The organism is Streptomyces sp. NPDC002076 (assembly GCF_053593835.1).
Window position 1 is genome coordinate 55,760 of the sequence record NZ_JBSFDI010000026.1, and the last position, 54,086, is coordinate 109,845.

The following is a 54,086-nucleotide window of genomic DNA, read 5'->3' on the forward strand; positions in this document are numbered from 1 at the left end:
CAGGCGGGGCAGCGAGGGCCGGAGCTGGCTGAATGTGGCAGTAGATCTCGCGGGCGACGTAGCGTGTCCGACAGCGGATCACCTCGCGTTTCGACAAGCCCTGTATTTTGCGTCGTTCGAGGCAGAGACGCGTTCGGGCGTCGCGGCGGAGGCGGGTCACGACGATGCGCTAGGACTAGGTAGGCCTTCACGGACAGACCTTCCGCTGCGGCGAGGCCCTGCACGGCGTCCCTCGTGCTCGTGTCGACCTTGACAGTACTGAACGCGGGTATCACGTTCCATTCCGGCTGCCGTGATGGGCCCGGCTGGCGGCCTCGAACACCGCGCGAGGTGAGCGGCTGGCCGCTGCGGCTGATACCGGCGTGCTCCTGGCAGCACGAGGCCGCAACAACGCCCGGATCGCCGCCGAAACCCACCTGCACGTGGACACCGTGCGCCGCTGGCGCGGCCGATTCGCGGCCGGCCGGGTGCCAGCCCTGGCCGACCGCAAGCGGTCGGGGCGGCCTCCGACGTTTACCGCGCTGCAGAGCGCCGAAGGCAAAGCACGGCCTGCCAGTTGCCTACCGAATCCGGAGCCCCGCTCCCGCGCTGGTCGTGCCCCGAGCTCGCGCGCGAGGCCGTCACCCGGGCTATCACCGACACGATCTCCGCCTCCACTGTGCGCCGCTGGCTCAGGGACGACGCACTCAAGCCCTGGCAGCACCGTTCCTGGATCTTCATCCGCGACCCGAACTTCCGCGCCACCGCTCAACGGGTCCTGGACCTGTACGCGCGCACCTTCGATGGCACCCCGCTCGGAGAGGACGAATACGTCATCTCCGCAGACGAGAAGACCTCCATCCAGGCCCGCTGTCGCTGCCATCCCACCCTCGCCCCGGGCCAGGCCCGTTCGATGCGCGTCAACCACACCTACGGGCGCGGCGGAGCCCTGGCCTACCTGGCCGCCTACGACATCCACCGGGCCGAGGTCTTCGGCCGCTGCGAACAGAGCACAGGCATCGTGCCGTTCATGAGACTGGTTGAGCAGGTGATGGGCAACGAACCCTACGCCAGCGCGAAACGGGTCTTCTTCATCGTCGACAACGGCTCCTCGCGCCGCGGCAGGTCGGCCATCGACCGCCTGGCCTCCCGGTTCCCGAACGCCGTCATGGTCCACACACCCGTCCACGCCTCCTGGCTGAACCAGGTAGAGATCTTCTTCTCCATCGTGCAGCGCAAGGTCGTCGCACCCAACGACTTCACAGACCTCGACGAGGTCCGAACCCGGCTCCGAGCATTCGAAGACCGCTACAACGCCGCGGCACAGCCGTTCCAGTGGAGGTTCACCACCTCCGACCTGGACGATCTGCTGGCCAGGCTTGACCGGCACACCGCCGATCACCCAGAAGAATTCTCCGTTGCCCTAACAGCGTGATCAACCCCCGAAGGACTTTCGGGGCTGACCACTTAGGTCCAGGTCGGCACGTTTCCCCCGGCGTAGCGGGCGCCGAAGCCGCCGTGGGGCAGGATCTCGTCGATGGCCTTGAGGTCGGCGTTGGTGAGGGTGAGGTCGGCGGCGCCGACGTTTTCCTCGATGCGCTTCGGGCTGCGGGTGCCGGGGATGGGCACGATGTGCTCGCCCCGGGTCAGGAGCCAGGCCAGGGCGAGCTGGGAGACGGTGGCGCCCTTGGTCGCCGCGAGGGCGGCGAGCCGGTCGACGGCTTCGACGTTCTTCTCGAAGTTGCCCGGCTGCCAGCGCGGGTCGACGTTGCGTATGTCGTTGCCTTCGTATCGGCCGGCGGGCTTGGCGGTGCCGGTGAGGAACCCGCGGCCGAGGGGCGAGTAGGCGACGAAGCCGATGCCGAGTTCGTCCAGGACCGGGAAGAGCTGCTCGACGTCCCGTTCGAACAGGGAGTACTCGCTCTGCAGGACGGAGACCGGCTGCACGGCGTGCGCCCTGCAGATCTGGCCGCCGATCTACGGCGTCCCTGGGAGAAGCCGGCCGAACCGAACAAACTGACACCCGCCCGCGTCCGATGAGGGTTCCGGAACCTGCGAGCGAAGACGGGCTCGCCAGCCGGTGCAGCAAAACCGTCCCGCCCCGGGCCTGGTCGCCCGCTCGGCTTGAAGAACCGCCACCTGGCCACCCGTCACGACGTCGGCAGAGTCCTCGTGACCGGCGAGGCATACAGCCGACCGGCTCACCACAAGGTCGGCACGAAACCACGCCGCACTGGATAAATGACAAGGTTAGTCGCTGTTTTCAATCCGATCTTGCGGGGTGTCGGTCGAACGTGAGTGCCCTTGGGTAGCTGCGGCGGCGGCCAGCGAGATGCTGAGACCTGACGGCGAGAAGCAACACCGCCGACTCGGGATTCACCGGTGGCGGCTGTCCGCCTCCGCCTGGATCAGCATCCGCTTGAGCAGGGCGCTGAGTGCGTCCTGCTCTGCCGGGTCGAGCGGGGCGACCATCGAGTCCTCCGCCTGCCCGCGCAGCTCCATCGCGGCCAGCCAGCGGGTGCGCCCCGCCTCGGTGAGCTCCACGTCCACCCGGCGTCGGTCCTGACTGCTGCGCACACGCCGCACCAGCCCTGACTGTTCAAGGGTGTCCAGACGGCCTGTCATGCCAGCAGGGGAGAGCATGAGTTCAGCCGCTAGCTCGGAGGGGGTGGCCCGCCCCGGGGCCTCGCGCGCGCCGAGCCGGTGCAGTGTGGCGAACTCGAACTCCTGCAGGCCAACCTCGGCCAGGGCGCGGTCTTTGGCTTGGCCGACATGCTTGGCCAGGAGCTGGATGCGGGTGATGATCCCCTCCACCCGCGCGTCGAACGGGGCCTTGCCGCGCCAGCGTGCAAGGTGCACGTCGACGGAGTCGTCCCCTTCTGCGGGCCGCTCCCGGCTCCGACTCTCGGTGTCCATGCCCTCAGTATGCTACGCCAACTTATATTTCGTTGCCAAATGATTAGCTGGCGAAATACTATGCGTACATGACGCAACCCATGCGCCGACTGCTGGTCGGCCGTACCTGCGCGGCGCTGGCCACCGCGCTGATACCCACCACGCTCACGCTCGCGCTGCTTCGAGGACACGCCGCAGGCTCGACGGGTTCGGCAGGGGATCTGGGCCTGGTGCTGGCATGCGAACTGCTGCCCATGCTGGTGCTGCTGCCGGTCGCCGGCGTGCTGGCGGACCGCTTCCCGCCACAGCGGGTCGTGCTCGCTGCCGATCTACTCAGGGGCGCGGCGCAGACCGCGATCGGCGCGGAGCTGCTCTGCGGCCTGGTCCGGGTGCCCGACCTCGCCGTGCTCGCCGCGGTCACCGGCGCCGCGGTCGCCTTCGGCACCCCAGCGGTCCGCACCCTGGTCGCGGCGACCGTCGACGCCGACCAGCGGTTGCGGCTGAACTCGCGGCTGGACGTCGCCACCGGCCTGGCCCAGACCGCCGGCCCTGCTACGGCGGGCGGCATGATGCTGATGCTCGGCGCCGGCTGGTCCTCGCTACTGACCGGCGCGCTCTTCATCGGCTCTGCGACCACCCTGGGCGGCCTGCACACCCGCCGGGCCACCAGGCCGGCCGACGGCGGCCACGCGGGGTTCCGGGCGCAGTTGCGCGAAGGCTGGACCGAGACCCGGCGCCACCGCTGGTTCCTCACCAATGTGCTGGGCCATGGAGTATGGCATCTGGCGGCTGGCTTCCTGCTCACCCTGGGACCGCTGATCGCTGTCCGGAGCATGGGCGGTGACGGCGCGTGGGTCCTGGTGGCCCAGCTGGGGACCGTCGGCATGCTGGTCGGTGCTTTTGCCGCAGGACGGATGCCGATGCGCCGCCCGCTGGTCGGCGTGGCCGTGGGCGCGGCCGTCCTCGCGCTGCCGCTGGCGGCCTTCGGGCTGGGACTGGCGCTGCCCTGGGCGGCGTCTGCGTACTTCCTGGCGATGTTCGGCCTAGGAGTGCTCAGCCCGCTGTGGGAGACCGCCATCCAGCGCCGCATCCCGCAGGAGGTGCTCGGGCGGGTAGGCTCCTTCGACGCGCTGATCTCTTTTGCCGCCCGCCCGTTGGGCCTGGCCGTGGCCGTTCCGGTTGCCACCCTCCTCGGCACCTCGGCACCACTGCTGGCAGGTGCGGTGCTCGTGGCAGCGGCGAACCTGGCCGTGCTGCTGCTGCCCGAGGCATGGGAGCACCCGGAGCCGGTCACGGCACGGGGCGATGCCAGGCGCGAACCTGTGGCCGCGGCGGGCCAGGGTCAGTCGGAGGCCCGCTCCAGGGCAGCGGACGGCAGGTAGCCGGAGGAATGCAGACCCGGTGTCGGCCCGCGCCGTTGCCTGACTGGCTGTCGTCGTGCCCATCTTGAGGGCCACGACGGGGTCCCGATGGGGTGATCGTGGCAACTGCCGTGCATAAGAACAGGGCGTCTTGGTAGCTCGAAGGGTGTCTAGGCCAACAAGCTGTCCAGGAGGCCCTGTTGCCGCGGTTCTACGGCATGGTGGGAGCGGAGTCCACATCGGTCACTTTCGCGTGTGACTGCCTGGCGCACAGGTTCGGGAACGCTGGCGACCACGGGGCGCGCCAACGCCGCTACCCGACCGACATGTCGGACGCCGAGTGGGCGGTGGTCAGGCCGCTGCTGCCGGTGCCGGGCCGGCTGCGGGGCCGGGGCGGCCAGCCGGAGGCATACTGCCACCGAGCGATACTGAACGCGATCCGCTACCTCGTCGACAACGGCACAAAGTGGCGGGCGATCCCGATCGACTTCCCGCCGTGGGACCGGGTCTATGCGTTCTTCCGACGCTGGCGCGATCACGGTCTGGTCCGGGAGTTCCACGACCGGCTCCGCCGCCGAGTGCGCGAGCGGGCGGGGCGGGATCCGGAGCCGAGTGCGGGCGTCATCGACTCCCAGTCGGTCGAGGCGGACGCGGTGGTCGGATCCGACAGCCGGCATGGGAGGTACCCGGTTCGGCCACGACCGTGCAGTGCTCGGCGGGCAACTCCCACGAGAGCGGGCTCATCAGGACAGTTGCAAGATCCTTGAGGTTGTTGGCGACAGCCGGCAGGGATTCAAGCTTCGAGTAGCAGCTGACGCCTGCAAGAACAGCCCGTGAGAGAGCTGGATCGGGCAGTGCGCTCACGACGGGGAGGAGGTCTCGTCCGTTTGCTCCCATGCGTCCACCAGCCGCCGGACTTCTTCCTCGGTCGCGTCCGTCAGACTGATCTCTACGTCGCCACGTCTCATAATGATCTTCGAAGGCCGTGGGCGGGTCTGCCGCCAGGTCACGAGGGAGAGAGCGAAGGATGCCGCACTCCATCCGTTACTGGTGATCAGGCCAAGGCTGTCGATGAGACCACCCATGGATCCGGGTGCCGCAGCCTGCGAGTGCAACGAAACCGTAGCTGCTCGGCGGACGGTCGGCTCCTGACGCAACCACCCCCTCCAGCGACCGGAAATCTTCCTCCTGGTGCTCGCTCTCGATCCGAATCACAACGTGCATTCGCCCCCCTGACCGTGGTCGCGAGGAACCTGACACAGCGGCATCCAGCCCCTCTCGGCGGCGTAGGCCACCTTCGCAATCAGCCAATCTGTCCGATGTCTTGTGGTGACGCTGATTACCGAAGGGTCTGGGACCAAATGTGACACGAGAAGGTCTGGAAACGATCAAGAGCCCTGTCTCGCTGATGCGAAACAGGGCTCTAACCTGCGACTACGAAGTGGCCTTCGAGTCGGGACGACAGGATTTGAACCTGCGACCCCTTGACCCCCAGTCAAGTGCGCTACCAAGCTGCGCCACGTCCCGTTGCGGTCTCACCCGGGGTGTCCCGTGTGATCACGCAGGTCAACCCTACCGCACCTGGGCGGGTGCTCGTGTCGTGCCCGTCGCGGCGGGGACCGTCGTACGGCCCTGGCGGCGGGCCGGGACGAGGAGGGCGGCGCCGGCCGCGGCCAGGCAGAGGAGGGCGAGCAGGGCCCAGCCGTGCGTGTAGCCGGAGGCGTAGGGCAGGCCGGAGGGCTGGAGGCGGCCGGTGACCAGGACGCTGGTGAGCGCGGCGCCGATGGAGCCGCCGATGGTGCGGATGTTGGCGTTCATGCCGGTCGCGGCGCCCGTCTGCTCGGGCGGGACGCTGCCGACGACGAGGTTGGCCATGGAGGCGAAGGCCAGTCCGATGCCGAGGCCGAACAGCCCGGCCACGACGGCGATCTGCCACTGGGCGTCATGCCAGAGGGTGAGGAAGCCGCAGGCCAGTGCGCCGAGGGCGGCACCCGTGGTGAGGAGCGCCTTGGCGCCGACGCGGGGCTCCAGGCGGCCCGAGAGGACGCCGGAGAGGAACATCGCCAGCAGCATGGGGAGCATGAGCAGGCCCGATGCGGTGACGCTCGCACCGAAGCCGTAACCGGCCGCGGACGGCGTCTGGACGAAGCCCGGCAGGAAGGACCAGATCGCGTACATGCCCGCGCCGAAGAGCAGGGCGGCGGCGTTGGTGGTCCACACCGCGGGCAGCCGCATCACGCGCAGGTCGATCAGCGGGGTGCGGGAGCGGGCCTCGGCCGTGAGCCACAGGGCGAACAGCACGACGGCGGCGGCGAACAGGCCGAGCACCTTCGGCGAGCCCCAGCCCCACTGCCCGGCCTGACTCAGCGGCAGCAGCAGGGCCACCAGCCACGCGGAGAGCAGCGTGGCGCCGTACCAACTGACCTTGCCCTGGGCCCGCTTGGGCGACTCGGGGACGTACGCCACGGCGATGAGGACCGTCGCGGCGACGATCGCCACGGGGATCCAGAAGAGCCAGCGGTAGTCGAGCGCGGAGACGATCGGTCCGGCGGCCACGATTCCGACCCCGCCGCCCGCGGCGATGACCGCGGAGAGGTTGCTGATGCTGCCGCTCACCTCACCGGGCGCGAACTCGTCGCGGATGATGCCGAAGGACAGCGGGAACAGGGCGCCGCCGGCGCCCTGGACGACCCGGGCGACGATGAGGACCCCGATGTTCGGGGCGAGCGCGGCGACGAGACAGCCGGCGAGGACGGCGAGCAGGACGCCGACGAGCGTGCGCTTCTTGCCGACGAGGTCGCCGACCCGGCCGAGGATCGGGGTGAAGACGGAGGCGGACAGCAGATAGGCCGTCATCACCCAGGTCGCGGTCGACTGAGAGGCGTGCAGGGCGTGCTGGACGGTCGGCAGGGCCGGCGCGATCAGCGACTGGAGCATGGAGAACACGCCCGCACCGGTCGCGAGGACCGCGAAGGTGAGGCGAGTGGACTTGCGGGGCATGAGCGAGCCTCTCCGAGGGGGAGCGCTGTGGATGGGAGAAGGGGGCATGTGCTGCCGGGCACGTCTGCCCAGGGCGCGGTCGCCCCCGCACTGCTAAAGTGGAGGTACTCCTCCACTCTAGCGGAGGCGCACCTCCGGTTCAAGCTGAAGCGGATGCAATCCTCCGGTTCCTCGATTCCCCCTGGGAGGCAGCAGTGACGGCCACGCCGTTCCCCGTCGGCGAGATCGTGGCGGCCCGCCGGCCGCACCGAAAGGACGCCGCCCGCAACTACGACGCCCTGCTCGCCGCCGCCCGCGAGGCGTTCGCCGAGCACGGCTCCGACGCCTCCCTGGAGGACATCGCCCGTCGCGCGGGCGTCGGCATCGGCACGCTGTACCGGAACTTCCCCACCCGCCGCGACCTGTTCGAGAGCGTCTACGCCGACGAGGTCAACGTCCTGTGCCAGGCGGCCGTGGAGGTGGCGGACCTGGAGCCCTGGGAGGCCCTGACGGCGTGGCTGGACCGGTTCGCCGGCTACATGGTCACCAAGCGCGCGGTGCGCGAGGCGCTGAACGACGAGTCGGAGATCTTCCAGAGCTGCCGCGACTCGATGTACGCCGCCGGAGGGCCGCTGCTGGAGCGCGCCCAGCGGGCGGGCGTGGCCCGGGCGGACATGGACTTCGTCGATCTGCTGCGGATGGTCGCCGGAATCACGGCCACGGCCTTCGACGACGACGCCCAGCGCGACCGGGTGCTCGCCATCGCGCTGGACGGGGTGCGGACCGCCGGCCGCGGGGATCGCCGATGAACCGCGGGCAGCACCGCACACGCGCCGCCGCGGGGGCTGGCCGCGCGGTCCGCCGTGCGCCTGGGAAGGTCCGGCCGCCGCACGCCTGAGACGTGCCCTATTTGATCAGCGCGTTCGCCACCACCACGATCAGGCCGAGCAGCGCGTCCCCGAGTCCCATGAGGACCGCCATCGGCCAACTCCGCCCCGACCAGCGGGCGGTGAGGAGGCCGAGGGCGAACAGGATCAGGGTGTTGAGCGCGAACGCCACGTATTCGACGCCCTTCGCCGGCCACCAGTGCCAGTAGGCGCCCACCAGCAGGAAGACCGTGGGCAGCACGGCCACGACCAGCGGCCACTCCCCCGACATCGAGCGCAGCACGTCCCAGCGGCGGTGCGGAGTGCGTTCGGCGATGTAGTGGGCGTAGCCGTGGGCGAGGGCGGAGGCGAGCGCGGTCACCAGCACCCAGGCGGCGTCATAGCCACGGACCTTCGCCGATGTGTGCCCGTACTGGGTGAGCGCCGCCACCAGCGAGCTGGCGAGCACGGCGCCGTACACACCCCCGAACAGGACGGCCTCGCGTGTGCTCTGCCGCCGGGGCTGTGCCGCGCCGACCGCCGTGGAGTCAGCCATGTCCCCCACGATCACCCGTGCCGCGCCGCCCCGCCAGTCCGCACGGACCGACGAAGTGTCCTCCCACCAGCCCCGATGCCCCACACTCTGTCGACTTCGGCACAGGCCGGCGCTGGCTAGGCTCGCCGCATGACGCACAGTTTCGCCCTCCACATCCCCGACGCCGACCTCCAACCCGAGCCCCTCGACCCGCAGCAGATCGTCTCCGGCGACCCGGAGGTCACCGGGAAGGTGCTCTGGGAGTCCCCGGACGGCCGCCAGATCCGTGGGATCTGGCAGATCACGCCGGGCGTGGTCACCGACACGGAGGCGGACGAACTGTTCGTCGTGATCAGCGGTTCGGCGACGATCGAGGTCGAGGACGGGCCGACGCTGACGGTGGGGCCGGGCGACATGGCGGTGCTGCGCGCGGGCGATCGTACGACGTGGACCGTGCACGAGACGCTGCGCAAGGCTTACGCGATCAATCTGTGAGGCGCGGTCGCGGTCGCGGGTGCCGCAGTGTGCCGTCATGCGTCTGCCGCGCCGTCGTGGCTGGTCGAGCAGTTCCCGGCGCCCCTTTGGGGCGCGACCGCTCGGGGCGCCTGCCCGCTCAGCCTCCTGACTCCAGCGGTCAGCGCCTCGGCCACCACCCCCGGCGGAATGTCCGCTCCCCCGCTCGTGCGGGCCAGGAGCGGCAGTTCCACCTGGACCCCGCCCAGGCGGCTCAGGTTGACCGGGTTCCTGGGATGCACGCCGCGCAGGTCGGCCGGGATGGCCGCCAGGTCGGTGACGGCCGGGAACTGCGGGGCCTCGGCGGCCAGTGCCTCGGCGAGGACACGGGCCGCGGCCCGGTTGCCGCCGCCGAGGAAGACGGTGTGCGATGCCTCGGACCGCATGTGGCCGTGCAGGGAGACGGTGACGGAGACCCGCTCCAGGAACTCCCGCAGCAGCACGCAGTGGTCGGCCGCCATGCGCGCGGACGGGATGTGCACGGGCTGCCGTACCCCCGGCTGGGTGAAGACGAGGCTGGTGGCGCCGCAGCGGCGGGCCACGAGGTCCGCGAGTTCGGCCGTACCCCCTTCGTTGCTGCCGTGCAGGGCCAGCAGACCGATCTCGCCGCCCGGTACGAGGGTCGCCACCATCGGTGTGCCCTCGATCTCCACGTGCTCGGTGCGGGTCACCGGATCGCCCCCTTCACTCGGCTGTCGGCGCAGGCATGTTGTACGGCGTGACGACCTGGATCGCGGACGGCAGCGCCGCGCCGGCCGGAGGCAGCGCCCCGTGCGCCCGCATCACGAGGTGGCAGGCCTCCCGCATGTCCTGGCGCAGGTCGTGGTGGAGCACGGCGGACAGCCGGTGCTCGCGCAGCAGTCGCGTGTTGTCGTGGTCGAGGTCGTGGGCGATGAACACCGCGCAGGCCCGGCCGAGGTCGGCGAAGGCGCGCAGGGTGGCGTTGTTGCCGCCGCCGATGGAGTACACGGCCCGGATCTCCGGGTCCCGTTGCAGGGCGGCGCGGACCAGGTCGTACTGGGTGGCGTCCAGGCCCTGCCCCTCGGCGATCTCCACCAGGGTGCGCTCGGGATGCCGGGCCCGCATCACGCTGCGGAACCCCATCTCGCGCTCCTCCTCGTTGCGGAAGAAACCGCTGCTCAGGCTGGTGAGGACATGGCCGGGCCGGTCGCCGAGCCACTGTCCCATCAGATAGGCGGCGGTGGCACCGGCGGCCCGGTTGTCGCTGCCGACGTAGCCGATCCGGCCGCTGGCGGGCAGGTCGGTGACCAGGGTGACGACCGGGATGCCGGCCGCGGTGAGCCGCCCCACGGCGGCGGTGACCTCGGGGACGTCCGGCGCCTTGAGGATCACGCCCTGGGAGCCGCGCCGGGCGATCCGGTCCAGCGTCCTGACCTGCTCGGCGGCCGGACCGGTCTCACGGAAGTGGAAGCGTGAGCGCACCACGGCCGGGTGCAGGGACGGCAGTTCGGCCTCCAGGGCGGCGCGTACGGCGGTGCTGAACCGCTCCGGCGCCTGCACCACGATGTCGAGCATGAAGGTACGGCCGACCAGCCGCACCTGGGTGCGCTGCCGGTCGAGGTCGGCGATGGCCCGGTGCACCTCCTGCGCGGTGCTCTCGCGCACCCCTCCCCTGCGGTTCAGCACACGGTCCACCGTGGCCTCGCTGAGACCCGCCTGACGTGCGATCTCCCGGATCGGGAACGGGTGGCCCATGGGCCTGCTCCTTGAGGGGTTTTTGATGGCCGGCTGCTGATTGTTCGAGGGGTTTGTCATGACAAGAATGACAGGATCGCGTCGTCGCCGTGGCCGAAAGCCGTGATCGAAAGGACACCGATGTCCGTCGTCTCCGTGCCAGGACGTGCCTGGCTGTCCGAGCAGGACTGCGACCTGGACGCCTTCCGCGCCCTGATCGACCGGACGACCCGCCTCGCGGACTACCCGCACGCCGCCTCGGTGACGGAGAACGTCCTGGTCTACGAGGGTGAGCGGCTGCGCGCCACCGGGGGCCGGGACGCGCTGCGGGCCGAGCTGGTGCGGGCGTTCGCCGACGGTCCCGGCATCGTCGTCGTCCAGGGTGCCTACCCGGACCCGGCGGTCGTCGACCGGGTCACGGCCGTGTTCGAGGCGCTGATCGCCGAGCAGCGGGCCTCCGGGGCCACCGCCGGCGACCACTTCGCGAAGCCGGGCGCCAACGACCGGGTGTGGAACGCGCTGGAGAAGACGGCCCTGTACGACGCGGAGGCGTTCGCCGACTACTACGCGAACGACGTACTGGCCCTGGTCTCCGCGGCCTGGCTGGGCCCCGGCTACCAGGTGACCTCGCAGGTCAACGTGGTCAACCCAGGTGGCGTGGGACAGACCGCGCACCGTGACTACCACCTCGGCTTCCTGAGCAACGCGGCCGCTGCCGCCTACCCGGCGCATGTGCACCGGCTCTCCCCGGTGCTCACCCTCCAGGGCGCGGTCGCCCACTGCGACATGCCGGTGGAATCGGGCCCGACGCTCAATCTGCCGTACTCGCAGCGGTACGAGCCGGGCTATCTGGCCTGGCGGCTCCCGGAGTTCCAGGCGTACTTCGAGGGGAACCACGTGCAACTCCCGCTCGCCAAGGGCGACGCGGCCTTCTTCAATCCGGCGCTCTTCCACGCCGCCGGCACCAACCGCACGGCGGACGTGCGGCGCACGGCAAATCTGCTCCAGGTGTCCTCGGCCCTCGGGCGCGCGATGGAGACGGTGGACCGGGAGGCGGTGGCGAACGCGGTGTTCCCGGTGCTGCTTCGGCGGGCGGCCCAAGGTGCCGGCGAGGAGTGGCTGGAGAACGTGATCGCGGCGAGCGCCGAGGGCTATCCCTTCCCGACCAACCTGGACAGCGACCCACCGGTCGACGGTCTGGCCCCGCCGGCGCAGGCGGACCTGCTGCGGCGGGCGGTGCGCGAGGGGTGGGCCCCGGAGCGGCTCCGTGCGGAGCTGCGGGCCGCTGCCGAACGACGAGAGAGCTGAGGAAGGGCGGGGCAGGTCATGGGACTTCTCGACGGACTCCTCCGGGAGAAGATCGTCCTGGTCAACGGCGGCAGCCAGGGGGTGGGTGCCGCGATCGCGCGAGCGGCCGTCCGGGAGGGCGCCGTGGTGGCGGTCACCGGCCGCCGTACCCAGCCGGGTGAGGCGCTGGTCGCCGAACTGGCCTCGGCCGGGGGCAAAGCGAGGTTCGTGCGTGCCGATCTGGCGGACGCCGAGCAGGCCAGGGCGGCGGTCGCCGAGGTGGTGGACGCCTACGGCCGCATCGACTGCCTGGTGAACTCCGCCGGCCTGACCTCCCGGGGCACGCTGCTGGACACGACCCCGGAGCTGTTCGACGCGCACATCGCGATCAACCTCAAGGGGCCGTTCTTCGCGATGCAGGCGGCGGTCGCCGACATGGTGGCCCGCAAGGCGCCCGGCACGATCGTCAACATCATCACCTCGTCGGCGCACGGGGGCCAGCCGTTCCTGGCGCCGTACGTCGCCGCCAAGGCCGGCCTCGTGGGCCTGACCCGCAACGCCGCGCACGCCCATCGCTGGGACCGGATCCGGATCAACGGCCTGAACATCGGCTGGACCGCGACGGAGGGCGAGGACGCCACCCAGCGCGCCTTCCATGGGGCCGGCGACGACTGGTGCGAGCAGGCCGCGGCGAAGCTGCCGATGGGCAAGCTGGGCCAACCGGAGGAGATCGCCGACTTCGTGGTCTTCCTGCTGTCCGACCGGTCGGGGGTGGTCACGGGGTCGGTGATCGACTGGGACCAGAACGTTCTCGGCGGACTCGACTGACTTCCCTGACGGAACATTCGTACACAAGGAGCACCATGCGCATCGGAATCCTCGGCCTCGGCCGCATCGGCGCCTTCCACGCCGAGACCCTCTCCGGACTGGACGCCGTCGAGTCGCTCGTCGTCACCGACCCGTTCGCGGACGCCGCCAAGGCCGCCGCCGAGCGGTTCGGCGCCGAAGTCGTGGACTCGCCGGAGGCGCTGCTGGCCGCCGGCGTGGACGGCATCGTGGTGGCGGCCGCGACCGACGCCCACCCCGCCCTGATCCTGGCCGGCGTCGAGGCCGGAGTCCCGGTCTTCTGCGAAAAGCCCGTCGCGAAGACGATGAACGAGGGCGTCGAGGTGCTGAAGGCCGTGCGCGACAGCGAGGTGCCGATCCAGATCGGCTACAACCGCCGCTTCGACGCGGGCTTCACCGCCGCGCGCGCCGCCGTTCAGGCGGGCGAGCTGGGCAAGCTGCACACGGTCCGCTCCACGACCCTGGATCCGGCGCCACCGCCGGCCGCGTACATCGCCGCCTCCGGTGGCATCTTCCGGGACTGTTCGGTGCACGACTTCGACATCATCCGCTGGGTGACGGGCCGCGAGGTCACCGAGGTGTACGCGGTCGGCGGCAACCGGGGCGCCGACTACATCGAGGCGGCGGGCGACGCCGACACCACCGGCGCGATCCTCACCCTGGACGACGGCACCATCGCTGTGGTTTCCAACTCCCGCCACAATGCCCGGGGTTACGACGTCCGCATGGAGCTCCACGGCTTCGCCGACTCCATCGCCGTCGGCCTGGACGACAAGCTCCCGCTGCGCTCGGTCGAACCCGGTGTGACCTTCCCGTCCGGCACCCCGCACGACTTCTTCATGGACCGGTTCACGGACGCCTACCGCGCTGAACTCTCCGCGTTCACCGAGGTCGTCGCCGGCACCCGCCCCTCCCCCTGCACCGTCGAGGACGCCCTGGAGGCGGGCTGGGTCGCGGAGGCCTGCACCCTGTCGCTGCGCGAGCACCGGCCGGTGACCATCGCCGAGGTGCGACAGGTCTGAGGCAACCGGACGGCGCCGGGCTTGCGCCCGGCGCCGTATCCGTGTCTCAGCCGCAGTAGCGGATCAGCCACTCGTCCGGGTTGTACGTGTCCCGCGCCGGGTCCGGCACCGTGGCCGGCTTGGTCTCGACCGTGTCCTCCGGGCGTATCCGCTCCGGCAGCGAGCCGAAGCGGGTGCGGCGGAGCACCGCCGCGTCGATGGTGTCCTGCGCGATCTCCCGGGGTTCACTGGCCTTGGTCATCTCGTCCTCCCGTCTCCGCGGGCATCCCCCGTCGTCCCGACAACGGCCGCGTGCCCCCGGTTGTTCCCGGCCGCATCCTGGCCGAATCCGTTGCCGGTACGCAGGAACCGGGCCCCACGACGTGAGCCCGGTGCCGAAGGAAACCGCCTCAGGCCCCGCAGGACCGCAGGAACCGCCGCGTCCGCACCGCGATCGGCAGGGGCTTGTCCGGCTCACACGGATACATGTCCTGCTCGACGATCGCGAACAGCTCAACGCCGAGCCGCTGCGCGGCCTCCAGTACCGGCCCCAACTCGGGCACGCCGGACGGCGGTTCGCACATCACCCCGCGCTGCACCGCCGGTCCGAACGGCACCTCGCCGGCGATCACCTCGGCGAGAACGTCCGGGTCGACCTGCTTGAGGTGCAGATAGCCGATGCGCTCGCCGTAGGTCTCGATGAGCTTGACGCTGTCCCCGCCGCAGTAGGCGTAGTGCCCGGTGTCCAGGCACAGGTTGACCAGCTCGGTGTCGGTGGAGTCCAGGAAGCGCTCGACGTGGTCCTCGGTGTCGATGTGGGTGTCGGCGTGCGGGTGGACCACGATGTCCAGGCCGTACGTCTCCTTGACCTCGTGGCCGAGCCGCTCCATGCCCTTGGTCAGGTGCGCCCACTGCTCGGCGGTCAGCTCCGGCGGCTCCAGGATCTCGGCGGTCTTGTCGTCCCGCCAGAAGGACGGGATGACCACCAGGTGCCGCGCGCCCATCGCCTGGGTGAGCGCGGCGACCTGGCTGACGTGCGCCCAGGTCTTGGCCCAGACGGACGGGCCGCGGTGCATCCCGGTGAAGACCGTGCCCGCCGAGACCTTCAGGTTCCGCCGGGCCACCTCGTCCCTGAGCCGCGCGGGGTCGGTCGGGAGGTAGCCGTAGGGGCCGAGTTCGATCCACTCGTAGCCGGCCTCGGACACTTCGTCCAGGAAGCGTTCCCAGGGCACCTGCCGCGGGTCGTCGGGGAACCAGACGCCCCAGGAGTCGGGGGCCGAGCCGACCCGGATACGGTCCAGCGGGGTGGGGGTGGCCATGGTCAGGGGGTTCCTTCCGCAGAGGGCGCGACGGGTGCGGTCAGGTCGCTCTCCTCGGGGAGTTCCTCGGTGTCGACGCCGCGTACCTGGGCCAGTTCGTGCTTGAGGGCGGCGAGTTCGGCGCCGCCGGCCATGTGGTTGGTCAGTTCCTCCAGGCTGACCTCGGCGCGGGAGGCGGACAGTTCCAGGGTGCCCAGGCGCAGGACGCTGAAGTGGTCGCCGACCATGTAGGCGTGGTGGGGGTTGTGGGTGATGAAGATGACGCCGAGGCCGCGGTCGCGGGCGGCGGCGATGTACTTGAGCACCACGCCGGACTGTTTGACGCCGAGGGCGGCGGTGGGCTCGTCGAGGATGAGGACGCGGGCGCCGAAGTAGACGGCGCGGGCGATGGCCACGCACTGGCGCTGGCCGCCGGAGAGGGTGCCGATGGGCTGTTCCAGGTCGTCCAGGACGATGCCCATGTGGCGCAGTTCCTCGTCCGCGGTCTTCTTCATCCGCGCGATGTCGAGGCGCCGGAGGGGCCAGGGACCGCGTGTCATCTCGGAGCCGAGGAAGAAGTTGCGCCACACCGGCATCAGCGGCACGGTGGCCAGGTCCTGGTAGACCGCCGCAATGCCCCTGTCCAGGGCCTCGCGCGGGGTGGAGAAGCGCACCGGTCGCCCGTCGACGAGGAACTCGCCCTCGGTGTGCTGGTGCAGCCCGGAGATGATCTTGATGAGGGTGGACTTGCCGGCGCCGTTGTCGCCCAGGACGCAGGTGACCTCACCGGCGTGGACCTTGAGGTCGACGCCGTGCAGGGCGCGGATGTTGCCGTAGGACTTGCCCGCCCCGCGCAGCTCGACCAGCAGCCCCTCCGCGGCGGGCGGCGCGTCCTGGACGACGGTGCCGTGGGTCTTGTTGTCGTTCATCGGTTACCTCCGGGTCGCCGTGCGCTGGACCCACAGATTGATCAGGACGGCGCCGAGCAGCATCACGCCCAGGAAGGCCTTGAACCAGTCCGGGTTCCAGCCGGCGTACACGATGCCCTGGTTGACCATGCCGAACATGAACGCCCCGAAGACCGGGCCGATCGCCGAACCCGCGCCACCGGTGAGCAGACAGCCGCCGATCACCGCCGCCGCGATGTAGATCAGCTCCTGGCCCACGCCCTCACCGGACTGCACGGTGTTGAAGGAGAACAGCTGGTGCATGCCGATGAACCAGGCGCCGAAACCGACCAGCATGAACAGCGAGATCTTGGTGAAGGCCACCGGGACACCGACGGCCCGCGCGGACTCCTTGTTGCCGCCGACGGCGAAGACCCAGTTGCCGTACTTGGTGCGCAGCAGCACCCAGGTCGCGATCGCGGCGTACACCAGCCACCACACCACGGTGATCTTCACCTGCACCCCGCCGACGTCGAAGGACGAGGCGAAGACCTTTCTCGCCTGGTCGAAGCCGTCCATGTCGCTGATGTCGTCGGTGGCGACGTTGCCGGTGACCAGCTTGGTCACGGCCAGGTTCACGCCCTGCAGGATCAGGAAGGTGCCCAGGGTGATCAGAAAGCTGGGCAGGCCCGTCTTGACCACCATCCAGCCGTTGAAGAACCCGACCGCGAGCGAGACGACCAGGGCGACGATCACGCCGGTCCACACGTTCAGGGTCAGTTGGTAGCTGAGCATGGCCGCGGTCAGCGCGGAGGTGATCACGGCGACGCCCGCGGAGAGGTCGAACTCGCCGCCGATCATCAGCAGGGCGACCGGCAGGGCCATGATCCCGATGGTCGAGGACTGGTACAGGATCGTCGCCATCGAGCTGCCCTGGCGGACCGAGGGCGCGACGATCAGGAAGAAGACCAGTACGGCGGCGGCGCCGAGGAAGACGCCCACCTCGGGGCGGGCCAGCAGCCGCAGCGCCAGCGGGCGGCGTGCGGTGCGGCCGTCGCTCTGCTCGGGGCCGGACGCCGGCGGCCTGCCGAGGGCCGGTTCAGCCTGCTGGGCCATGCTCATCACCGGGTGCCCTTCGCGGCGAACTCGGCGACCTTGTCGACGTTGGACTTGTCGACGAAGGCCGGGCCGGTCAGCACCGGCTGGACCCCGCCGCCGCTGTAGTTGCCGTTGTTCTTGTAGAGCCACAGCGCGTCGACCGCCAGGTAGCCCTGCAGGTAGGGCTGCTGGTCGACGGCGAACTCGATCGAGCCGCTCTGAACGGCCTTCACCAGGTCTTTGTTCAGGTCGAAGGTGGCCACCTTGGCCTTGCTGCCCGCGTCGCCCACCGACTGCACCGCTGTGAGGGCGAAGGGCGCGCCGAGGGTGACGACCGTGTCGATGGAGCTGTCCTGCTTCAGCTTGGCCGTGATGGTCGACTTCACGGACGGCATGTCGGTGCCGTTCACATACAGCGTCTCAGTGGTGCCCTTGAACGTCTTCTTCACCCCGTCGCAGCGCTGGGTGAGGCCCACGTTGCCCTGCTCCTGGATGACACAGACGACCTTCTTGGCGCCGGTGGTGTTCAGCTTGTCGCCGAACGCCTCGCCCGCCACGCTCTCGTCCTGCCCGAAGAACTCCAGCAGCCCGAGCCTCTTCCAGTCGCTCAGACCCGAGTTCAGGCCCACCACGGGTATGCCGGACTGCTCCGCCTTGCCGATGACGCTCTTCATCGCGTCCGGCTTGGCCAGGGTGACCGCGATGCCGTCGACCTTCTGGTCGATCGCGTTCTGCACCAGGTTCGCCTGGTTGCCGGCGTTGGGGTCGGCGGAGTAGACGAGCTTGACGTTGTCCTTGGCGGCGGCGGCCTCGGCGCCCTTGCGGACGGTGTCCCAGAAGGTGTCACCGGGCGCCTGGTGCGTGACCAGGGCGACGGTCATGCGCGGGGTGTTGGCCTTGCCCGCCGAGGCGTTCTGGGCCGCCTCCTCGGCCTTCTTGCCGCCGTGGCTGCTGGCGCAGCCGGCGAGGGTCAGGGCCGCCGCGGCGGCAACCGCCACGACCGGGACGAGTCTCCGGGAGCGGGAGGGGGAAGAGCGGTCCATCTTTCCTGCACCTCACTGTGCGTGCGACGGGGGAAGGGACGCTGTTGCGTTGGGACGCGATCCAAGTCCCTGGGGCGCCTGCTGTCAATACTTTGTTAAGACATCATTTCAGAAGTAGGTTCGAATGTAAGTACAAACCATTGACACTCCAGGCTTCCGGGACCTACACCTGAGAGACATGAGCCCAGTACACCGCACCCCGCAGCGAACGGCACCGGGTGATCGCGCGGTCGACTCCCTCAGCTTCGCCCTGGACCGCACCAGCCCGGTGCCGCTGTACTACCAGCTCGCCCAGCAGTTGGAGGCGGCCATCGAACACGGCGTGCTGGCCCCGGGCAACCTCCTGGGCAACGAGGTCGACCTCTCCGTACGCCTCGGACTGTCCCGCCCCACCGTGCGCCAGGCGATCCAGTCCCTGGTCGACAAGGGACTGCTGGTACGTCGCCGCGGGGTGGGCACGCAGGTCGTGCACAGCAAGGTCAGACGGCCGCTGGAGCTCAGCAGCCTCTACGACGACCTGGAGTCGGCCGGCCAGGGCCCGACCACCCGGGTGCTGCGCAACGAACGGGTCCCGGCGAGCGCGGAGGTGGCGGCCGCGCTCGGGCTCGCGGAGGGCGCCGAGGTCACCGTCCTGGAGCGGCTGCGCTGCACCCACGGCCGGCCGGTGGCGTTCCTGTGCAACCACCTGCCCGCCTCACTTCTCGAACTCCCCACCCAGCAACTGGAGTCGACGGGTCTGTACCGCATGATGCGGTCTGCCGGAATCGTCCTGCACAGCGCCCGCCAGTCCGTCGGCGCCCGCAGCGCGACGGCCGGGGAGGGCGCCCTGCTGGACGAGAAGGAGGGTGCGGCCCTGCTCACCATGCGGCGCACCGCGTATGACGTCACGGGCCGCCCGGTGGAGTACGGCAGCCATGTGTACCGGGCGTCGCGGTACGCCTTCGACTTCCAGCTACTGGTCCGTACCTGAACTGCCAACCCGGACCCGAACCGCTGGTCAGCACCCGAAGCGGAATCACCCGTGTTCACACAGCCCCCTCGGCCGCCCGTGCCGTGGGGGCTGTCGGCTCTGCACCCCGGTGAACACGCAGGTAACAGTGACGATTACGTTTCGGGCAAGAGACAGCTCAGGAGGGGCCGACCTATTGACTCATGAGCGGACATGGGGCTGTTATTACGCCCACGATGTTCGGTCGAGTTGGTTTCTGATCGGTTTCGACGACCTTTCGGTGATCGGCTCATCCCCTTGACCGAGCCCTGTATTCCTCAGGAGCCGCCATGCGCCTCTCCCCCTCCGGTCTCTCCGTCCCGGGTCCCAGCCGCCGTTCCGTGCTGCGCGGAGCAGGCAGTGCCGCGCTGCTCGCCGGTGCCGGCATACCCCTGCTGTCCGCCTGCGGAGGCAGCGGTTCCGCCTCGGACCCGAAGACCGTCACCCTCGGCTCCAACGCCTCGGACGCCGTGCCGAAGAAGGCCTTCGCGGCCGTGTACGCCGACTTCAAGAAGCAGTCCGGCATCACGGTCGATGTGAACACCAAGGACCACAACACCTTCCAGGAGCAGATCAACTCGTATCTGCAGGGCACGCCGGACGACGTGTTCAACTGGTTCGCGGGCTACCGCATGCAGTTCTTCGCGGCGAAGGGGCTGGCCTCGCCGATCGACGACGTGTGGGCGAAGATCGGGGACAACTTCCCGGACGCGATGAAGAAGCTCAGCAAGGGCCAGGACGGCAAGTACTACTTCGTGCCGCTGACGACGTACCCCTGGGCGATCTTCTACCGCAAGAGCGTCTTCCAGCAGCACGGCTACCAGGTCCCCACCACCTGGGACCAGTTGGTCGCCCTGTGCAAGCAGATGAAGAAGGACGGCCTGGTCCCGATCGCCTTCGGCGACAAGGACGCCTGGCCGGCGATGGGCACCTTCGACCAGATCAACTTCCGCCTCAACGGCTACGACTTCCACGTCCAGCTGATGGCGGGCAAGGCGGCCTGGACCGACCCCAAGGTGAAGGCAGTCTTCGACCACTGGAGCGAGCTCCTCCCCTACCACCAGGACGGCTTCATGGGCCGTACCTGGGAGGACGCCGCGCAGACGCTGGTGTCCAAGAAGGCCGGCATGTACCTCCTCGGTTCGTTCGTGGCCCAGCAGTTCACCAACAAGGCCGACCTCGACGACCTCGACTTCTTCCCCTTCCCGGAGATCAACTCCGCGTACGGCCAGGAGACGGTCGAGGCGCCCACCGACGGCTTCATGGTGAGCAAGTCCCCGAAGAACCACGACGGTGTCGTGAAGCTTCTGGAGTACCTGGGCAGTCCGGCTGCCGAGGAGATGTACCTCAAGACGGACCCGAGCGTGGTCGCCGCATCGAACAAGGCCAGCACCTCCGCGTACTCGGCGCTGCAGAAGAAGGCGTTCGAAATGATCGGCAACGCCAAGAACCTCACCCAGTTCATGGACCGCGACTCCCGGCCCGACTTCACCTCCACGGTGATGCAGCCCGGCCTGCAGAAGTTCCTGCAGAACCCGAAGGGCGTGGACAGCCTGCTGTCGTCCATCGAGCGCCAGAAGAAGACCATCTTCGCGTCCCAGTGAGCGGCCCGATGACGACCGATACGACCACGAAGTCCCCGGAGGCGGCCGCCGTGCCGCCTCCGGGCGCCTCGCCCGCGCGCACGCGGGCCACGCACGGCCATCGCCGCCTGCTGACCCGCCGTGACCGGTTCACGCTCGCCCTGATGGCGGGCGTGCCGACGATCCTGCACGTGCTCCTGGTGTGGGTCACGGCCATCGCCTCGATCTTCCTCGCCTTCACCACCTGGGACGGCATCGGGTTCGACTCGATCAAGTGGGTGGGCCTGGACAACTTCAAGCAACTCTTCAACGACAACCCGCAGTTCTGGCCCGCCGTCCAGCACAACATCATCTGGTTCGTCGTACTGATCCTGATCCCGACGCCGTTCGGCCTCTTCCTGGCCGTGCAGCTGGACAAGCGGATCCGCTTCAGCCGGATCTACCAGACCGCCTTCTTCCTGCCGGTCGTCATCTCGATGGCCTGCATCGGCTTCGTCTGGCAGCTGATCTACAACCCGGACACGGGCCTGATCAACAGCATCATCGGCGCCAACAAGCCGGGCCACTACATCGACTGGATCGGCGACCCGCACCTCAATCTGTGGGCGGTCCTCATCGCCGCGTCCTGGCGGCACACCGGGTACATGATGATCCTGTACCTGGCAGGCCTGAAGAGCGTCGACCCCTCCCTCAGGGAGGCCTCAGCGCTGGACGGCGCCAACGAGTGGCAGACGTTCAAGAGCGTCATCTTCCCGACCCTGCGCCCGACCAACACGGTCGTGCTGGTCGTCACGATCATCGAGGCACTGCGCGCCTTCGACCTGGTCTTCGTCTTCAACAAGGGCGCCCAGGGCACGGAGTTGCTGTCGATCCTGGTCACCAACAACATCATCGGCGAGTCCAGCCGCATCGGTTACGGCTCCGCCATCGCCGTCGTCCTGCTGGTGATCTCCCTCGCGGTGATCATCCCGTATCTGATCGCCACCTTCCGGAAGGAGCGGCGCGCATGAGCAGCACCACTCTGCCGCTGAAGCGGCGCGCCCCGATCCGCCCGGCCCGTGTCCTGCTGCACGTCTTCCTCGCCGGCACGGCGCTGGCGTGGCTTGCGCCGCTGCTGTGGGCGATCTTCTCGGCCATGCGGCCGTACAGCGAGACCAGCGCCAAGGGTTACGTCTCCTGGCCGAGCAAGCTGACGTTCGAGAACTTCACGAACGCGTATCAGCAGTCGGACATGCTGCACTACTTCGGCAACACGCTGGTCATCGCGATCCCGGCCGTGCTGCTGACGCTGTTCCTGTCCTCCTGCGTGGCGTTCTACGTCGCCCGGTTCGACTTCCGTCTGAACCTCGCCCTGTTGCTGGTCTTCACGGCCGGCAACCTGCTGCCGCAGCAGGTCATCATCACCCCGCTGTACCGGCTGTACCTGCTGACGAACCTGCCGGGTATCACCCAGAGCGGCAAGCTGTACGACTCCGCGCTCGGCCTGGTCCTCATCCATGTGGCGTTCCAGTCCGGGTTCTGCGCGTTCGTGCTGAGCAACTACATGCGCTCGCTGCCGCACGAGCTGACGGAGGCCGCGCTGGTCGACGGCGCCTCGGTGTGGCGGCTGTACTGGCAGATCACGCTGCCGCTGTGCAAGCCGGCGATGGCAGCCCTGGCGACCCTGCTGTCGATCTGGATCTACAACGATTTCTTCTGGGCGCTGGTGCTGATCTCGACCGGCCAGAACATGCCGATCACCTCGGCCCTGAACAACCTCTCCGGCCAGTACTTCACCGACCCCAACCTGGTGGCCGCGGGCTCGCTGCTGACCGCGATCCCGACCCTGGTCGTGTACTTCGCGCTCCAGCGTCAGTTCGTCAGCGGCCTGACCCTGGGCTCCAACAAGGGCTGAGACGCCCGCACGTGAAAGAGAACGACGTGAAGCGCACCCTGTCCGTCCCCGGCCTCGCCTACGGCGGCGACTACAACCCCGAGCAGTGGCCCGAGGAGGTGTGGGCCGAGGACATGCGCCTGATGCGCGAGGCCGGGGTGAACCTGGTCAGCGTCGGCATCTTCTCCTGGGCGCTGCTGGAGCCGGCCGAGGGCGTCTACGACTTCTCGCGCCTGGACAAGGTCCTCGGCCTGCTGCACGAGAACGGCATCGCCGCCGATCTGGCCACGCCCACGGCGGCGCCTCCGGCGTGGTTCTTCCGCGCCCACCCGGAGGCGCTGCCGGTCGACCGCGACGGCCGCACCCTCTCCTACGGCAGCCGGCAGACCTTCTGCCCGTCCTCCCCCGCCTACCGCGAGGCCGCGCTGCGCATCGCGGGCGCGCTCGCCGAGCGGTACGCGGCCCATCCAGCCGTGCGCATGTGGCACGTACACAACGAGTACGGCTGCCACAACGCGGCCTGCTACTGCGACACCAGCGCGGCCGCGTTCCGCCGCTGGCTCCGGGCCCGCTACGGCGACGACCTGGCGGCGCTCAACGACGCCTGGGGGACACGGTTCTGGAGCCAGTGGTACTACGACTGGGAGGAGATCCTGCCGCCGCGCGCCACCGGCGCCGTACCCAACCCGACCCACCAGCTGGACTGGCGCCGGTTCTGCTCCGACGAACTGCTGTCGCTGTGCACGGCGGAACGGGACGTACTGCGGGCGGCGGCGCCGTCGATCCCGGCGACCACCAACTTCATGGTGATGTTCAACTTCGACGCGCTCGACTACTGGCGCTGGGCACCGGAGCTGGACATCGTCTCCAACGACCACTACCTGATGTCCACCGACCCGGCGTCGGAGATCGACATCGCGCTCAGCGGCGACCTGACCCGCTCCCTCGCGGGCGGCCCCTGGCTGCTCATGGAGCACTCCACCGGCGCGGTGAACTGGCAGCCCGTCAACCGTGCGAAGAGACCGGGAGAGTTGCGCCGCAACGCGCTCGCGCACGTGGCGCGCGGCGCGGACGGCATCGCGTACTTCCAGTGGCGGCAGTCGAAGGCGGGTGCCGAGCAGTGGCACTCGGCGATGGTGCCGCACGCGGGCACCGACAGCCGGATCTGGCGGGACGTGGTCCGCCTGGGCGCGGACCTGCGGGCGTTGGCGGAGGTGCGGGGCAGCACGACCCCGGCCGAGGTGGCGATCGTCTGGGACTGGGACGCCCGCTGGGCCCTCGAACTGCCCTCGCAGCCCAGCGGCGAGCTGCGCTACGCCGACCTGGTCCGGGCCTGGTACGAGCCGCTGTGGCGGTCGGGCGTGGCGGTGGACTTCGTACGGCCGCAGACGGACCTGTCCGCCTACCGCCTGGTCCTGGTCCCCAGCCTGTACCTGGTGGACGACGAAGGCGCGGCGAACCTCTCGGCGTTCGCCGAGCGCGGCGGCACCCTCGCCATGGGCTTCCACAGCGGGGCCGTGGACGACAACTCCCATGTGCGGCTGGGCGGTTACCCGGGCGCGTTCCGCGAGGTGCTCGGCGTCCGCTCGGACGAACCGTTCCCGCTGCTGCCCGGCGAACAGGTCGCGCTGTCCGGCGCGGTGCCGGCCGGGGCGGCGGGCACACTGTGGTCGGAGCGCCTGCGACTGGAGGGCGCCGAGGCGGTCGCGTCGTACGCCGACGGCCCCCTGTCCGGCGTCCCCGCGGTGACCCGCCGCCCGCACGGCACCGGCGCCGCCTGGTACCTGGCCACGCTTCCGGACCCGGCCACCCTGGCCGCGCTGCTGGACCGGGTCCGGGGCGAGGCGGGCGTGGAACCGGTGCGTACGGCCCCGCCCGGTGTGGAGGTGGTCCGCCGGCGCGGCCCGGAGGCGGACTACCTGTTCGTCATCGACCACGCCGGGCAGGGCGCGGAGGTGCCCATCGCACCGGGGGCGACGGAACTCCTCACCGGCAAGGAGCTGCACGACTCGGTGACGGTCCCGCCGGGCGAGGTCGCCGTCGTACGGGAACCGCGGTGATCCTCACCGGGAGTCCACTTCCGTGAGCAGGACCGCCAGGTGGTCGGCGAGGGCGATGAGCCGATCGAGCCGCACCCCCTGGCGGGCCCTGCGGAATCCATGCCGACGGCCGTGGAACGCGGCCTGAACGGCGTGCAGTTGGGCCCAGCGCCGGACGCGCTCGCGATCGAGCGCGGCGGCCTCGGCGAACACGTCGAGAGCGCGCCGCACGTCCTTCGGCAGATCACCGGCCGTGGCCCGGTGCACCGCGTAGGTCTTCAGCAGCGTGCCCCCGTCGTACGCCGGGTCGCCCGCGTACCCCTTGGGGTCGACCGCGAGCCACGGCTCGCGGTCGGCACGCAGGATGTTGCGGGCGTGCAGATCACCGTGGACGAGCGTGTCCGGCCGGCCGCGGCCCAGTTCGTGCGGTCGCCACGGCGGCGTCCACCACGTGCCGCGGCAGCCGGTGCGGCAGCTTCGCCGTGTCCGTGCGCAGTTGCTCCTCCCAGGCGTCGGCCCGCTCCCGCAGCCTGGGCAGACCGGGCGGGGCGGGGACCGCGAGGCGGCGGTTGATCCGCCCGGCGACCGTGAGAAGTTCGTCGCCGTCCGCCGTCTGTGCCAGGGTCGTGGTGCGGGCGTGCTCCAGCAGCATCGCGAACCGTTCGTCGTCCCGTGCGTGCAGCAGGACGGCTCCCCGGCCACGCCAGACCGCGAGGGCGTCCGGCTCGTGCACGTTGCCGGGGTGCGGGAACGACACCTTCAGCATGGCGATGTCCGCGCTCGCGGCCCGGCGCACCGGGACGACCAGTCCGACGCCGCCGTGCAGGACGTCACCATCGCGTACGCACCCCCAGCGCCGCAGCAGGTCGTCCACGATCCCGGGCAGAGCGCAGAGCCAGGCCCTGCCCGGCTCTCCTTCGCGCTCGACGGTGCTGTGTACGAACGCCTGCGGCAGCTCGATCATCAGCGGTCGCTTCCTGGCCGGCGCGGTGATCGCCCTGACCACCGGGCGATCCGGTGCCCGAACATGATCAAGGGGTGGTACCGGACTGCTCCGACACCACCCCTGACCCACGACTCTCGCAAGTCGGGACGACAGGATTTGAACCTGCGACCCCTTGACCCCCAGTCAAGTGCGCTACCAAGCTGCGCCACGTCCCGTTGCGCTCACTCGCGGTGACCCGCTTGATCGCGCGAACAGCACTTTACCCCACCTTCGGGGGTGGGCCGAAGAGGGCCCCGGGGTGAGCCGGGGACAATCGGTCGTATGACGAACGCGGGCGCATCGGATGCCAGGGACCGGGACCCTCAGGGGCGGGCGCGCAGTGCGCGGCCCCGGGACGGGCTCGGCCGGCCGCTGGCCTACGGCACGGAGGGGGTCCCCCGGCAGCCGGAGGGTGTCGTACGGCGGCCGCAGGAGACGGTCACCGAGGCGCAGGCGCTGCTGGACGCCGGGAAGCCGTTCCATGCGCACGAGGTGTTCGAGGACGCCTGGAAGTCGGGGCCCGAGGAGGAGCGCGCGCTGTGGCGGGGCCTCGCCCAGCTGGCGGTGGGCCTCACGCACGCGGCGCGCGGGAACGCCGTAGGCGGGGCACGGCTGCTGCGGAGGGGCGCGGGGGCGCTCGCGGACTGGGAGACGGAGCAGGGCGAGGACCGGCCGTACGGGATCGATCTCGCCGGGCTCACCCGATGGGCGCGGGAGCTGGCGGGGCGGTTGGAGAGCGGGGACGGACCCGTGGACGCGGAGGGCGAGGCGCCCCGGCTCCGTTCCTGACGAAACCGGTGCCGTCGCAGGGTGTGTGGACGCGGTGCACCCGCTGTCAGTGGCATGCGGCAGACTCGGGGCGTGCGAAAGATTCATGTCATCGGTATCGGCGCGGGCGACCCCGACCAGCTGACCCTGCAGGCGGTCAAGGCGCTGCGGAGCACGGATGTGTTCTTCCTGCTCGACAAGGGCGAGGTGAAGAGCGATCTCACCCAGCTCCGCCGGGACATGCTGGACGCGCATCTGCCCGAGGGCTCGTACCGGGTGGTGGAGGCCCGTGACCCGGAGCGGGACCGGAAGGCGGGCGGGTCGGCGTACTCGCCGGCGGTGGAGGACTGGCGCAGCGCCCGCGCCGGGATCTACGCGCGCCTGATCGCCGAGGAGCTGGACGAGGACGGCACCGGCGCCTTCCTGGTGTGGGGGGATCCGGCGTTGTACGACAGCACGCTCGGGATTCTGCAGGAGGTGCTGGAGCGCGGCGCGGTCGCGTTCGAGTACGACGTCATACCCGGCATCAGCAGTGTCTCCGCCCTGGTCGCCCGGCATCGCACAGGCCTGAACCGGGTGGCCCGGCCGGTGCAGATCACCACCGGGCGGCGGCTGGCCGAGGGCTTCCCCGAGGGCGTGGACGACGTGGTCGTGATGCTGGACGCGCACCAGGCCTTCCGGGAGTACGCCGGGGAGGACATCGACATCTACTGGGGGGCCTATATCGGCACTCCGGACGAGCTCCTCGTCTCCGGCCCGATCGCCGAGGCCGGTCCGCGCATCGAGCGGGTGCGGGCCGAGGCACGCGAGCGCAAGGGCTGGATCATGGACACGTATCTGCTGCGCAGAAACCCCGGGGATCAGTAGCGGCGCCGGCCCCCGGCCGGGGAAGCGGTCGTATGAAGCCGAAAACCGGGTGAGCAGGGCACCCGGCTCCGGTCATACTCGGGCCATGTCCGGCTCTCCCGTCCGTTTCCGCGATCCACGCAGCACGGAGTACGACTTCCTGGACTCGGTCCTGGTCCACTGCCCGCGCTGTGACCGCATCGCCCGCGTCGAGCGGCAGCCGCACCCCGAAGCACGGCCGCTGTTCGCGCCCCGGCGTCTGGTCTGCCGCTCCTGCGGTGTGTCCCGTACGTGGGCGGGCCGGGGCATCGGCCTGTGGGCGGGCTCGGGGGGACCCGCCGAGGACCCCTACTTCCGCACCCGTCTGTGGCTCCAGCGGGAAACCCGGCACGGCCGGCTGTGGGCGTACGACCTGCGGCACCTCGACCTGATCCGCCGCTATGCCGCCGCCGATCTGCGCGAGCGCGCTCCTTGGTACGACACCGGGCAGAAGATGACCCTGGTCGCCCGGCTGCCGGTGTGGATCAAGTCCGCCAGGAACCGGGACGAGGTGCTGCGCACCGTCGACCGGATCCGGAAGTCGGTCCTCGCTCAGGGCTGAGGCCGAGCCACTCCAGTACGCCCGCCACGTCGGACACCGCCGTCACGCCCTGCGGGAACGGGGGGCGCCGTACGACGACGACGGGCAAGCCGAGTTCACGCGCCGCCGTCAGTTTCGCGGCCGTGGCCTCGCCGCCGCTGTCCTTGGTCACCAGCACCTCGATGCGATGGGCGCGCAGCAGCTCCGTCTCGTCGGCGACGGTGAACGGGCCGCGGGCGAGGACCAGTTCGGTGTCCGGCGGCATGGGCGGCTCGGGCGGGTCGACCGACCGTACGACGAAGTGCAGATCCGTCAGGTGGGCGAACGCGGCGAGGCCCAGCCGTCCGGTGCTGAGGAACACCCGGTGGCCGAGGCCGGGCAGCGCCTCGGCGGCGCGGGCCAGGGACGGGACGTCGTACCAGCGGTCGCCGGGGCCCGGTCGCCAGCCGGGACGGCGCAGGACGACCAGGGGAACTCCCGTGGCCGCCGCCGCGTGCGCCGCGTTGGCCGTGATCGCCTCGGCGAAGGGGTGGGTGGCGTCGACCAGGGCATCCACGTGCTGCGTGCGCAGCCAGTCTGCCAGTCCCTGCGCACCGCCGAAGCCACCGATCCGTACCTCGCCCGCCACCGCTCCCGGCCGCGCGACCCGGCCGGCCAGCGACGTGGTCACCCGGATCCCGGGCCGGGCGGCGAGGTCGGCGGCGAGTCGGCGGGCCTCGGCGGTGCCGCCGAGGATCAGGACGTGCGCGGGCATAGGGGTGAGCGTACGAGGTGGTACGGGACGGTCCGCCGGGCGGGTCGCTACGGTCTTGGGTCATGGAGGTCATGGATTCCGTGCGTGGCGTGCTGATCGATATCGACGGCGTTCTCACCGTCTCCTGGAAGCCGCTGCCGGGCGCGGTGGAGGCGCTGCGCGCGATCCGCGCGGCGGGGCTCGGCGTGGCGCTGGTGACCAACACGACGTCCCGGACCAGGGCGTCGATCGCCGAGACGCTGAGCGGCGCCGGTTTCGACGTGCGCGCCGAGGACGTCCTGACCGCGCCCGCGGTCACCGCCGCGCACCTGGCCGAGCACTTCCCGGGCGCCCGCTGCGCGCTGCTCAACAGCGGGGACATCGCGGAGGACCTCGGGGATGTCACCCTGGTGGACGACGATCCCGAGGTGGTCGTGTTCGGCGGTGCCGGGCCGGAGCTGGACTACGCCTCGCTCAACCGGGTGTTCGGGTTCCTCCAGCGGGGTGCGCGGCTGGTCGCCATGCACCGGAACCTGTACTGGCGGACCGACGCCGGGCTGCAGCTGGACTCCGGTGCCTTTCTGCTCGGGCTGGAGCGGGCCGCGCGCACAGAGGCGGAGGTGACGGGCAAGCCGTCCCGGGCGTTCTTCGAGGCGGCGCTGGCCCGGCTGGGGGTGGACGCCGGGCAGGCGCTGATGGTGGGCGACGACGTGGAGTCGGACGTGCTCGCGGCGCAACGGGCGGGACTCACCGGGGTGCTGGTGCGCACGGGGAAGTTCCAGCAGGAAGCGCTGGAGGGCGCGAGCGGCACACCGGACCAGGTGCTGGACTCCTTCGCGGACCTCCCGGCGCTGCTGGGGCTAGCGCAGTAGCAGTTGCACCCCGCCGACGATCGTCGCCGCGATCACGAGCTGTTCGAAGAGTCGCTGGTTGATCCTTTTCACAGCCCACTTTCCGAACAGCGCACCGGGGACGACGAACACGGCGAGTGCCGCGTCGAGGAGCAGTGAACGGCCGTCGATCAGGCCCAGGCCCGCGCTGAACGGCACCTTCGAGACGTTCACGATGAGGAAGAAGAACGCCGAGGTACCGAGGAAGCCCAGCTTCCGGAAGCCGGCGGACAGCAGGTACATCGACATCACCGGGCCGCCCGCGTTGGCGACCATTGTGGTGAACCCGCCGAGCACGCCGTACGAGCGGGCCTTCGCGCGGCCGGCGCGCGAGGTGACCTGCTCCGGTGCCGCCCCGGCGTCCGCCGTGCGCCGCCGCCACATCGTCACCCCCGCCATCAGCAGCAGGATCGCGCCGATCGAAATCCGTACGATCCCGTCGTCGGCCCACATCAGGAACAGCGTGCCGACCACCACCCCGGCCGCGACGGCCGGGAACAGCCGCCACAGGGTGGGCCAGTGGGCGTGCCGCCGGTAGGTGAGCACGGCGAGGACGTCACCGGCGATCAGTACGGGCAGCAGGACGCCGGTGGAGGCGCGGGCGGGCAGGACCGCCGCGAAGACGGCGAGGCTGACCGTGTTGGCCCCGCTCACCGCGGTCTTGGAGAAGCCGACGAGGAGGGCCGCGAAGGCGAGCGCCGCGAACCCCCAGCCGGATATGTGCCAGAGCGTCATTGTGTTCATGCGGGGGCCGATACTATGTCCTGACAAGCGTCCGGCGTAAGGACCGTCTCGCCAGGTGGCCCCTGCCGCGACCCCTTCAGCCTGCTATGACCCGTTCGTGCCGCCCGCTATGACCGTTCCGCGTACTGCGCCCGCAGCTCCCGCTTGAGCACCTTCATGCTGGGCCCGAGCGGCATCGCGTCCGTGAACTCCACGCGCCGCGGGTACTTGTGCCGGCCGAGGTGCTCCTTCGACCACTCGGTGATCCCGGCGGCGTCGGGCGCGGCGCCAGCCGCCGGTACGACGACGGCGCAGACCTCCTCGCCGTGCAGCTCGTCGGGCAGGCCGATGACCGCGACCTGGGCGATGCCGGGGTGGCGCATCAGCACCTCCTCGACCTCCCTCGGGTACACGTTGTAGCCGCCGCGGATGATGACGTCCTTCTTGCGGTCGACGATCCTCAGGAAGCCCTGCTCGTCCTTGGTGCCGAGGTCACCGGTGCGGAACCAGCCGTCGACGAGAGCCTCCGCAGTTGCCTCGGGCCGGCCGAGGTAACCGGAGAAGATGTTGTGGCCGCGGATGACGACCTCGCCGAGCTCGCCGGGCGGCAGCAGTTCGATGCGGCCCTCCACCTCGGCGCGGGCGATCTCCACGTCGATGCCCCACAGCGGGTGGCCGATCGTGCCCGCTCTCGTGCCGAAGACCGGCTGGTTGACGGTGGCCGTCGGCGAGGTCTCCGACAGCCCGTACCCCTCGTAGATCTTCGCCCCGAACGCCTCCTCGAATCGCTCCAGTACGGCGACCGGGAGCGAGGCCCCGCCCGAGACGCACACGCGCAGGGCGGGCAGCGCGCCGGCGTCCGGGGCGGCCGCGGCAAGGGCGACGAACATGGTCGGCACGCCTTGGAAGGTGTTCACGCCCTCCTTCACCATCAGCTCGATGGCGCGGGCCGCGTCGAAGCGGGGCAGCAGCACCAGCGTGGCGCCCGCCCGCCAGGTGGAGTTGAGCGACACCGTCTGGCCGAAGGCGTGGAACAGCGGCAGCGCGCCGAGGGCAATGTCGTCGGCACGGATGTCGTTGGCGTCGAAGGCGTTGACAGTCGCGTTCATCACGAGGTTGAAGTGGCTGAGCACGGCGCCCTTCGGCACTCCGGTCGTCCCGCTCGTGTAGAAGATCACCGCCGGGTCGTCGGCGGCGCGGGTGACGTACGACGGCAGGGGCTCGGCGTCGGCGGCGAGCTTGTCGAACTCCTCGCCCAGGACGACCACTTTGACGCCGGTGGCCTCGGCGGCGGCCCGGCCGGTCGCCGCCTGGGCCGGGTGCACGAGCAGCAGCGTCGCCCCGCTGTCCCGGAGCACGTGCTCGACCTCGCCGGCCGACAGCAGCAGGTGCACGGGGACGACCACCCCGCCCGCCGCGGCGATCGCGTAGTAGGCGACCGGGAACTCGGCGGTGTTCGGGGCCATCAACGCCACCCGGTCGCCCGGCCGTACTCCGAGCCCGGTGAGCGCGCCGGCCCGGGCCAGGGACCTGTGCCACACCTGGGCGAAGGACAGCCGCAGATCGCCTTCGACGAGCGCCGTCTTCTCAGGGCGACGCCGGGCGTTCTCGGCGAGGATGGCGGCGACGGACAGGGTTGCCATGGAGTGCTGCTCCGTTTCCTTGCTGCGGCTCGACTGACCAGATCCCCCCGTCGGAAAAGCGCTAGTGCCGCTCGACCAGCACCGCACTCCCCTGCCCCACGCCCACACACATGGTCGCGAGCCCCCGCGCGGCGCCCGTGCGGCGCATGCGGTGCAGGAGCGTCGTCAGGATGCGGGCGCCCGAGCAGCCGAGGGGATGGCCGAGGGCGATGGCTCCGCCGGTGGGGTTGACCAGGTCGGGGTCGATGCCCAGCTGGTCGACGCAGGCGAGCGCCTGGGCGGCGAACGCCTCGTTGAACTCGGCCTCCTGGAGGTCGGCGATGTCCCAGCCGGCCCGGGCCAGGACCTTGCGGGTGGCGGGGACCGGGCCGATGCCCATCACGTCGGGGTGGACGCCCGCGGAGGCGCCGGCGACATAGCGGCCGAGGGACTCCAGGCCCAGCTCGTTCAGTGCCTCCTCGCTGACCAGGAGCAGCCCGGCCGCGCCGTCGTTCATCGGCGACGCGTTGCCCGCGGTGACCGTGCCGCCCTGGCGGAAGACCGGCTTCAGCCTGGACAGCTTCTCCAGCGAGGTGTCCTCGCGGACGCACTCGTCCTGCTCGACCGTGATGCCGTCCGGCCGCTCCACGGACAGGAGTTCGTCGTCGAAGTGACCGTTCTTGCGGGCGGCGGATGCGAGTTGGTGGCTGCGCAGGGCGAACTCGTCCTGGCGGGCACGGGAGATGCCGTACCGCTCGGCGACCTCCTCGGCGGTCTCGCCCATGGACAGCAGGCCGTGCAGGTCCTTCATCGCCGGGTTGACCAGGCGCCAGCCGAGCCGGGTGTCGTAGGTCTCGATGCGCTGCGGCAGCGCCTCGTCGGGCCGGGGCAGCACGAAGGGGGCGCGGCTCATGGATTCGGAGCCGCCCGCGATCACGATGTCGGCCTCGCCGGCGGCGATGGTGCGGGCGGCGGCGGTGACCGCTTCGAGGCCGGAGGCGCACAGCCGGTTGACGGTGGCGCCGGGCACCGAGTCGGGCAGTCCGGCGAGCAGGGCGGCCATGCGGGCGACGTTGCGGTTGTCCTCGCCGGCCTGGTTGGCCGCGCCCCAGTAGACGTCGTCGATCCGGGCCGGGTCGAGGGCGGGCACCTCGGCCACCAGGTGGCGGATCACGGTCGCCGCCAGGTCGTCGGGCCGGACGGAGGACAGGGCTCCGCGCAGCTTGCCGATGGGGGTGCGGCGGGCGGCCGCGAAGTGGACGGGACGCACGGCTTCGACTCCTGACCTACGACCGATCGACGGCACTGTCGATCGGCGGACCACACGGGGACTTAATTAGCACTGCTAGTTTTGGACTATAGACCTCCGCCCGGCCCGCTGGGAAGATCCCCCCGGAGCTTCACCGACACACCCGGAGGAGACATGCACCACGTCCGCGAGCACATCCTCGACGGCACCCACGGCCCGGTCGCCGTACGCGAGTGGCCGCACCCGGCGCCCCGGTACCTGGCCCTGGTGGTGCACGGATACGGCGAGCACGCGGGCCGGTACGACGAGCTCGCGGCCGTGCTCACCGGGCACGGGGCGGCCGTGTACGGGCCCGATCACCAAGGCCATGGCAGGTCGGCCGGGGAGCGGGTGCTGATCGAGGACTTCGAGGACGTGGTCGGCGATGTGCACGCGGTGGCGGACCTCGCCCGGGCCGCACACCCCGGACTTCCGCTCGTCCTGGTCGGCCACTCCATGGGCGGGCTGATCGCGGCCCGCTACGCCCAGCGGTACGGCACCGAACTGAGCGCGCTGATCCTGTCCGGGCCGGTGATCGGCGCCTGGGAGCTGCCCGGGCGGCTGCTGGCCCTGCCGGAGATCCCGGACACCCCGGTGAGCCCGGCCGCGCTCTCCCGGGACCCGGCCGTCGGCGCCGCCTACGCCGCCGATCCGCTGGTGTGGCACGGGCCCATGAAGCGAGCGACGCTCGAGGCGTTCGCACGGACCCTGGAGACCGTCGACCGGGGCGGTGACATCGGCCCGCTGCCGCTCCTGTGGCTGCACGGGGACGACGACCGGCTGGTGCCGCTGCCCGGCAGCCGGATCGGCGTGGAGCGGCTGGCCGGCTCCGGGCTGACCGAGCGGGTCTTCGCCGGGGCGCGACACGAGGTGTTCCACGAGACCGACAAGAAGGCGGCCTTCGCCGAGGTGATCCGCTTCCTGGACCGGTCGCTGCCCCGCTGATCAGGCCTGTTTGCTCCCCCGAGCGCTGGGCACCCGCCCTTTCGGACACGACCCAACGCAAGCGACGAAAGGGGACGGACGCACCATGACGGTGATGAAGAGCACGCTGCCCGAGGAGGCGCTCGCCGTCACCGGGACCGCCCTGCAGAACACCCTGGTGGACCTGCTCGGACTCTCACTGATCGGGAAGCAGGCGCACTGGAACATCGTGGGCCCGCGGTTCCGGTCGATCCACCTCCAGCTCGACGAGGTGGTGGCGACGGCCCGCGCCCACTCCGACACGGTCGCCGAGCGCGCCGCGGCACTGGGCGTGCCCGCGGACGGCCGGCCCGAGACCGTCGCCGCGGCCTTCGCACTGCCCGGCACCAATGACGGCCGGCTGCGCGACACCGAGGTCGTGGAGCTGATGGTGGCGGCGCTCGAAGCGGCCGTCGGCCGGCTCCGTGAGCGGATCGCCGCCACGGCGGAGCCCGACCCGGTCACCCAGGACCTGCTGATCTCCGTCACCGCCGACCTGGAGAAGCAGCGCTGGATGTTCGAGGCCGAGAACCATCCGCGCGAGACCGCCTCCAGCTAGCACGACACCCCCGCACGGAAGGGGAGACCCATGGCCGACTCCCTCGAAATCGAAGCGCTGTGGGAGGACTTCCACCGCGTGGTGAACATGACCTCGGCGGAGCTCGCGGCCTGGCTGCGGGTCCGGGACGCCGACGAGGCGACCGAGCCGCTGCCCGATGAGGCGGGCACGGAGACCGGACAGCATGTCCTCGCCATCCTCCAGAAGCGCCGCACCGACCTCACCGACGACGACGTCCGCGTGATGCACAAGGTCGTCGACACGGTCGGAGACCTGGTGGACATGGCGGACGAGCCGGAGCCGGAGATGGCGCCGGAGGACACCCGCCGCCGGCACCGGCTGATGACACTGGGCCACGATCCGCTCAAGCCGTAGCCGTGAACCGCGACGAGAGGGTCCTGCACGAACTGCTGTCGGAGTACGGGCGGACCTACGCCGAGGAAGCGGGCATCAAGCTGAAGGACACCCCGCAGCCGCTGTACCGGCTGCTGGTGCTGGCCCTGCTGCTCAGCGCCCGGATCCGCGCCTCCGTCGCGGTGGCCGCCGCGCAGGCCCTGCACGAGGACCACCTGGACAGCCCGCGCCGCATGGCCGAGGCGGACTGGCAGCAGCGGGTGGACGCGCTCGGCCGCGGCGGCTACCGGCGCTACGACGAGCGCACCGCCACCCAACTCGGCGACGGCGCCGAGCTGTTGCTGGACCGCTGGTCCGGCGATCTGCGCCGGCTGCACGAGGAGGCGCACGGCGACACCGGGGAACTCAGGCGGCTGCTCCAGGAGGAGCCGGGGGTCGGTCCGGCCGGCGCCGACATCTTCCTGCGCGAGGCCCAGCGCGTATGGCCGGAAGTGGCGCCCTATCTGGACGACAAGGCACTCTCCGGGGCACAGCGGCTCGGCCTGCCGAAGGATCCGGACAAGCTCACCGAACTCGCCGGGAGGACCGAACCGGCCGTGCTGGCCGCCGCGTTGGTGCGGGCCGCACTCGACAAGGAGGTGGCCGAAGACTGTCTGCGCCGCGCATCATGATCGTGTCAGACTGCTGCTCGCATTCGATCGTGAGTGCATTCGATCGGGAGTGCATTCGGCGGGCGTGAAGGAGCAGCACGTGACGGGGACCGAGCCCGCGGCCGCACAGCGCATCGACACCACACGGCCGCATCCGGCCCGGGTGTACGACTGGTTCCTCGGCGGCAAGGACAACTACCCCGTCGACGAGCGGCTCGGCCGGCAGATCGCGGCGGTGGACGGCGGCGGCGCACCCCGGGCCGCGCGCGCCAACCGCGCGTTCATGCAGCGGGCCACGCGCGCGCTCGCCGAGGCCGGCATCCGCCAGTTCCTGGACATCGGCACCGGCATACCGACCGAGCCGAACCTGCACCAGATCGCCCAGTCGGTGGCGCCCGACGCCCGCGTGGTCTACGTCGACAACGACCCGATCGTGCTGGCCCACGCGGGCGCGCTGCTGCGCGGCACCCCCGAGGGCGTGACGGAGTATGTGCAGGCCGACGCCCGCGATCCGCGCGCCATCCTCGAACAGGCCGCCCACGTCCTGGACTTCGGCCGTCCGGTGGCCCTGTCCCTGATCGCGCTGCTGCACTTCGTCGCCGACGAGGACGGCGCGCACGAGGTGGTGTCGACGCTGGTCCAGGCGCTGGCGCCGGGCAGTTGCCTGGTGCTGTCCATGATGACGGCCGACTTCGAGCCGGAGAACGTCGAGAAGGGCGTCGCCGCGTACGCCGCCGGCGGGGTGACCCTGGTCGCACGTTCCCGGGACGAGGTGGCCGCCTTCTTCGAGGGACTCGACCTGCTGGAACCAGGTGTCGTCCCGGTCGACGGCTGGCGGCACGCACAGGCACCGGACGGCGCGGGCCCGGTCTCGCTGTACGGCGGAGTCGGCATCGTCCGCTGACCGGCACCGGCCGGGTACGCACACCGCTACACGGTGATCCCGAGCACGTGGGCGATGGTGCGCAGCACGCCGTTGTCGTTGTTGGACGGGGCGAGGTGGCGGGCTCGGCGGACGACCTCGGGGTGGGCGCCCGCCATGGCGAAGGACCACTCGGCGGCGTCGAGCATCTCCAGGTCGTTGAGGTAGTCGCCGAAGACCATGGTCTGCGCCGGTGTGATGCCGAGCGCCCGCTGCAGGCCGCGCAGCGCGGTGCCCTTGTTCGCGCTGCGGTTCATGACGTCAACCCAGTGCTCGCCGGAGACCACGACCTGGTGGGTCGTGGCGAACTCGGTGAGCGCCGGGGCGGTGGAGTGCTCGGCGGACCCGAAGTCGAACAGCGCGACCTTGATCACGTCGTCCTCGACGGCGGTGACGTCCTCGACGATCCGGTGCACCGCGTAGTACTTGCGGACCTCCGCCAGGAACGCCTCGTCGGTCCGCTCGACATACGCCGACCGCTTGCCGCACACCACGGCGCCGACGTCCTCGCCGTCCGCGACCAGCCGTCGTACCGTACGGGCCACCCCGGCGGCGACGGACTTCTGCATCGTGTCGGAGCTCAGCTCCACGCCGTCGCGGACCACATACGTGCCGTTCTCCGCGATGAACACCATCCCCTCGGCGACCGATGCGAACTGCCGGGCCAGCGTGGCGTACTGGCGGCCGCTCGCCGGGCTGAACAGCACACCCCGCCGGCGCAGCTCGGCGAGCATCGGCCACAGCCCGTCGGGGATCCGCTTGGCGTCGTCCAGCAGCGTGCCGTCCATGTCGGTGACGATCAGCCGGATGTCGGCGCGGCCGGCGGGCGGGCCGGGGTGGTCCAGGAGGGGCGTGGGCGTGGCGGGCATGTCCTGCTTCCGGTCGGGGACGGCGTACCGGTCCAGTCTTCCTCATGCGCCGAAACGTCCCGGAGCCGGTCCCCGATGCACCGAAACGTCCCTGACCCGCCCCGAACCGCCCACGGTGCGCGTTTCCCGGGACAGCGCGATCACCGGGCGGCACAATGACGGCGGAGAACCGAGAACCGGAGAAGGGCGGCGACGTGACCGAGGGCCACTCCCCGACGGCCGGGCCGGAGAGGCTGAACACCTCCGTGGCGCACAACGCCCGGGTGTGGAACTACTGGATCGGCGGCAAGGACAACTACGAGGTCGACCAGCGGGTCGGTGAGCACGTCGCCGGGATGTTCCCGGTGATCCGGGCGGTGGCCCGCGCGGACCGGGCGTTCCTGGCCCGGGCGGTGCGGTTCGTGACCGCCGAGCGCGGGATGCGGCAGTTCCTGGACATCGGCACCGGCCTGCCGACCGTCGAGAACACCCACGAGATCGCGCAGCGGATCGCCCCCGAGTCCCGGATCGTGTACGTCGACAACGACCCGATCGTGCTCGTGCACGCCCGCTCGCTGCTCACCAGCTCTCCCGAGGGCGTCACCGACTACATCGACGCCGATGTGCACGACCCGGAAGGCATCCTGCAGCGCGCCGCCGAGACCCTGGACCTGACCCGGCCGGTCGCGCTGATGATGCTGGGCATCCTGAATTTCGTCCTGGACACCGACCAGGCGCGGGACATCGTGCGGCGGCTCCTGGCGGCGCTGCCCTCGGGCAGCCATCTCGTCCTCACCCACCCGACGTACGACGCCGACGTGGGCGGCGAGGGCAACCGGGCTGCGATGGAGTTCTGGAACGCCAACGCCACCCCGCCGATCACCGCCCGCAGCCGCGAGGAGATCGCCGGTTTCCTCGACGGCCTGGAGCTGGTCGAGCCGGGTCTGGTGCCCTGCTCGCAGTGGCGCGCCGGGGCGGAATCCGCCGCCGCGGTGCCGCAGTTCGGCGCCGTTGCCGTGAAACCCTGACGCCGGCACGGGCAGGCGGACCCGCGCCGGCACGGACGGACCGGCGCCGAGGACCACATAGGGCCGAGGACGACATATGGCCGAGGACGACATATGGCCGAGGAGGACGTATGACCACGCTTGCCGACCCCGTGCCCGGCGGGCGCCCGGAGGATCTGCGCCGGGTCGCGGGGCTCACGGCCGACCTCGCCGCGCGGGGGGTACGCGGGATCGTGCTGGCCTATGTGGACACCGCGGGCATCTGCCGGGTGAAGACGGTCCCGACCGCGCGGCTGGAAGCGGCCGTGTCCTGGGGTGTCGGCATGTCCCCGGTGTTCGACACCTTCCTGGCCGACGACTCGATCGTCACCACCGACGTCCTCGGCTCCCCGGACGGTGACCTGCGCCTGTATCCGGACCTGGACCAGCTGGTGGAGCTGGCCGGGCAGCCCGGCTGGGCGTGGGCGCCGGTGGACCGGATCGCCCAGGAGGGAGAGCGGCACCCCGGCTGTGCCCGAACCTTTCTGCGCCGGATCGTGGCCGACGCCGCCGACCGGCACGGCCTCGCCTTCAAGGCGGCGATCGAGGTCGAGTGGGCGGTCGGGCTCGGCTCGGCACCGCCCGGGGAGTTCGTGCCGGCGGTGTCGGGACCGGCGTACGGCGCGATCCGGCAGGTCGAGCTGAGCGACTACACCGCCGATCTGCTGGCCGCGTTCGACGCCCAGGGCGTGCCCGTCGACCAGCTGCATCCCGAGTATGCCGCCGGGCAGTTCGAGGTCTCGGCGGGCGCGCTGGACCCGGTGGCGGCGGCCGACCGCAGCGTGCTGGTCCGGCAGACCATCCGGGCGGTCGCGCAGCGGCACGGCCTCAGGGTGTCGTTCTCGCCCGCGGTGTCCGCCGAGGGCGTCGGCAACGGCGGCCATGTCCACGTCTCCTGCTGGCGCGAGGGCGTGAACCTGCACGCGGGCGGGGAGCGCCGCTACGGCATGACGCCCGAGGCGGAGTCCTTCGCGGCCGGGATCCTGGCCCGCCTGCCCGCGCTGACGGCGGTGACCGCGCCGAGTCCCGCCAGCTACCTGCGGCTCAAACCGTCGCAGTGGGCCGGGGTGTTCACCGCCTGGGGCCGGGAGACCCGTGAGGCCGCGCTGCGGGTGATCACCGGCTCCGCGGGCCGCCGGGAACAGGAGGCGAACCTGGAGGTGAAACCGGTCGACCTGGCCGCCAACCCCTATCTCGCCCTCGGCTGTGTCATCGCCGCCGGCCTGGACGGGATCGACTCGTCCCTCGCCCTCCCGGAGGAGATCACCGGCGACCCGGCCCGTTACGGCCCGGACGAGGCGGCGGCTCTCGGGGTACGGCGGCTGCCGCAGTCGCTGCCGGAGGCCGTCGAGCGGTTCCGGGCCGACCAGGTGCTGCGGACCGCGCTGGGCCCGGTCCTCGCGGACGCGGTGACCGCCGTACGGCTCGGGGAGGCGGCGGCCGTCGAGGACCTGGACGACGCACGGGTGGCGGCGGCCTACCGCTGGGTGTACTGACCATGGCCACGCCGGGACCGGTCCACGAGGCCCTCGCCGAGCTGGAGCTGGTGGACCACCACTGCCACGGCGCCGTGACGGCCGGCCTCGCGCCCGAGGAGTTCGCCTCGCTGCTGACCGAGGGCGCGGCCTGGCCCGGCGTCTCGCCGTTCGACACACCGGCCGGCGTGGCCGTGCGCCGCCACTGCGCGCCCCTGCTGGACCTGCCCCGGCACGCGCCGCCGGCCGACTATGCGGCCCGCCGCGCGGAACTGGGCCCGCAGGAGGTCAACCGCCGCTTCCTGCAGGCCGCGGGAGCCGGGGTGTTCCTCGTGGACACCGGCTACGCCCCGCACCCGCTCACCTCGCCGGCCGAGCTGGCGGAGGCGTCCGGCGCCGCCGCGTTCGAGGTCGTACGCCTGGAGCAGGTGGCGGAGGCGGTGGCGGCGCGGGGCGTCGAGCCGGGCGAGTACGCGGCCCGCTTCCGTGCCGCCGCCGAGGACGCCGTACGCCGGCCGGGTGTGGTGGCGGTGAAGTCGGTGGCCGCCTACCGCACCGGCTTCGCCCTGGACCCGGCGCGCCCGGCGGACGCCGAGGTGACCGGGGCCGCCCGGCGCTGGCTCGCGGACGGCGGCCGGCTCACCGATCCCGTCCTGGTGCGGCATCTGCTGTGGACCGCCGTGGACCTCGGCCTGCCGCTGCAGCTGCACACCGGCTTCGGCGACGCCGACCTGCGGCTGCACCACGCCGACCCGGCGCTGCTGACCGACTGGCTGCGGCTGACGTCGGGCACGGTCCCGGTGCTGCTGCTGCACTGCTGGCCGTACCACCGCCAGGCCGCCTATCTGGCCGCGGTGTTCGAGCAGGTGTACCTGGACGTGGGCCTCGCCCTGCACCACACGGGCCCGGCCCGCTGCCGGGCGGTCCTGGAGGAGGCCCTGGAGATCACCCCGTTCCGCAAACTGCTGTACAGCTCCGACGCCTACGGGGTGGCCGAATTCCACCACCTCGGCGCCCTGTGTTTCCGGCAGGGGCTCGCCGATCTGCTGCAAGTCCGTGTCGACGCCGACGAGCTGAGTCTGCCCGACGCCCTGCGGATCGCGTCCTGGACCGGCCGCGACAACGCCCTGCGCCTGTACGGACCGCCCGTATCCGACCCGGCCCGCGATCCCAGCGGGCGCCCCACCCGGAAAGTATGATCAAGCAATGTCTGACATGACCGAGACGACGCCCGGCTGGCTGTCCACGGACGAGCTGGAAATGGCCAGGGCCCGGATGCCGATCCTTTACGTCGAGGCCGTGCCCGTGCGCGTGGACGACAGCGGCGAAGTGACCAGCATCGGACTGCTGCTGCGGATCGGCCCGGACGGGACGGTCAGCCGGACCCTGGTCTCCGGCCGCGTCCTGCACCACGAGCGGGTCCGCGACGCCCTGCTGCGCCACCTGGAGAAGGACCTCGGCCCGGTGGCCCTGCCCCGGGTCCCCGCCTCCCTGCAGCCCTTCACGGTCGCGGAGTACTTCCCGACCGCGGGCATCACGCCGTACCACGACCCACGCCAGCACGCGGTGTCCCTCGCCTACATCGTCCCGGTCAGCGGCGACTGCCGCCCCCGGCAGGACGCGCTGGACCTGGTCTGGTTCAGCCCGCAGGAGGCCGTCTCCCCGGCGGTGCAGAGCGAGATGCCGGGCGGGCACGGGGTGCTGCTGAAGCAGGCGCTCGCGCACGTGGGGCTGGCCTTGTGACGCCCACGGCCGCCTGACCTGCCTGTCTATCAGGCGGTCAGGCCGCCGACCAGGGGTTTCCCCGACGCGTTCAGGTTGCGTTCAGGCTCGCGGCGGCGCGTGGCAACAGCAGCACCAGAAGCCCCAAAACAATGGCAAAGGCATCTGGGGCAACGTCAGTTGGGCGTGCGAAAGTGCAGGCCATGAGCACAGAGCAGGTCCTGGACGACCGCCCCCGCGGGCACGCACGCGCGCGCATACGTGAGAGCGCGAACAAGGTGCCGGAGGTCACCGTCTACTTCTGGATCATCAAGGTCCTCACCACCGGCATGGGCGAGACCGCCTCCGACTTCCTGGGCCATACGCTGGGCCCGATCCCGGCGGTCGGCATCGGCGGTCTCGCGTTCGCGGCGTCGCTCATGCTCCAGTTCGCCGTCCGCCGGTACGTCGCCTGGATCTACTGGACGGCGATCGTCATGGTCAGCGTGTTCGGCACGATGGCCGCGGATGCGCTCCACGTCGTCCTCGGCGTCCCGTACACCCTGTCCACCCCGCTGTTCATGATCGCCCTGGCCGCCGTCTTCGCCCTCTGGTACGCCTCCGAGCGCACCCTGTCGATCCACTCCATCCATACCCGGCGCCGCGAGTTCTTCTACTGGGCGGCCGTCCTCGCCACGTTCGCGCTGGGCACCGCAGCGGGCGACCTCACCGCGACGATCGGCCTCGGCTACCTGGGCTCGGGCGTCCTGTTCGCCGCGGCGATCTGCGTTCCGGCCGTCGCCCACCGCGGTGGCCTGCTGGGCGCGGTGACCGCGTTCTGGACGGCGTACGTCATCACACGCCCGCTCGGCGCCTCCCTCGCCGACTGGATGGCCCTGCCCGGCAGGCGCGGCGGCCTGGACTGGGGACTCGGCCCGGTGACGCTGTCCTGGACGGTGGCCATTCTCGCGCTGGTCGGCTACCTCGCCGTGTCACGTCAGGACGTCCAGAACGCCTGAACCCGCCCAGCACCGTGAAGGGCCTCGCTCGGCAGCGCCGAGCGAGGCCCTCTACCTGCGGTGCGGGCCGCCGTCACACCCCCCGATCAGGGCGCCGATGCCACAATCGAAGGTGATGCCGTCGTCCCGCACGGACCAGGGTCGTGTCAGGAGGCCGGAATGGCGGGAGAGAAGGCAGGGAGACGGACCGGCCAGCCGTATGTCCCCGACCTGCACATGCGTCTACGGTCCGAGCTGGGCCGGATCGACGAGCAGTTGCGTGCCCTGCTGTCCGCCATGGACCGGCTGCAGGGCCTGCTGGACGCGGTGGTGGCCATCAGCCGTGAGGTGGAGCTGCCCGCGGTACTGCATCGCATCGTGACGACCGCGATGGAGCTGGTCGGCGCCCGCTACGGCGCCCTGGGCGTGCTCGACGAGTCCGGAGAACGCCTGGGGCAGTTCATCTCGGCCGGTCTGACCGAGCAGCAACGCGAGGCGCTGGCCGAGGCCGGACTGCCTCGTGGTCTGGGCGTCCTCGGGCACCTGATCCGCTACCCCGACCCCTTGCGGATCGACGACATCCAGGCCCATCCCTCCTCCGCCGGATTCCCGGCCGGCCACCCGCACATGCGCACCCTCCTCGGCGTCGCCATCAGCGTGCGCGGCGAGATCTACGGCGACCTCTACCTCTCCGAGCGAATCGACGGACAGCCCTTCGACGTGCACGACGAGAGCGTCGTCGTGGCCCTGGCCAGTGCGGCAGGCATCGCGATCGAGAACGTCCGCCTGTTCGAACGGATTCGCCTCGGAGCCGAGCAGTTCCAGCGGCTTCTGCTGCCCACCCTGCCCGACCTGCGGCCGTTCGCCGCCGCCGCGATCTACCGGCCCGCCGCCGAGCCCAGTCAGCTCGGCGGGGACTGGTACGACGCCATCCCCCTGCCCGACCACGTCGTGGCGGTCGTGATCGGCGACGTGGTCGGCCACGATCTGCAGGCCGCGGCCGCCATGGCCGCCACCCGCAACATGCTGCGCGCTCTCGTGTTCGACCAGAGCAGTCCGCCCGGCGCGGTCCTCGCCCAGCTCGACCGGACCCTGGAGATGGTCACGAACAACCGGGTCACGACCACCACCCTGGCCCGCATCCAACCGGAGGGATCCGGCTGGCGACTGAACTGGAGCACCGCAGGTCACGTTCCACCGCTGGTGGTCACCCGTGAGCGCCGAGTGACCTATCTGCTCGCCGAGCCCGGACTGCCCCTCGGTGTCGACACCGAGCAGCCCCGCCCGGACCACACCCGCCTCCTGCCCCCGGAGGCCACCGTCGTCTTCTACACCGACGGGCTGATCGAGCATCCCGGCCACTCCATCGACGAGAGTCTGAGCGAACTGGCGGGTCTCGCCTCGGTTCATGCCGACCTCCCCCTGCCGGAGTTCGTCCGGACACTGGCCGATCACCACCCCAGCGACGGTCACGACGACATGGCCATCCTCGCCCTGCGCACCCCGCCCGCCTGACCCCGCGGGTCACCGCACCCGTCGCCGCTTCCGAGCCGGTCGGCCCGCGTGGAGGATCCGGGGCATCCGGCGGATGATGGGTTCGGATGAGTGTTCGGGGCGATGTCGGAGCGGAGGCCGCCCAATGGCTGTCGCGCGGCATCCGGGGCTCCGGAGCAGTGGTCCGGTCGCCCTGGAGATCTGTGTCATCGCCGCGCTGTACTACGGTTCGGCCAGGCTGGGGCTGCTCCAGCAACTGGTGCGCGGCCAGGTCACCCCGCTGTGGCCGCCGAGCGGTATCGCGGTGGCGAGCCTGCTCCTGCGCGGCCCACGGGTCTGGCCCGGTATCGCACTCGGCGCCTTCCTGGTCAACATCTCGCTCGGGCCGTCGCTCCCGGCCGTGCTCGCCATCGCGGCGGGGAACACCCTCGCGCCCGTCTGCTCCTATCTGCTGCTCTGCCGTACGGGCTTCCGTGCGGAACTGGACCGTCTGCGGGACGCGCTCGCGCTGATCTTTCTCGGTGCGTTCACCGGGATGCTGGTCAGCGCCACGACGGGCAGCGGGACCCTGGCCCTCGCCGGGGTGCTGCGCCCCGGCGACTTCTGGCCGACGTGGTCGGTCTGGTGGACCGGCGACGCGATGGGCGTTCTGGTGGTCACGCCGCTCCTGCTCGTCCTCCGCTCGGCACACCGGCCGAGGAACGCGCGGCCGTCCCGGTGGGCCGAGACGCTGCTGCTCGTGGTGGCCACGGGCGTGGTGGGATTCCTCGTGACCAGTCACACGCCCCTGCTGTTCCTCGGGTTCCCGCTGCTGATCTGGGCGGCCTTCCGCTTCCAGCTGGCCGGGGCCGCGCCCTGCGCGCTGGCCGTGTCGACCTTCGCGATCATCGCCGGTGCCGAGAGATCGGGCCCGTTCGCCGGGCACGACCTGCTCACCAAGATGATCACCCTGCAGGCCTTCAACGGTTCGGCCGCGCTGACCGCGCTGCTGCTCGCGGCGGTCGTCAGCGAGCGCAACCAGAACCAGCGGGAGATCGCGTGGGCCGTCGGGCAGCTCGCCGCGCTGGCGGCCAAGATCGCCGCCGGCGGCCACCGCCCCACCCTCCCCCAGGCCGACGGCGAGAAGGCGAACGGCGAGAAGGCGGCCGAAGACGGGCGGACACGACAAAGGCCGTCTCCCCATCCCTGAGGAAACGGCCTCCGACCGGCATCAAAGCTGGTCGGGACGACAGGATTTGAACCTGCGACCCCTTGACCCCCAGTCAAGTGCGCTACCAAGCTGCGCCACGTCCCGGTGCCGTTTGACCTGGGGTTTCCCCGGTCGAAACGCGCAGGGAAACAATACCGCACTCGGCTCGCTGATCGCGCACCGGTTTCCCGGTTGACCTCAAGCTTGGTTGAGGTTGCACGATCGTCGGCATGACGATCACAGCGGACGAAAGCCACGCGTACGGCTACGACGACCTGCCCGGCCTGATGAGTCTGATGACCGGCGACGAGAAGCACGGACCGGCGGCCACCTCCACCCTCGATGTGCTGTGGGTGCTCTACGACCGGGTGCTCCGGGTGACGCCGGAGCGGCGGGACGATCCCGCCCGCGACCGGTTCCTGCTCAGCAAGGGGCACGGCCCCATGGCGTACTACGCGGTGCTGGCCGCGAAGGGCTTCGTGCCGGTGGACTGGCTGCCCGGGTTCGGGTCGTACGACTCCCCGCTCGGGCATCACCCGGACCGGGTGCTGGTGCCGGGCGCCGAGATCGGCAGCGGCTCGCTCGGGCACGGGCTGCCGATCGCGGTGGGCAGCGCGCTGGGGCTGCGGGCGCAGGGGCTGCACGACCCGGCGGTCTGGGTGCTGATCGGGGACGCCGAGCTGGACGAGGGCAGCAACCACGAGGCGATCGCCTTCGCCGGGCCGGCCGGCCTGGAGCGGCTGCACACGATCGTGGTCGACAACTCCTCGGCCAGCCACGCCCTGCCCGGCGGGATCGCCGCCCGGTTCGAGGCGGCGGGCTGGTCGGCGGTGACCGTCGACGGGCGCGATCACGAGGCGCTGTACGCCGCGTTCACCGCGCCGCATCCCGGGCGGCCGCATGTGGTCGTGGCCCGCGTCGAGCCGAAGAACGCCTGACTCCCACCCCCTGGAAAGGCAGACCCTGATGGACACCATGCGTGACCGTTTCGCACCCGTCGTCTCCCGGCTGCTGGACGAGGACCCGCGCGTCGCGGTGGTCCTCGCCGAGATCGGCAAGGACGGCTTCCGCGAGGCCATGGCCCGACATCCCGACCGGGTCGTCAACGTCGGCATCCGCGAGCAGTTGCTGGTCGGGGCGGCGGCGGGGCTGGCGCTGACCGGGCTGCGCCCCGTGGTGCACACCTTCGCCAGCTTCCTCGTGGAGCGGCCGTTCGAACAGGTCAAGCTGGATCTCGGGCACCAGAACACCGGGGCGGTGCTGGTGAGCGCGGCCGCCTCCTTCGACTGGCCGGCCGGCGGCTACACGCACATGGCCCCGGGCGATGTGGCGCTCCTCGACACGCTGGACGGCTGGACCGTGCACGTGCCCGGGCATCCGGACGAGGCCGAGACACTGCTGCGCCACGCGGTCGCCGCGGGCGACGACAAGGTGTACGTGCGGCTGTCCGTGCAGGCCAATCGGCAGGGGCGGCTGATCGACGGCCGGCACTTCGTCACGGTCCGCGAGGGCCGTCGCGGTGTGGTCCTCGCCGTGGGCCCGGTGCTGGACTCGGTCCTCGCCGCCACGGAGGGCCTGGACGTGACGGTCCTGTACGCCACGACCGTACGGCCCTTCGACGCGGCGGGCCTGCGCCGGGCCACGGAGTCGGCGGGCACCGATGTCGTCCTGGTCGAGCCGTATCTCGCGGGCACCTCGACGACCGCGGTGAGCGAGGCGCTCGCGGACGTGCCGCACCGGGTGCTGGGCCTCGGCGTGGGCCACCGCGAGCTGCGCCGCTACGGGACGGTCGAGGAGCATGTGGCCGCGCACGGGCTGGACCCGGCGTCCTTGCGCGACCGGATCGGGCGCTTCATGGCGCCCACCCGCCGGACCGGCTGAGCACCGTGCGCGACTGCGGGTGCGTAGGGCGGATCGCGCAGTTCCCCGCGCCCCTTCGGGGCGCTCACCGCACGGGCGCGTCCGCTCGGACCAGGTCGCGTATCGCGGGGACCGCGAGCAGCGCCATGGCCACCGCCAGGCTGGTCGCGGCGGAGACCAGCAGGACGTGTCCGGCGCCGAGCGCATCGGCCGCCGGGCCGGCGAGGGCCTGGCCCACCGGCATCATGGCGAGGGAGCCGGCCACGTCGTACGCGTGGATGCGGTTGAGGACGTCCGGCGGGACCTGGGTCTGCACACTGGTCGCCCACATCACGCCCCAGAACGACATCCCGGCGCCCGCCACGGCCGCCCCCGCCGCCATCGCCGGCACACCGAGGCCCGCGCCGACGGCCGCCGGGAAGCCGAAGAAGACGAACAGGGAGAGCGCGCCGGCGCGGAGCATCCGGCGGGGCCGCAGCCGCAGGGCGAGCAGGCCGCCGACGACCGTGCCCGCGCCGAGGGCGGAGTTGACCAGGCCGTAGGCGCGCGGGCCGTGCTGCTGGACGACCTCCGTGGCCACGAGCGGAACGGTCGGACCCCAGACCGCGATCATGTACAGGCACCAGACGGCGATCACGCTCCACAGCCAGGTCCGGGACCGGAACTCGCGCCAGCCCTGGACCAGATCGGCCCGGAAGGCGCGCATTCCCCGGCCGGTGGCGGCACTTCCCCCCTCGGGGAGCGGGGGCAGCCGGAGCAGCAGCAGGCACAGGGCGCTCGTCGCGTAGGTGGCGGCGTGCGCGGCGAACACCGCGCCGGGCGAGGCGAAGCCGACCAGGAGACCGGCGACGGCCGGGCCGGCGAGCTGCGCGGCGGACTCGGCGATGCGGATCGCGCCGTTCGCACCCTGGATGTCGGCGGCCAGCCGGGGCACCGTACTGGCCACGCCCGGCTGGAAGACCGCACCCGCCACGCCGTTGACGAAACCGATCGCGCAGATCTGCCACAGCACCACCTGCCCGGTGAAGAACAGGCCCGCGGTGAGGGACTGGGTGACCAGTCGCACGAGGTCGGCGCCGATCATCAGCCTGCGGGTGCTGAACCGGTCGGCGATGACCCCGCCGAAGACGACGAGACCGGCGAACGCCGTCGCCGTCGAGGCCATGGCGAGGCCGACCGCGCCCGCGCCGTACCCGTGCTCCAGCAGACCGGCGGCGAGGGCCACGGGCAGCATCGTGTCGCCGAGGCGGGCGTCGGCCCGGGCCACGAAGAACAGCGCGAAGTCCCGGGACCAGACGGCCCGCCCGCCGGGCTGGGCCCCGCGCGCCCGCCGCGTGGTGATGTCGTGCCGTGAGTCCGTTCCCGTCATCGCGGTTGCTCCCTCCCCGCCGTCCCCTGCGGTGCCGCGCCCGGCTGCGCCGCGCGGGATGATGCCACGCCCGGCGCCCGCGCACGGGGGATTTTCACTCCCCGGACGGCAGCCCCAACTCGGGGTGCGCGTCGAGGAGTCGGGGCGGTGCGGCCTGCCGCCAGGAGTCGGCGAGGATGTCGCGCAGCTCGTCCTCGTCCTCCAGCGCGGCGAGTCTCGCTCTGACCCAGGCGAACTGGGCCTCGTGGTCGGCGATCCAGAACTTCTCCGGCTCGGCCAGCACCAGTTCGTCGCGCTCCTCCTTGGGGCAGCGCACGGCGATGGACGTCTCGTCCTCCGGCAGGGTCGCGAACATCTTCCCGGCCACCCGGAACGTGGGCATGCTCCACGCGACCTTCTCCGTGGTGTCCGGCAGGGACAGGGCGATACGGCGTACGTCTTCGGCATCCGGCATGCAACGCACGGTAGCTCCTGCCACTGACAGTCACCCGGCCGGCGGCTCCAGCCGCTTGTAGTACAGGGTCGTCGGGCGCAGTTCGCCGCCGGGGCTCTCCGCGTAGTCGGGGATGACGCCGGCCCGGGTCCAGCCGGCCGAGCGGTAGAGGTGCTCGGCGGGGCTGCCGGTCTCGGTGTCGAGGTGGAGCAGGGTGATGCCCGTGGCCACGGCGGCGTCCTCGGCGGTGGCAAGGAGGCGGCGGCCGAGACCCTGCCCGCGCGCGGAGCGGTGCACCATCAGCTTCACCAGTTCCGCGCGGTGGCGGCTGTTCGGCTTGTCGGGGTAGGCCAGGCTCACGGTTCCGGCCGGGCGGCCGGTGCCGTCGAGCGCCGCCCAGACGGCGAGCCGGCCCGCCGCCGTCGCCTCGGCCCGCTGCCGCCACCAGGCGGTGGCCTCCTCCTGCGTCAGTGCCGCGAGGAAGCCGACCGAGGCGCCACCGGCCACGGTGTCGGTCAGCAGTTCCGCCAACTCCCCAGCCCGCTCGCGTAGTTGTGCGGCGTTCCAGCGCTCCACCCTCATGGCCGCACCACCGCCAGCGCGTACCGTGCCTCGACGGGGCCGGTACACCGGAACCGGGTAGGGCCGAAGACGCGCATCCGCAGACAGTCTCCGGGGTCCAGGTGGTGGACCTGCTCTCCGTCGGTCACCTCCAGGGCGCCGTCGAGCAGCCACAGATGCTGTTCCAGACCGGGCACGGGCGGGCGGTCGTAGACGATGTCGGCACCCGGTGCGAGCCGGCCCTCGACCAGTTCGCCGCGGAGGCCGGCGTGCGGCGGGGACACGGACCGCCGGACGAATCCGGAGCCGCGGTCCTCCCAGATCGGCTGGTCGGCCGCCCGGACCAGCGGCACGGGTGCCGCCTCGACCTCGCTGAGCAGCTGGGACATCGTGCGGCCGTAGACATGGCAGAGCCGGTTCAGCACGGCGGCGGTGGGGCTGATCTCGGCGCGCTCGGCGCGTGACAGGGTCGACCGGCTCACCCCGCTGCGCTCGGCCAGCTCCCCCAGCGACCAGCCGTGCCCGGAGCGCAGTTCGGCGAGGCGGGCGCCGAGCCGGGCGTCGACGGGCTCCGGGCCCGATGCGACATCGTCCTGTTTCATATCAGAGATTCTATGCCATATATGAGACGAGCCAGGGCTCCAGGGTTCTCGTCATTCCCGCCCGCCGAACGCCGCCAGCGTCCGCTCCAGCATCGGCAGTGCCCGCACCACCCGGCGGGAGCGGATCAGCAGGTCCCAGGCGGGCTCGAACTTCTTCCAGCCGCCCGCGTAGGCCAGGTGCCGCAGCCGCTCGGGCCGGCCCGGCTGGGCCGCCGAGCCGCGCCAGATACTGGACCAGCGGTAGAAGTCGCGGTAGGCCCGCCAGTAGCCGTCCTCCAGCTGACGCGGTGTCATGCGCTTGGGCCGGTAGACGACGTGCCGGGTGTCGTACAGGTCCCAGTCGCGGTGCACGATGCGCCCTTCCGACTCCAGCTGCTTCCACAGCCCGGTCGACGGGTACGGCGTCATGATGTGGAAGGTCGCGGTCTCGATGCCCTGCTCGACGGCCCACTCCACGGTGCGGTCGAAGACGTCGGGGCCGTCCTGGTCGAGCCCGAAGACGAAGCTGGCGTTGACCATCACCCCGGCCTCGTGCAGGCGCCGAACCGCGGCCGCGTAGTCGGTGCCGATGTTCTGGTTCTTGCGCCGTTCGGCGAGGTTGGCGTCATTCACCGTCTCGAAGCCGACGAACAGACTGCGCAGGCCCGCCTCCACCGCCCGCTCCAGCAGCTCGGGCTGGAGCACGGAGTTGACCGTGCCCGCCGCCTGCCACAGCCGGCCCATCCCCCGCATGCCGTCGAACAAGGCCTCGGCGAAGCGCCGGTTGCCCAGCAGGTGGTCGTCGAGGAAGTAGAGGTGGCGGCCGGGGAGGCGGTCGATCTCGGCGAGGGCGTCGTCGACGGCCTGGGTGTAGAAGGACTTGCCGCCCTCGAAGAAGGCGTCCTTGTAGCAGAAGTCGCAGTGGTGGGGGCACCCCCGGGAGACCACGATCGAGTTGGGCACGAGGTAGAGGTGCCGTTTGATCAGATCGCGGCGCACCGGCGGCAGTCCGGCCAGGGTGCGCTGTGTGGAGTCGTAGCGGCGGGCCGGTACGCCGTCGCGGAAGTCCTTCAGGAACAGCGGCCAGGTGTCCTCGCCGGGCCCCGTGAAGACGGTGTCGGCGTGGGCCGCGGCCTCCTCCGGCAGCGAGGTGACGTGCAGACCGCCCATGGCCACATGGACGCCCCGGGCCCGGAAGTGGTCGGCTATCTCGTAGCTGCGCCGGGCCGAGGTGATGTACGGCTGCACCACCAGGAGGTCCGGGGTGTCCAGGGCCGCCGGGTCGATGCGCTCCACGTGTTCGTCGTAGAGCGTGACCTCGTCGTCCGGGTCGAGGTAGCCGGCCAGGGTGGCCAGGCCCAGCGGCGGGAACAGCGAGTACTTGATGGGCCTGAACAGCGGGCTGGTCGCTTCGGTCAGGGCCGGGAGGATCATCGTCACACGCATGACCTCCCAGACTGCGTGCGGCCGATGGCCGGTTCCCTACCCCCGGGCCGCCTCCCGCAGCGCGTCCAGCACCGGGCGGATCAGCGGATGCCCCTCGGCGCCACGCCGTACGGCGGCGAAGACGCGGCGCGTGGGGGCCACTCCGTCGACGGGGCGTACGACGACGCCGGTGAGGTCCATGCCGTTGAGCGCCGAGCGCGGTACGAGGGCCACGCCCGCGTCGGCCGAGGCGAGGGCGACGACCGCGCGGAAGTCGTCGGAGGAGTGCTCAAGGCGTGGCTGGAAACCGGCGCTCTCGCAGGCGAGGACGACCACGTCGTGGCAGGGGTTGCCGGGGTAAGGGCCGATCCAGGGGTCCTTGGCCAGCTCGGCGAGGGGCACCTCGGCGGCGTCCGCGAGGCGGTGGCCGACGGGTACGACCGCGTCGAACGGCTCGGCGTAGAGCGAGACGTGGGTGAGCCGGGGGTCGTCGGCGGGCGGGGCGCCCCGGTACTCCACGGCCACCGCGACGTCGACCTGCCGGTCCAGGACCATGGGCAGGCTGGCGTCGCCCTCGGCGTCCTGGACGCGGATGCGTATGCCGGGCGCGGTGTTCGCGAGCCGGGCCACGGCCGGGGCCACGACCTGGGCGATGCCGGTCGCGAAGGCGGCCACGGTGACCGTGCCCGCCTCGCCCGAGCTATAGGCGGCCAGCTCGGCCTCGGCCCGCTCCAGCTGGGCGAGGACCGCGTTGGTGTGGCTGAGCAGGATCTCGCCGGCCGGGGTGAGCCGTACGCCCTTGGCGCTGCGCTCGACCAGCCGGTGACCGGTCTCCTGTTCCAGGGCCGTGAGCTGCTGGGAGACGGCCGAGGGGGTGAGATAGAGCGCGGCGGCCGCCGCGGTGACCGTGCGGTGGTCGGCCACCGCACGGAGGATGTGGAGCCGCCGTGCCTCGATCATGCGGTCAATTATCGCAAGGCGTCCGCCCTGCTCAGGCCGTCAGCTCGGCGCGGGCCGCGACGAAGGCGTCCACCGCGCGGTTGACGTCCTCGGTGGAGTGCGCGGCGGACAGCTGGACGCGGATGCGGGCCTGGTCCTGCGGGACGACCGGGTAGGAGAAGCCGATCACGTACACACCGCGCTCCAGCAGCAGCTCGGCCATGCGGCCCGCCTTCGCCGCGTCGCCGATCATCACGGGGGCGATGGCGTGCTCGCCGGGGAGGATGTCGAAGCCCTCCTCGGTCATCCGGCGGCGGAAGAGGGCGGTGTTCTCGTTCAGCCGGACCCGCAGGTCGTCGGCGGACTCCAGCAGGTCGAGGACCTTCAGGGAGGCGGCGGCGATCACCGGGGCCAGGGTGTTGGAGAACAGGTACGGGCGGGAGCGCTGGCGCAGCAGGGCGACGATCTCGGCGCGGGCGGCGACATAGCCGCCGGAGGCGCCGCCGAGGGCCTTGCCGAGGGTGCCGGTGATGATGTCGACGCGGTCCATGACGCCGTGCAGCTCGGGGGTGCCGCGACCGGTCGGGCCGACGAAACCGACGGCGTGCGAGTCGTCGACCATGACCATCGCGTCGTAGCGGTCGGCGAGGTCGCAGATCTCGCGGAGCGGGGCCACATAGCCGTCCATGGAGAACACGCCGTCGGTGACGATCAGCCGGCGGCGCGCGTCGGACGCCTCCTTCAGCTTCGCCTCCAGGTCGGCGAGGTCGCGGTTGGCGTAGCGGAAGCGGCGGGCCTTGGACAGGCGGATGCCGTCGATGATGGAGGCGTGGTTGAGGGCGTCGGAGATCACCGCGTCCTCCTCGCCGAGCAGGGTCTCGAAGACACCACCGTTGGCGTCGAAGCAGGAGGAGTACAGGATCGTGTCCTCCTGGCCCAGGAACGCCGAGAGCCGGGCCTCCAGCTCCTTGTGCACCTCCTGGGTGCCGCAGATGAAGCGGACCGAGGCCATGCCGTAGCCCCAGCGGTCCAGGGCCTCGTGGGCGGCGGCGATCACCTCGGGGTGGTCGGCGAGGCCAAGGTAGTTGTTGGCGCAGAAGTTGAGGACCTCGCCGGGGCGGCCGCCGGCGGTGACGTTGACGGTCGCGGACTGCGGGGTGCCGATGACCCGCTCGGGCTTGTGGAGGCCGGCGGCGCGGATCTCGTCGAGGGTGGCGCGCAGGTCGTCGCGGACGGTGTCGAACATGGGGAAGCTCCTGAAAGTGCTGGCGCGGCTGGGAATTGACGTCGCTTACGCGGTCCAGTCGAGGATGACCTTGCCGCCCTTGCCGCTCGCGGCGTCGGCGAAGGCGGCCTCGAAGTCGCGGTAGCCGTAGCGGCCGGTGATCACGGGGGCGAGGTCCAGGCCGCCCTCCAGCAGCACCGACATCGCGTACCAGGTCTCGAACATCTCGCGGCCGTAGATGCCCTTGATGGTGATCATCGAGGTGACGATCCGGGCCCAGTCGACCGGGAACT

The 54,086-nt window shown here is 71.2% G+C and carries 55 protein-coding genes, 3 tRNA genes and 4 pseudogenes (1 of these 62 cut by a window edge); 33 read left to right on the top strand and 29 right to left on the bottom strand.

The features are described 5' to 3' along the window. Positions 1 to 362: 362 nt before the first annotated feature. Both ACWCQS_RS38170 and ACWCQS_RS38175 read left to right on the top strand, forming a co-directional pair. A pseudogene (locus ACWCQS_RS38170) lies at positions 363 to 458 on the top strand (helix-turn-helix domain-containing protein); the annotation flags it as partial. After that, a complete protein-coding gene (locus tag ACWCQS_RS38175) occupies positions 452 to 1,414 on the top strand; it encodes an IS630 family transposase (RefSeq protein WP_451008807.1) in 963 nt (320 codons plus the stop codon). The pseudogene ACWCQS_RS38170 and the gene ACWCQS_RS38175, both read left to right, overlap by 7 nt. A gap of 32 nt (positions 1,415 to 1,446) precedes the next feature. Here ACWCQS_RS38175 and ACWCQS_RS38180 read toward each other — a convergent pair. Beyond that, positions 1,447 to 1,944, bottom strand: a pseudogene (locus ACWCQS_RS38180) (aldo/keto reductase); the annotation flags it as partial. Here ACWCQS_RS38180 and ACWCQS_RS38185 point away from each other — a divergent pair. Further along, positions 1,945 to 2,220, top strand: a pseudogene (locus tag ACWCQS_RS38185) (NF041680 family putative transposase); the annotation flags it as partial. Positions 2,221 to 2,355: 135 nt separating this feature from the next. Here ACWCQS_RS38185 and ACWCQS_RS38190 read toward each other — a convergent pair. Next, entirely contained in the window at positions 2,356 to 2,895 is a 540-nt protein-coding gene (locus tag ACWCQS_RS38190; RefSeq protein ID WP_451008745.1) for a MarR family winged helix-turn-helix transcriptional regulator, read from the bottom strand. Between the two features lie 68 nt (positions 2,896 to 2,963). On the opposite strand from ACWCQS_RS38190, the gene ACWCQS_RS38195 reads away from it, so the two are divergent. Further along, positions 2,964 to 4,256 (top strand): MFS transporter, encoded by a 1,293-nt coding sequence (locus tag ACWCQS_RS38195; RefSeq protein WP_451008746.1) that lies wholly within the window; start codon positions 2,964 to 2,966, stop codon positions 4,254 to 4,256. 305 nt (positions 4,257 to 4,561) lie between these two features. Next, a complete protein-coding gene (locus ACWCQS_RS38200) occupies positions 4,562 to 5,002 on the top strand; it encodes a transposase (protein ID WP_451008747.1) in 441 nt (146 codons plus the stop codon). A gap of 93 nt (positions 5,003 to 5,095) precedes the next feature. Here ACWCQS_RS38200 and ACWCQS_RS38205 read toward each other — a convergent pair whose 3' ends face one another. The 3 genes from ACWCQS_RS38205 to ACWCQS_RS38215 all read right to left on the bottom strand — a co-directional run bounded on the left by ACWCQS_RS38205 (position 5,096) and on the right by ACWCQS_RS38215 (position 7,235). Further along, positions 5,096 to 5,392 carry an effector-associated constant component EACC1 gene (locus tag ACWCQS_RS38205; RefSeq protein ID WP_451008748.1) on the bottom strand — a complete coding sequence of 99 codons (297 nt, stop codon included), beginning with the start codon at positions 5,390 to 5,392 and terminating at the stop codon, positions 5,096 to 5,098. Positions 5,393 to 5,688: 296 nt separating this feature from the next. Continuing rightward, a tRNA-Pro gene (locus ACWCQS_RS38210) sits at positions 5,689 to 5,762 on the bottom strand. Between the two features lie 45 nt (positions 5,763 to 5,807). Then, positions 5,808 to 7,235, bottom strand: coding sequence for an MFS transporter (locus tag ACWCQS_RS38215; protein WP_451008749.1), 1,428 nt, complete (start codon positions 7,233 to 7,235; stop codon positions 5,808 to 5,810). Between the two features lie 194 nt (positions 7,236 to 7,429). Here ACWCQS_RS38215 and ACWCQS_RS38220 point away from each other — a divergent pair, with 194 nt between their 5' ends. Continuing rightward, positions 7,430 to 8,023 (top strand): TetR/AcrR family transcriptional regulator, encoded by a 594-nt coding sequence (locus tag ACWCQS_RS38220; RefSeq protein ID WP_388626790.1) that lies wholly within the window; start codon positions 7,430 to 7,432, stop codon positions 8,021 to 8,023. Between the two features lie 97 nt (positions 8,024 to 8,120). Here ACWCQS_RS38220 and ACWCQS_RS38225 read toward each other — a convergent pair whose 3' ends face one another. Then, positions 8,121 to 8,636, bottom strand: a complete 516-nt coding sequence (locus ACWCQS_RS38225) for a hypothetical protein (protein ID WP_451008750.1) — start codon at positions 8,634 to 8,636, stop codon at positions 8,121 to 8,123. 129 nt (positions 8,637 to 8,765) lie between these two features. Between ACWCQS_RS38225 and ACWCQS_RS38230 the strand changes: the two genes are divergently transcribed. Next, positions 8,766 to 9,110, top strand: coding sequence for a cupin domain-containing protein (locus ACWCQS_RS38230; RefSeq protein ID WP_451008751.1), 345 nt, complete (start codon positions 8,766 to 8,768; stop codon positions 9,108 to 9,110). A 35-nt stretch (positions 9,111 to 9,145) separates the two neighbouring features. On the opposite strand, the gene ACWCQS_RS38235 is transcribed toward ACWCQS_RS38230, so the two are convergent. Further along, positions 9,146 to 9,799, bottom strand: a complete 654-nt coding sequence (locus tag ACWCQS_RS38235) for a poly-gamma-glutamate hydrolase family protein (RefSeq protein ID WP_451008752.1) — start codon at positions 9,797 to 9,799, stop codon at positions 9,146 to 9,148. Between the two features lie 13 nt (positions 9,800 to 9,812). After that, complete coding sequence (locus ACWCQS_RS38240) at positions 9,813 to 10,844, bottom strand: LacI family DNA-binding transcriptional regulator (protein WP_451008753.1); 1,032 nt, start codon at positions 10,842 to 10,844, stop codon at positions 9,813 to 9,815. Between the two features lie 120 nt (positions 10,845 to 10,964). Here ACWCQS_RS38240 and ACWCQS_RS38245 point away from each other — a divergent pair, with 120 nt between their 5' ends. From ACWCQS_RS38245 to ACWCQS_RS38255, 3 genes are read left to right on the top strand one after another with little or no spacing between them, the layout of a single operon-like run. Beyond that, the gene (locus ACWCQS_RS38245; protein WP_451008754.1) at positions 10,965 to 12,131 is read left to right on the top strand and encodes a phytanoyl-CoA dioxygenase family protein; all 1,167 of its coding nucleotides are present in this window, start codon (positions 10,965 to 10,967) and stop codon (positions 12,129 to 12,131) included. Positions 12,132 to 12,149: 18 nt separating this feature from the next. Continuing rightward, positions 12,150 to 12,938 (top strand): SDR family oxidoreductase, encoded by a 789-nt coding sequence (locus ACWCQS_RS38250; protein WP_451008755.1) that lies wholly within the window; start codon positions 12,150 to 12,152, stop codon positions 12,936 to 12,938. Between the two features lie 35 nt (positions 12,939 to 12,973). After that, the gene (locus ACWCQS_RS38255) at positions 12,974 to 13,978 is read left to right on the top strand and encodes a Gfo/Idh/MocA family protein (RefSeq protein ID WP_451008756.1); all 1,005 of its coding nucleotides are present in this window, start codon (positions 12,974 to 12,976) and stop codon (positions 13,976 to 13,978) included. Positions 13,979 to 14,024: 46 nt separating this feature from the next. Here the strand turns inward: ACWCQS_RS38255 and ACWCQS_RS38260 are convergent, their stop codons facing one another. From ACWCQS_RS38260 to ACWCQS_RS38280, 5 genes are all read right to left on the bottom strand, one after another. Then, entirely contained in the window at positions 14,025 to 14,219 is a 195-nt protein-coding gene (locus ACWCQS_RS38260; protein WP_388626804.1) for a hypothetical protein, read from the bottom strand. Positions 14,220 to 14,367: 148 nt separating this feature from the next. Next, complete coding sequence (locus ACWCQS_RS38265) at positions 14,368 to 15,276, bottom strand: sugar phosphate isomerase/epimerase family protein (RefSeq protein ID WP_451008757.1); 909 nt, start codon at positions 15,274 to 15,276, stop codon at positions 14,368 to 14,370. 2 nt (positions 15,277 to 15,278) lie between these two features. Beyond that, on the bottom strand, positions 15,279 to 16,184 hold the full coding sequence (locus tag ACWCQS_RS38270) for an ATP-binding cassette domain-containing protein (protein WP_451008758.1): 906 nt from the start codon (positions 16,182 to 16,184) through the stop codon (positions 15,279 to 15,281). A gap of 3 nt (positions 16,185 to 16,187) precedes the next feature. Continuing rightward, positions 16,188 to 17,264, bottom strand: a complete 1,077-nt coding sequence (locus ACWCQS_RS38275) for an ABC transporter permease (protein ID WP_451008759.1) — start codon at positions 17,262 to 17,264, stop codon at positions 16,188 to 16,190. After that, entirely contained in the window at positions 17,264 to 18,283 is a 1,020-nt protein-coding gene (locus ACWCQS_RS38280) for a sugar ABC transporter substrate-binding protein (protein WP_451008760.1), read from the bottom strand. The genes ACWCQS_RS38275 and ACWCQS_RS38280 overlap by 1 nt, the downstream gene beginning before the upstream one ends. A gap of 178 nt (positions 18,284 to 18,461) precedes the next feature. Between ACWCQS_RS38280 and ACWCQS_RS38285 the strand changes: the two genes are divergently transcribed. From ACWCQS_RS38285 to ACWCQS_RS38305, 5 genes are all read left to right on the top strand, one after another. Next, the gene (locus tag ACWCQS_RS38285) at positions 18,462 to 19,253 is read left to right on the top strand and encodes a GntR family transcriptional regulator (RefSeq protein WP_451008761.1); all 792 of its coding nucleotides are present in this window, start codon (positions 18,462 to 18,464) and stop codon (positions 19,251 to 19,253) included. Positions 19,254 to 19,561: 308 nt separating this feature from the next. Then, on the top strand, positions 19,562 to 20,875 hold the full coding sequence (locus ACWCQS_RS38290) for an ABC transporter substrate-binding protein (protein WP_451008762.1): 1,314 nt from the start codon (positions 19,562 to 19,564) through the stop codon (positions 20,873 to 20,875). 8 nt (positions 20,876 to 20,883) lie between these two features. Next, entirely contained in the window at positions 20,884 to 21,864 is a 981-nt protein-coding gene (locus ACWCQS_RS38295; protein WP_388626812.1) for a carbohydrate ABC transporter permease, read from the top strand. Continuing rightward, positions 21,861 to 22,748 carry a carbohydrate ABC transporter permease gene (locus tag ACWCQS_RS38300; protein WP_451008763.1) on the top strand — a complete coding sequence of 296 codons (888 nt, stop codon included), beginning with the start codon at positions 21,861 to 21,863 and terminating at the stop codon, positions 22,746 to 22,748. The genes ACWCQS_RS38295 and ACWCQS_RS38300 overlap by 4 nt, the downstream gene beginning before the upstream one ends. Before the next feature lie 26 nt (positions 22,749 to 22,774). Next, the gene (locus tag ACWCQS_RS38305; RefSeq protein WP_451008764.1) at positions 22,775 to 24,787 is read left to right on the top strand and encodes a beta-galactosidase; all 2,013 of its coding nucleotides are present in this window, start codon (positions 22,775 to 22,777) and stop codon (positions 24,785 to 24,787) included. A gap of 3 nt (positions 24,788 to 24,790) precedes the next feature. Here the strand turns inward: ACWCQS_RS38305 and ACWCQS_RS38310 are convergent. After that, positions 24,791 to 25,730, bottom strand: a pseudogene (locus tag ACWCQS_RS38310) (aminoglycoside phosphotransferase family protein). Positions 25,731 to 25,853: 123 nt separating this feature from the next. Further along, positions 25,854 to 25,927, bottom strand: a tRNA-Pro gene (locus ACWCQS_RS38315). Positions 25,928 to 26,033: 106 nt separating this feature from the next. Between ACWCQS_RS38315 and ACWCQS_RS38320 the strand changes: the two genes are divergently transcribed. The 3 genes from ACWCQS_RS38320 to ACWCQS_RS38330 all read left to right on the top strand — a co-directional run bounded on the left by ACWCQS_RS38320 (position 26,034) and on the right by ACWCQS_RS38330 (position 27,966). Beyond that, on the top strand, positions 26,034 to 26,540 hold the full coding sequence (locus ACWCQS_RS38320; RefSeq protein ID WP_451008765.1) for a DUF309 domain-containing protein: 507 nt from the start codon (positions 26,034 to 26,036) through the stop codon (positions 26,538 to 26,540). A gap of 72 nt (positions 26,541 to 26,612) precedes the next feature. After that, positions 26,613 to 27,386, top strand: a complete 774-nt coding sequence (gene cobF, locus ACWCQS_RS38325) for a precorrin-6A synthase (deacetylating) (protein WP_451008766.1) — start codon at positions 26,613 to 26,615, stop codon at positions 27,384 to 27,386. Between the two features lie 85 nt (positions 27,387 to 27,471). Further along, on the top strand, positions 27,472 to 27,966 hold the full coding sequence (locus ACWCQS_RS38330) for a hypothetical protein (RefSeq protein WP_451008767.1): 495 nt from the start codon (positions 27,472 to 27,474) through the stop codon (positions 27,964 to 27,966). Here the strand turns inward: ACWCQS_RS38330 and ACWCQS_RS38335 are convergent. Continuing rightward, positions 27,890 to 28,699, bottom strand: a complete 810-nt coding sequence (locus ACWCQS_RS38335) for a cobalt-precorrin-6A reductase (protein WP_451008768.1) — start codon at positions 28,697 to 28,699, stop codon at positions 27,890 to 27,892. The two genes, ACWCQS_RS38330 and ACWCQS_RS38335, sit on opposite strands and share 77 nt — an antisense overlap. 71 nt (positions 28,700 to 28,770) lie before the next feature. Between ACWCQS_RS38335 and ACWCQS_RS38340 the strand changes: the two genes are divergently transcribed. Continuing rightward, positions 28,771 to 29,550, top strand: coding sequence for an HAD-IIA family hydrolase (locus ACWCQS_RS38340; RefSeq protein WP_451008769.1), 780 nt, complete (start codon positions 28,771 to 28,773; stop codon positions 29,548 to 29,550). Here the strand turns inward: ACWCQS_RS38340 and ACWCQS_RS38345 are convergent. The 3 genes from ACWCQS_RS38345 to ACWCQS_RS38355 form a co-directional block, all read right to left on the bottom strand. Beyond that, complete coding sequence (locus ACWCQS_RS38345) at positions 29,539 to 30,312, bottom strand: sulfite exporter TauE/SafE family protein (protein WP_451008770.1); 774 nt, start codon at positions 30,310 to 30,312, stop codon at positions 29,539 to 29,541. The genes ACWCQS_RS38340 and ACWCQS_RS38345 overlap by 12 nt on opposite strands. Positions 30,313 to 30,419: 107 nt before the next feature. Continuing rightward, positions 30,420 to 31,934 (bottom strand): long-chain-fatty-acid--CoA ligase, encoded by a 1,515-nt coding sequence (locus tag ACWCQS_RS38350; RefSeq protein WP_451008771.1) that lies wholly within the window; start codon positions 31,932 to 31,934, stop codon positions 30,420 to 30,422. Between the two features lie 61 nt (positions 31,935 to 31,995). After that, entirely contained in the window at positions 31,996 to 33,183 is a 1,188-nt protein-coding gene (locus ACWCQS_RS38355) for a thiolase family protein (protein WP_451008772.1), read from the bottom strand. A 153-nt stretch (positions 33,184 to 33,336) separates the two neighbouring features. On the opposite strand from ACWCQS_RS38355, the gene ACWCQS_RS38360 reads away from it, so the two are divergent. The 5 genes from ACWCQS_RS38360 to ACWCQS_RS38380 all read left to right on the top strand — a co-directional run bounded on the left by ACWCQS_RS38360 (position 33,337) and on the right by ACWCQS_RS38380 (position 36,631). Next, entirely contained in the window at positions 33,337 to 34,146 is an 810-nt protein-coding gene (locus ACWCQS_RS38360) for an alpha/beta hydrolase (RefSeq protein ID WP_451008773.1), read from the top strand. An 85-nt stretch (positions 34,147 to 34,231) separates the two neighbouring features. Then, complete coding sequence (locus ACWCQS_RS38365) at positions 34,232 to 34,723, top strand: Dps family protein (RefSeq protein WP_451008774.1); 492 nt, start codon at positions 34,232 to 34,234, stop codon at positions 34,721 to 34,723. Between the two features lie 30 nt (positions 34,724 to 34,753). Continuing rightward, on the top strand, positions 34,754 to 35,098 hold the full coding sequence (locus tag ACWCQS_RS38370; protein WP_451008775.1) for a DUF3140 domain-containing protein: 345 nt from the start codon (positions 34,754 to 34,756) through the stop codon (positions 35,096 to 35,098). 2 nt (positions 35,099 to 35,100) lie between these two features. Next, positions 35,101 to 35,748, top strand: a complete 648-nt coding sequence (locus tag ACWCQS_RS38375) for an endonuclease (protein ID WP_451008776.1) — start codon at positions 35,101 to 35,103, stop codon at positions 35,746 to 35,748. Positions 35,749 to 35,827: 79 nt separating this feature from the next. Continuing rightward, complete coding sequence (locus tag ACWCQS_RS38380) at positions 35,828 to 36,631, top strand: SAM-dependent methyltransferase (protein ID WP_451008777.1); 804 nt, start codon at positions 35,828 to 35,830, stop codon at positions 36,629 to 36,631. Positions 36,632 to 36,657: 26 nt separating this feature from the next. On the opposite strand, the gene ACWCQS_RS38385 is transcribed toward ACWCQS_RS38380, so the two are convergent. Next, on the bottom strand, positions 36,658 to 37,518 hold the full coding sequence (locus ACWCQS_RS38385) for a Cof-type HAD-IIB family hydrolase (protein WP_451008778.1): 861 nt from the start codon (positions 37,516 to 37,518) through the stop codon (positions 36,658 to 36,660). A gap of 194 nt (positions 37,519 to 37,712) precedes the next feature. Here ACWCQS_RS38385 and ACWCQS_RS38390 point away from each other — a divergent pair, with 194 nt between their 5' ends. From ACWCQS_RS38390 to ACWCQS_RS38420, 7 genes are all read left to right on the top strand, one after another. Then, positions 37,713 to 38,525, top strand: a complete 813-nt coding sequence (locus tag ACWCQS_RS38390; protein ID WP_451008808.1) for an SAM-dependent methyltransferase — start codon at positions 37,713 to 37,715, stop codon at positions 38,523 to 38,525. Between the two features lie 110 nt (positions 38,526 to 38,635). After that, positions 38,636 to 40,039: a glutamine synthetase gene (locus ACWCQS_RS38395; protein ID WP_451008779.1), complete on the top strand. Its 1,404-nt coding sequence runs from the start codon at positions 38,636 to 38,638 to the stop codon at positions 40,037 to 40,039. Between the two features lie 2 nt (positions 40,040 to 40,041). Continuing rightward, positions 40,042 to 41,217 carry an amidohydrolase family protein gene (locus ACWCQS_RS38400; RefSeq protein ID WP_451008780.1) on the top strand — a complete coding sequence of 392 codons (1,176 nt, stop codon included), beginning with the start codon at positions 40,042 to 40,044 and terminating at the stop codon, positions 41,215 to 41,217. A gap of 16 nt (positions 41,218 to 41,233) precedes the next feature. Continuing rightward, the gene (locus tag ACWCQS_RS38405) at positions 41,234 to 41,761 is read left to right on the top strand and encodes an NUDIX hydrolase family protein (protein ID WP_388627198.1); all 528 of its coding nucleotides are present in this window, start codon (positions 41,234 to 41,236) and stop codon (positions 41,759 to 41,761) included. A 182-nt stretch (positions 41,762 to 41,943) separates the two neighbouring features. After that, on the top strand, positions 41,944 to 42,738 hold the full coding sequence (locus ACWCQS_RS38410) for a COG4705 family protein (RefSeq protein ID WP_451008781.1): 795 nt from the start codon (positions 41,944 to 41,946) through the stop codon (positions 42,736 to 42,738). Positions 42,739 to 42,897: 159 nt separating this feature from the next. Continuing rightward, complete coding sequence (locus ACWCQS_RS38415) at positions 42,898 to 44,232, top strand: PP2C family protein-serine/threonine phosphatase (RefSeq protein WP_451008782.1); 1,335 nt, start codon at positions 42,898 to 42,900, stop codon at positions 44,230 to 44,232. Positions 44,233 to 44,356: 124 nt separating this feature from the next. Continuing rightward, positions 44,357 to 45,400, top strand: coding sequence for an MASE1 domain-containing protein (locus ACWCQS_RS38420; protein WP_451008783.1), 1,044 nt, complete (start codon positions 44,357 to 44,359; stop codon positions 45,398 to 45,400). A 28-nt stretch (positions 45,401 to 45,428) separates the two neighbouring features. On the opposite strand, the gene ACWCQS_RS38425 is transcribed toward ACWCQS_RS38420, so the two are convergent. Beyond that, positions 45,429 to 45,505, bottom strand: a tRNA-Pro gene (locus ACWCQS_RS38425). A gap of 125 nt (positions 45,506 to 45,630) precedes the next feature. On the opposite strand from ACWCQS_RS38425, the gene ACWCQS_RS38430 reads away from it, so the two are divergent. Further along, positions 45,631 to 46,338: a transketolase gene (locus tag ACWCQS_RS38430; RefSeq protein WP_451008784.1), complete on the top strand. Its 708-nt coding sequence runs from the start codon at positions 45,631 to 45,633 to the stop codon at positions 46,336 to 46,338. Positions 46,339 to 46,366: 28 nt separating this feature from the next. Further along, positions 46,367 to 47,281, top strand: coding sequence for a transketolase family protein (locus ACWCQS_RS38435; protein ID WP_451008785.1), 915 nt, complete (start codon positions 46,367 to 46,369; stop codon positions 47,279 to 47,281). 64 nt (positions 47,282 to 47,345) lie between these two features. On the opposite strand, the gene ACWCQS_RS38440 is transcribed toward ACWCQS_RS38435, so the two are convergent. From ACWCQS_RS38440 to tdh, 8 genes are all read right to left on the bottom strand, one after another. Beyond that, positions 47,346 to 48,629: an MFS transporter gene (locus ACWCQS_RS38440; RefSeq protein WP_451008786.1), complete on the bottom strand. Its 1,284-nt coding sequence runs from the start codon at positions 48,627 to 48,629 to the stop codon at positions 47,346 to 47,348. A 94-nt stretch (positions 48,630 to 48,723) separates the two neighbouring features. Continuing rightward, positions 48,724 to 49,083, bottom strand: a complete 360-nt coding sequence (locus ACWCQS_RS38445) for an MmcQ/YjbR family DNA-binding protein (RefSeq protein ID WP_450986100.1) — start codon at positions 49,081 to 49,083, stop codon at positions 48,724 to 48,726. A 30-nt stretch (positions 49,084 to 49,113) separates the two neighbouring features. Further along, the gene (locus tag ACWCQS_RS38450) at positions 49,114 to 49,644 is read right to left on the bottom strand and encodes an N-acetyltransferase family protein (RefSeq protein WP_451008787.1); all 531 of its coding nucleotides are present in this window, start codon (positions 49,642 to 49,644) and stop codon (positions 49,114 to 49,116) included. Further along, a complete protein-coding gene (locus ACWCQS_RS38455; protein ID WP_451008788.1) occupies positions 49,641 to 50,225 on the bottom strand; it encodes a helix-turn-helix domain-containing protein in 585 nt (194 codons plus the stop codon). The genes ACWCQS_RS38450 and ACWCQS_RS38455 overlap by 4 nt, the downstream gene beginning before the upstream one ends. 51 nt (positions 50,226 to 50,276) lie before the next feature. Continuing rightward, on the bottom strand, positions 50,277 to 51,650 hold the full coding sequence (locus ACWCQS_RS38460; RefSeq protein WP_451008789.1) for a B12-binding domain-containing radical SAM protein: 1,374 nt from the start codon (positions 51,648 to 51,650) through the stop codon (positions 50,277 to 50,279). Between the two features lie 36 nt (positions 51,651 to 51,686). Continuing rightward, on the bottom strand, positions 51,687 to 52,589 hold the full coding sequence (locus ACWCQS_RS38465) for a LysR family transcriptional regulator (RefSeq protein WP_451008790.1): 903 nt from the start codon (positions 52,587 to 52,589) through the stop codon (positions 51,687 to 51,689). 31 nt (positions 52,590 to 52,620) lie between these two features. Continuing rightward, positions 52,621 to 53,814, bottom strand: coding sequence for a glycine C-acetyltransferase (locus ACWCQS_RS38470; protein WP_451008791.1), 1,194 nt, complete (start codon positions 53,812 to 53,814; stop codon positions 52,621 to 52,623). Positions 53,815 to 53,859: 45 nt separating this feature from the next. Further along, positions 53,860 to 54,086: the end of an L-threonine 3-dehydrogenase gene (tdh, locus tag ACWCQS_RS38475; RefSeq protein ID WP_451008792.1), read on the bottom strand. It continues 802 nt past the right edge of the window; the window shows 227 of its 1,029 coding nt (coding positions 803-1,029); its start codon lies off the right edge, out of view; the stop codon is at positions 53,860 to 53,862.

Excerpts from the sequence above, each read along its gene's own strand:
- ACWCQS_RS38465 (WP_451008790.1), bottom strand. The coding sequence starts at position 52,589 with ATGATCGAGGCACGGCGGCTCCACATCCTCCGTGCGGTGGCCGACCAC.
- ACWCQS_RS38260 (WP_388626804.1), bottom strand. The coding sequence starts at position 14,219 with ATGACCAAGGCCAGTGAACCCCGGGAGATCGCGCAGGACACCATCGAC.
- ACWCQS_RS38400 (WP_451008780.1), top strand. The coding sequence starts at position 40,042 with ATGGCCACGCCGGGACCGGTCCACGAGGCCCTCGCCGAGCTGGAGCTG.
- ACWCQS_RS38245 (WP_451008754.1), top strand. The coding sequence starts at position 10,965 with ATGTCCGTCGTCTCCGTGCCAGGACGTGCCTGGCTGTCCGAGCAGGAC.
- ACWCQS_RS38225 (WP_451008750.1), bottom strand. The coding sequence starts at position 8,636 with ATGGCTGACTCCACGGCGGTCGGCGCGGCACAGCCCCGGCGGCAGAGC.
- ACWCQS_RS38360 (WP_451008773.1), top strand. The coding sequence starts at position 33,337 with ATGCACCACGTCCGCGAGCACATCCTCGACGGCACCCACGGCCCGGTC.
- ACWCQS_RS38320 (WP_451008765.1), top strand. The coding sequence starts at position 26,034 with ATGACGAACGCGGGCGCATCGGATGCCAGGGACCGGGACCCTCAGGGG.
- ACWCQS_RS38295 (WP_388626812.1), top strand. The coding sequence starts at position 20,884 with ATGACGACCGATACGACCACGAAGTCCCCGGAGGCGGCCGCCGTGCCG.
- ACWCQS_RS38350 (WP_451008771.1), bottom strand. The coding sequence starts at position 31,934 with ATGGCAACCCTGTCCGTCGCCGCCATCCTCGCCGAGAACGCCCGGCGT.
- ACWCQS_RS38455 (WP_451008788.1), bottom strand. The coding sequence starts at position 50,225 with ATGAAACAGGACGATGTCGCATCGGGCCCGGAGCCCGTCGACGCCCGG.
- ACWCQS_RS38190 (WP_451008745.1), bottom strand. The coding sequence starts at position 2,895 with ATGGACACCGAGAGTCGGAGCCGGGAGCGGCCCGCAGAAGGGGACGAC.
- ACWCQS_RS38200 (WP_451008747.1), top strand. The coding sequence starts at position 4,562 with ATGTCGGACGCCGAGTGGGCGGTGGTCAGGCCGCTGCTGCCGGTGCCG.
- ACWCQS_RS38385 (WP_451008778.1), bottom strand. The coding sequence starts at position 37,518 with ATGCCCGCCACGCCCACGCCCCTCCTGGACCACCCCGGCCCGCCCGCC.
- ACWCQS_RS38255 (WP_451008756.1), top strand. The coding sequence starts at position 12,974 with ATGCGCATCGGAATCCTCGGCCTCGGCCGCATCGGCGCCTTCCACGCC.
- ACWCQS_RS38215 (WP_451008749.1), bottom strand. The coding sequence starts at position 7,235 with ATGCCCCGCAAGTCCACTCGCCTCACCTTCGCGGTCCTCGCGACCGGT.
- ACWCQS_RS38335 (WP_451008768.1), bottom strand. The coding sequence starts at position 28,699 with ATGCCCGCGCACGTCCTGATCCTCGGCGGCACCGCCGAGGCCCGCCGA.
- ACWCQS_RS38405 (WP_388627198.1), top strand. The coding sequence starts at position 41,234 with ATGACCGAGACGACGCCCGGCTGGCTGTCCACGGACGAGCTGGAAATG.
- ACWCQS_RS38420 (WP_451008783.1), top strand. The coding sequence starts at position 44,357 with ATGGCTGTCGCGCGGCATCCGGGGCTCCGGAGCAGTGGTCCGGTCGCC.
- ACWCQS_RS38370 (WP_451008775.1), top strand. The coding sequence starts at position 34,754 with ATGGCCGACTCCCTCGAAATCGAAGCGCTGTGGGAGGACTTCCACCGC.
- ACWCQS_RS38460 (WP_451008789.1), bottom strand. The coding sequence starts at position 51,650 with ATGCGTGTGACGATGATCCTCCCGGCCCTGACCGAAGCGACCAGCCCG.
- ACWCQS_RS38280 (WP_451008760.1), bottom strand. The coding sequence starts at position 18,283 with ATGGACCGCTCTTCCCCCTCCCGCTCCCGGAGACTCGTCCCGGTCGTG.
- ACWCQS_RS38285 (WP_451008761.1), top strand. The coding sequence starts at position 18,462 with ATGAGCCCAGTACACCGCACCCCGCAGCGAACGGCACCGGGTGATCGC.
- ACWCQS_RS38265 (WP_451008757.1), bottom strand. The coding sequence starts at position 15,276 with ATGGCCACCCCCACCCCGCTGGACCGTATCCGGGTCGGCTCGGCCCCC.
- ACWCQS_RS38250 (WP_451008755.1), top strand. The coding sequence starts at position 12,150 with ATGGGACTTCTCGACGGACTCCTCCGGGAGAAGATCGTCCTGGTCAAC.
- ACWCQS_RS38240 (WP_451008753.1), bottom strand. The coding sequence starts at position 10,844 with ATGGGCCACCCGTTCCCGATCCGGGAGATCGCACGTCAGGCGGGTCTC.
- ACWCQS_RS38345 (WP_451008770.1), bottom strand. The coding sequence starts at position 30,312 with ATGAACACAATGACGCTCTGGCACATATCCGGCTGGGGGTTCGCGGCG.
- ACWCQS_RS38300 (WP_451008763.1), top strand. The coding sequence starts at position 21,861 with ATGAGCAGCACCACTCTGCCGCTGAAGCGGCGCGCCCCGATCCGCCCG.
- ACWCQS_RS38330 (WP_451008767.1), top strand. The coding sequence starts at position 27,472 with ATGTCCGGCTCTCCCGTCCGTTTCCGCGATCCACGCAGCACGGAGTAC.
- ACWCQS_RS38445 (WP_450986100.1), bottom strand. The coding sequence starts at position 49,083 with ATGCCGGATGCCGAAGACGTACGCCGTATCGCCCTGTCCCTGCCGGAC.
- ACWCQS_RS38395 (WP_451008779.1), top strand. The coding sequence starts at position 38,636 with ATGACCACGCTTGCCGACCCCGTGCCCGGCGGGCGCCCGGAGGATCTG.
- ACWCQS_RS38435 (WP_451008785.1), top strand. The coding sequence starts at position 46,367 with ATGGACACCATGCGTGACCGTTTCGCACCCGTCGTCTCCCGGCTGCTG.
- ACWCQS_RS38450 (WP_451008787.1), bottom strand. The coding sequence starts at position 49,644 with ATGAGGGTGGAGCGCTGGAACGCCGCACAACTACGCGAGCGGGCTGGG.
- ACWCQS_RS38470 (WP_451008791.1), bottom strand. The coding sequence starts at position 53,814 with ATGTTCGACACCGTCCGCGACGACCTGCGCGCCACCCTCGACGAGATC.
- ACWCQS_RS38290 (WP_451008762.1), top strand. The coding sequence starts at position 19,562 with ATGCGCCTCTCCCCCTCCGGTCTCTCCGTCCCGGGTCCCAGCCGCCGT.
- ACWCQS_RS38340 (WP_451008769.1), top strand. The coding sequence starts at position 28,771 with ATGGATTCCGTGCGTGGCGTGCTGATCGATATCGACGGCGTTCTCACC.
- ACWCQS_RS38270 (WP_451008758.1), bottom strand. The coding sequence starts at position 16,184 with ATGAACGACAACAAGACCCACGGCACCGTCGTCCAGGACGCGCCGCCC.
- ACWCQS_RS38195 (WP_451008746.1), top strand. The coding sequence starts at position 2,964 with ATGACGCAACCCATGCGCCGACTGCTGGTCGGCCGTACCTGCGCGGCG.
- ACWCQS_RS38430 (WP_451008784.1), top strand. The coding sequence starts at position 45,631 with ATGACGATCACAGCGGACGAAAGCCACGCGTACGGCTACGACGACCTG.
- ACWCQS_RS38410 (WP_451008781.1), top strand. The coding sequence starts at position 41,944 with ATGAGCACAGAGCAGGTCCTGGACGACCGCCCCCGCGGGCACGCACGC.
- ACWCQS_RS38230 (WP_451008751.1), top strand. The coding sequence starts at position 8,766 with ATGACGCACAGTTTCGCCCTCCACATCCCCGACGCCGACCTCCAACCC.
- ACWCQS_RS38275 (WP_451008759.1), bottom strand. The coding sequence starts at position 17,264 with ATGAGCATGGCCCAGCAGGCTGAACCGGCCCTCGGCAGGCCGCCGGCG.
- ACWCQS_RS38440 (WP_451008786.1), bottom strand. The coding sequence starts at position 48,629 with ATGACGGGAACGGACTCACGGCACGACATCACCACGCGGCGGGCGCGC.
- ACWCQS_RS38415 (WP_451008782.1), top strand. The coding sequence starts at position 42,898 with ATGGCGGGAGAGAAGGCAGGGAGACGGACCGGCCAGCCGTATGTCCCC.
- ACWCQS_RS38365 (WP_451008774.1), top strand. The coding sequence starts at position 34,232 with ATGACGGTGATGAAGAGCACGCTGCCCGAGGAGGCGCTCGCCGTCACC.